The following is a 57,671-nucleotide window of genomic DNA, read 5'->3' on the forward strand; positions in this document are numbered from 1 at the left end:
TCTTAGCGGAAATGTAATCCGGCACCATCCGCTTGGCGGTACATTTTGCGGCCAGTTCCGTCAGATACCAGTATTTGGAATCCGCCGTCACATTATCTTCATCCAGCACGTAGATCAATTTCGGAAAGGCCGGTGTGATCCACACGCCCTTTTCATTCTTCACTCCCTGCATCCGCTGGATCAGCACTTCCTCAATGATCATGGCCAGATCATCCCGGATCCTGCCATCCTCTACCTCGTCCAGGTACATGAATACCGTTACGAACGGCGCTTGTCCGTTACAGGTCATCAGGGTGATCAGCTGATACTGGATCGTCTGGATCCCGCTCTTTACTTCATCTTTCAAGCGGCGTTCCGTTACCGCGTCAATAATCCTTTCATCCAGGCTTTCGCCGCATTCCTGTCTCTCCGCGATCACATTTTTACGGATCTTCTGCCGGCTGATATCCACAAACGGCGCCAGATGCGCCAGTGTAAAGGATTGTCCGCCATACTGGTTGCTGGCCACCTGCGCTACGATCTGAGTGGTCACATTACACGCGGTAAAGAAGCTGTGCGGTTTTTCAATCAGCGTTTCACTGATGACCGTTCCGTTCTGCAGCATATCTTCCAGATTGATGAGATCACAATTATGCTCTCTCTGGGCAAAATAGTCAGAATCATGAAAATGGATGATTCCTTCTTCGTGAGCCTGCACGATCTCCTCCGGCAGGAGCACTCTTTTTGTCAGGTCCTTGCTCACCTCGCCGGCCATATAATCTCTCTGGGTAGAATTAATGACCGGGTTCTTATTGGAATTCTCCTGGTTCACCTCTTCATTGATATTGTCCAGAAGAGAGAGTATCCCGTTATCCGTTGTATTTGATTTCCTTTTCAGTTCTCTTTTATAACGGTAACGGACATACTTTTGGGCCACCTCGTAACCGCGCATCTCCATGATCCCGGTTTCCACCATATCCTGAATATCTTCCACGTTCACCGCGTGAGTAAAATCTTTTACCTTCCCGGCTATGTTATCTGCGATCGCTATGATCTGGTATTCATTCATCTGATGGATCTTATCCACCTCATTGTTCGCGGCCTTGATCGCGTTGATGATCTTCTCCAAATGAAAGTCTACTTCTTCTCCATTGCGCTTGATTACCTTAGTTTTTACTTGAATGTCCATTCTTACTCCCTTCTATTTTATACCAAATATTGATATTTCTTACATTCTTTTACTATATTTAGTGTCTTGTACTATCATACACTACTTGTTCCGAAAAGGGAAGAGGCAACTCCGTAATTTTTCAATCGGGGCCGGGGGATTTTTAAAAATCCCCCGGCCCCGATCGTTTTTCCGGCATTTCGCTTACATCTCCCAATATTCTTCTTATTTTTTTGTCTATTTTCCCTTTTTATATGTTGACATTTGTAATACTTATATGTAAAATGTAACTCAAACATAAGTTACAAAAGATTTATTACTGTTACATTTGTAACAGTCATGAGAGTAAAAAGGAGGAACATTATGAACACAACAGCAAGAATGAACCATATCTTTCAGCCGGATGGCAAAACCTTTATCCTGGCTATGGACCACGCAGCGAACTTCAACACTCTGCCGGCTCTGCAGAATCCTAAGAAGCTGGTCCGTGAGATCGCTTCTGCCGGCGCAGATGCGTTCCTTAGCACCGTAGGTATGGCAGAACACTTGACCGATTCTTTCCTCGGAAAAGGAATCATCGTAAGGACAGACGGCGGTGTATCCTTCCTGGGAGACCGCAGCAAAGCCATGAAAATTACTGTTACCGCCGAGGATCTGGCAAGAATGGGCGCTGACTCTGTCATCACCATGAGCTTTCCAGGCTCCAAATTCGAGAACGAATACTTAAGCAACCTGACCAAATTATGTATGGACTGTCATAAATGGGGTATCCCGGTACTGGCAGAGGCTCTTCCAAGAGGATTCGAGCCAGCGGAAGATTCCAGAACACCGGAGAATCTTACATTTGCCTGCCGTCAGAGCGTTGAGCTTGGCGCGGATTATGTAAAGACCAACTACACCGGAGACCAGGAATCCTTCAAAAACCTGGTAGAAGCGACTTACAAACCAGTTGTGATCCTTGGCGGAGCTAAGAAGGTTCCGGTAGAACAGCTTCTTCAGGAAATCAAAGACGCAATGGAAGTAGGCGGCGCTGGTGTAGCAATGGGAAGAAATATCTGGGGACATGAGAATCCGGTTGGATACACCGCGGCCATCGCGAAACTGATCCACGAAGACTGCAGCGTAGAAGCCGCCATGAAAGAAATGAATAAAACATTTGCTGTATAACAAATCAGGAGGGAATAGACGTGAGTACATTTAAAGTAGCTGTCCTTGAGGACGTAAAGAAAATCGCATTTCACGATGCAGAAAAAAGAGAACCAGGTGACAAACAAGTCCTGGTAAAGGTAGATTCCTGCGCCATTTGTACCCTGGAGCAGCGGGTATACACCGGCGTTATGAACCGGTATCCGTTTGCCGGCGGACACGAGGCCGCTGGTGTAGTTGAGTCTGTCGGCGCGAAAGTAAACGGCGTAAAAGCCGGAGACAAAGTAGCCATCCGTCTTTTAAACTCCTGCGGCGAGTGCTACTACTGCCGCAACGGCCATGAGAATCTTTGCGTGAAATCCTTCATCGCGGAGACTCAGGAATGTGCCATGGGACCTGGCGGTTTCTCTGAATACATGATGGTAAACGCAGAAGATGTTTATAAAATGGCAGACGACATCGACCTCTCTCACGCCGCTCTCTCCGAACCGCTTGCCTGCTGTGTGCACAGCATCCGCAACGGACAGGTAGAGCTTGGAGATGATGTTGTTGTCATCGGTGTAGGAATCATGGGCGCGCTGCATATCCAGCTTGCCAAATTAAAAGGCGCAAGAGTCATCGCCTGCGAACTGGACGCAAAACGTCTGGAAGTCGCTAAGAAGATGGGCGCTGATATTCTGATCAATTCCGGTGAAGTTGATCCGGTTGACGAGATAAAGAAACTGACAGACGGAAGAGGCGCGGACGCCGTATTCTGCACAGTACCCGTTGCCGCTCTGGCAAAACAGGCTGTCGACATGACAGGAAAGATCGGACGGACCGTTTTCTATACTTCCTTCCATCCAGACCTGCCGATCGAGGTAAGCCCGAACAAGATCCACTCTTCCGAGCAGATCATCACAGGTACTGTCAATCCTCAGAAGAAGGACTTCCTGATCGCGACCAGACTGCTGTCCTCCAAATTAGTGGACATGTCTGCGCTGATCTCCGATAAGCTGCCTCTGGCAGATATCGAGAAAGCTCTGGAAGAAGCTGTCCTTCCAGACACTTACAGAATCATCGTACAGCCATAACGGTCACGAACCGTCAAAGTCTCTCTCAAGCCAGTTGATAAAAGGGCTGTTCGAGAGGTATAATAGACCTATCAAGATCACGGAGGATGGGTTTATGAAAAACATAAATTTGTCAGAAGAAAAATTAGGGGAATACCAAAGAGTCGCCTACTATTACTATAAGGCAGGACTTACACAGGAGGATATCGCGAAACGTATGAACATGTCTCGTCAACGGGTGAATCGGATCGTCAGCGCCTGTGTGGATCTTGGTATTGTAAAGATTACTATTCAGGATCTGGACAAATCAAACCTCGAACTGGAGACGGAGCTTGAGCAGAAATATAATTTAACTGGAGTCAGAATCGTAAATAATATCGTTGAAGACAATCTCGTTCGAGAGTTGGGGATCGCGGCAGGCGCCTATCTGCAGAGCATCCTCAAAAAAGGAGATATCATCGGAGTAACGAGGGGGCGGACAACAGCGGCCATGGCTGACTACTGGACTCCTTCCTCCTCCCTTCCGCAAGATCTGACGGTAACACAACTGATCGGAAACGCAAAAGAATCCGACTCCCATACCGGAGTCAACAGCATCGTATACCGTCTCGCGGAGAAACTGGGGGCCAGAGAATCCCTGATGCTCGCTCCTGTCATTGTACGGAGCGAGGCGCTGAAGCAATCAATCCTCAGTGATCCGTTTTATCAGGAATCCTATTCCATCTTCAAGCGCTGCACCATCGCCGTTGTGGGAATCGGGACCGCCCAGAGCCAGTGGAAGCATATGATCTCCCTCTATGACCGGACGGATATGGAACAGTCCAAATGGACAAAAGATGTAGCAGGTGAAGTCTGCACGCACTTTTTCGATAAAAACGGGAACGAAGTGATCCCTCCTTTCGGAGATCAGATCATCGCCATCCCTCTTGAAGATTATCAAAATATTCCAACCCGGATCGGAGTCGCCGGCGGTCTTGAAAAAACCGAGGCCATCCGCGCGGCTTTAAACGGGAACTATGTCAACGTATTGATCACTGACTTCCAGACCGCAAATGAACTTATAGTATAGGGCAGACCCAGAACCTCTGCCCTCTCAAAAAGGAAAGGAGAATTATCATATTAATGTTTTCCCTTTTGCATTGGTGTGGTAGAGTGAAAGTGTATGTCAAACAACAACAGTAATCAGGGTGGATCACTGGGATTAGGCACTTGTGTCGCCATGATCGCCGGTGGTATGATCGGTAGTTCTATCTTTTCATTGTCCGGACTGACAATGACATCTGCGGGTCCTTCCGCAATCCTTACATGGGCGATCGCCGCGGTCATCATGCTCTGCTATGGGCTGATCTGTGCGGAATTGTCCACACGTTTCCCAAAATCAGGCGGTGTATTCGTATTCCCCTCCAAAGCGCTTGGCAAGACCGAGAAAGAAGGCGCTCTCTGGGGCTGGATCTCTACCTGGGGATATATCAATGCCAACATCGTAGCTATCGCGTTCGCCGCGATCTATGTTGGTACATATCTGAGCGTTGGTTTCCCAATTTTCGCAAATATGCAGATTCCGCTGGCGCTGATCGCGGTTGCGTTCATCACCATTTTGAACTGCGTGAATTTTGCGCTGGCCGGAAAAGTAAATAACCTGCTGGTATTGGCTCTTGTCATCACTATGGTGGCATACATTGCCATTTCCTTTGGATCCGGTGAGTGGGACACGAGTCTCCTGACTCCATTCTTTACCCAGGGATCCGCAGGGTCTACCGGCTTCTTGGCTATGGTTCCCACCGCTATGACAGGATATGGTTCTATCGTAGCCATGGCCTTCATGGTATCTGAAGTAAAGAATCCAAACCGGAACGTGCCAAGATCTGTTCTGATCGCCATGATCCTGGTTCTGTGCCTGTACCTTGGCATGATCCTGGCAACCGTTGGCCTGATCAGCGCGGACTTCTTGATGGAGAATCCTGGAATGCAGTTTATCCCAATGTTCGCGGCCGCATTTACCAAACTGGCAGCCATTCCGTGGGTTTCTAAGCTGATCTCTATCTCCGCTCTTCTGGCTCTGCTGACAACCATGATGACGGTAACCTCTCTTACCTCAAGAGCGATCCAGGCAGCCGCGGAGAAAGGTTCCCTTCCAAAGAAGCTGTCCGAGACCAACAAATCGGGAGTACCCTCTTACGCTACTTTCGTGGTTATGATCCCAGCGGCGATCATCTCCTGCTTCCCGCAGTTTACCTCTACCATCGTCAGCTTCGGCGCGCTGTTTGCCACTGTTACGATCACGATCAATATCATCTCTCTTCTGAAAGCCAGAAGCAAGTTTGATCTTCCGGAAGGCGCGTTCCACGCTCCCGGCGGCAATGTACTGCCAATTTTCGCTCTGCTTTTGATCGTCATCTGCTACATTCCGGATATCATCGGCGGCGGATGGATGATCTGGGCTTACTCCATCGCATGGTACATCATCGGAATCATTTACTATAAGATCCGTATGAAAAACCAAAGCGCAGAATAAAAGGTAAGAGGTGAATACAAATGAATTGGCAGATTGAAAATATGGAAAATACCTGCGTGGCTTACGGCTGCTTTGACAGCATGCATAAAGGCCACATGGCAGTCGCGGAAAAAGTAAAGGAAACAGCACAGGAAAAGGGACTTACTCCCGTCATCATCAGCTGTCCGAAACCAGGCCGTGTATTACAGACCGAGGAAGAAAAGATCTATCTCTTCCAGAAAGCCGGCATCGAGACTGTCCTCACCTTCCCGTATGAAGGCGGAGGCGACTGCACAGAAACCGAATTTGTTCAGAAGATCCTGGCCGATAAATTAGGCGCAAAAGCGCTGGTCATCGGCGAAGGCCATGCGCATCTGGGAGAAATCCAGACAGCCGCGGCGGCTGCCGGGATTGACGTTGTACTGTGCGAGACACAGGAAAAAGACGGGCATCCCATTACAGACGAAATGGTCAAAGAAGTCTTTGACGCATGCAAATTTGATGAATTTATCGAATTATGCGGACATCCTTATATCATGATCGGGGAAGTCGAGCACGGAAAGGCTCTTGGGAGAACGGTAGGCATGCCGACCGCCAATCTTTCCAGCGTAGAAGACAAGATCAAACCGCTGGACGGCGTGTACGCTACTGTTGTACACGTAGACGACGAGCTCTATAAGAGTATGACCAACATCGGAAAACGGCCGTCCGTAGACAGCTTCGACTATGTGACCATCGAAGCGTTCATCCTGGATTTCTCCAGAGACATCTACGGCAAAACGCTGGTGCTGGAAGTACATCAGTTTGTCCGCGGCGTTCAGAAATTCGCCAATCTGGAAGAAGTACAGAAACAAGTACAGAAAGATATCCAGAAAGTACGCGAAGTCTTAGAAAACGCGGTTAACGAGAACAATTAACTATCACTTCCCATACACGTTTAACGGGGCCGGGGGATTTTTAAAAATCCCCCGGCCCTAATGAGAAAGGAGACTCAAAAATGACCAGAAAAGTGATCAAAATGACAAATGCCAGAACTCTGGAGATTTTCGAGGAACCCATTCCAGAATTGGGGCCTCATGATATTCTTCTCAAAATTACGATCGCGGGAATCTGCCGCAGTGAAATGCCCACTTATCTGGGGGAAGGCGCCATGCTGATGAAAGGACCTCTCGGATTTTCCTGCATCACAGATTATGTCCCCTATCCGGCCAGCTTTGGTCATGAACCTACCGGCGTTGTAGAAAAAGTAGGTTCCCAGGTGACCCGCTTCGCTCCGGGAGACCGGGTATCAGGAGCGGGAGGCGGCGCATTCGCCTCTCACATCATCTCCAGTGAGTTCGCCCCACTGATCAAACTGCCTGAAAGCGTGTCCGAATATGACTGTCTGGCAGAGCCTGTCATGTGCTGCTGCAACATCGTCCGGGACATTACTCCGCCGGAAGGGGGATTCATTGCCCTTGTGGGCTGCGGCTATATGGGCCAGGTATGCTTAAGCCTGCTCCATGCTCACGGCGTGGAGAACATCGCCGTCTTCGATCCTCTTCCCGCCCGCCGGGAAAAAGCGCTCTTACTTGGCGCCAAATGGGTCTTCGATCCCAGTAAACCGGATGCTATCGCGGAAGCGCTGAAGGTAACCGGAGGCGCAGGCTTTGACCGGGCTATCGAACTGTCCAAGGGATTAGACGGCTTAAGCGTGGCCGTATCCCTTATGAAGATGCCCACCGAGACAGACCGGGGTATCATTGCCGCCTCCTCTGTCTATGACAAGCACGAAATGTGGCCCACCGCTCTTGGCTTTGAGCTGATGTGCCGGTGTCCCGAACTCCATTTCGTTCATCCCGGCTTTATTCCCGATACCGAGGGGCTCATGCGGGAAGCGGTAGAGGCTTACGAAAAGGGTTATGTGCCAAAAGACGGCTTCATTACCCACCGCTTCCGTCCGGAAGAACTTGGGAAGGCCTATGAGATGATGGAAGAGGATGACGAAAGCTATCTGAAAGGCGTTGTCGTCTTCGATTAAAATCGCCAATTTCACTCACTTTGTTCCTCTTATAAAAGGAGCGGTTCACAACTGAACCGCTCCTTTCGTCTTGGTACTAAATCTGGTCTCTGATCGCCTGCATCTCTGATACGATGTCGTCAACGTCCAGAACCATTTCCATCATTCCAACCTGCTCATCATAAACAGCTTCGTCAAACTCTTCCTTGATCTCAGGTTCGCATACATGATATACCGTGAGTCCAAGCTGGACCCCAGTCAATGGACCTGCGAAAGTAGGATCGCCAAGAGTTACGGTCTCTGCCGCAAGACCCGCGGCTTCGCCCTCTGCCGCGCCAAGAACTACAACTAAGTTCTCCGCGCCGTACTCTTCAGCGAATTCTTTTACTCTCTTCTGGTTCTCCAGATCCATTGCGCCTGCGCTCGTTCAGACGAAACATTCCGTGGATGAAAATACAACTTCCGCGCCGGCGGTCTTTACGCACTCTGCGATAGCCGGGCCCGGGATTCCATCACGGTCTCCGATAATTATTGCTTTTTTTCCTTCTAAAATAGCCATAATTATGCTTTTCTCCTTTCTCCTGATTTTATATAGGGGAAATCTATCCCCTTATGATCTAGAAACCACCTTTTCAGATGTGTCTCTCAACCATCCTTTTATAAAGGCGAGAACTCCCGGTAATAGCAATACTGGTAGAAACGCTCGCCCTTCTTCTCATCCATATCAATGGGTGACATCTGAGTGGCAAAAGCGGAGAGCGAGATCCTGGCCCACTCAGGTACTCGTTCAAAATATTCTTCCTCGTCTACGCCGGCCGCTTCAAAGCTATTCGGAATCCCAAGGGCCGCGTTCATTTTTTGGATGTGGACGAACAACTGCTTAAAAAGAGATTCTTCATCTCCAACATACCCCAGTCTGCGGGCAAGCACCGCATATTCCGGCAGCGGTCCTGTGATCCGCATCGCGTGGGACAGCATGATTCCGCAAGTAATCCCATGGGCCAGTCCAAACGCGGGTCCCGGATGGTCATAGGAATGGACAATTCCGGTACAAGAGTTCGTGATCGCGATCCCGGCCATCGTCGCCGCCACATGCAGTTTCTCCCTGGCCTTTTTCCTCGTTTCCTCTTCCATGTTCGGATCAACGGCCGCCGGAAGGTTCTCCAGAATATCCAGCGCCGCCTCTAGCGCGAGAGCTTTCGTAAACACATTCGAATTCTTTGCGATCGATGCCTCCACCGCGTGACAGAGAGCGTCCAGTCCGCCCGCGATCTGAACAGAGCGAGGCAGCCCATCGGTAAGGTCCGCGTCGATAACCGCGTAATGAGGGATCAGCGTATTGGAGAGCATCAATTTTTTTACCCGCGTCTTTGGCTCGACAAAAACAGCGGCGGAAGATGTTTCCGACCCTGTCCCGCTGGTTGTCGGCACCGCCGCCAGCAATGCCTTAGATCCAAGAGGCGGCAGACTATACGGCCGCAGGCTGTCTTCAAACGTAAGCTCCGGATTCTCATAGAAAAGATGAATCCCCTTCGCCACATCCAGAACGCTTCCTCCTCCAACCGCCAGGATCAGATCCGGCTGAAACTGGCATACTTTTTCCAGATTGTCAAAAATATCCCGGATCTCCGGTTCATGGTCGATCGTTGCCAGATACCGGATCTGTGCCTCCTGCCCCTGAAACACTTCCCTGATCCGCGAAAGGACCGATTCATCATATCCAAGGACACCGATCCTCTTCCTTCCCAGCGTCGGCAGAAAAGAGCAGGAGCCCCGGCCGCAGATGATCTTCGGCATGTAGAGCTGCTTAAATCCTTCCATATCACACCTCTTCTTTCGTATACAATTTGGATTCCAAGATACACGCAACTATTTCTACCCTTATATATAGCACCCGCTATAGATGAAGTCAATATCATTAATTATTTTAAATATAGAATATTTTTATCCATTCTATTTTTAGAATCTTATTTTACCCCTCCCCCGGTCCTACTTTTTGTATATTCTGTACACTTTTCTTTCTTTTTAATGACATATATCATCCAAAATATGTAGCAAACGCCAAATTTTAAAATACATTTGTAACATCATTGACAAATTTGTAACCTTGGATTACAGTTTAATCAAAGATAGAAACATTCTATATATAGAATATTTTTAAAGGAGGTATATTTATGAACCCAATGGAACATGTCCGGAAAGAGACTTATCAGCTTTTCATCAACGGCAAACGGGTAACACCGGAAAAACCAGACACTTTCCAGGCGATCAATCCAGTCAACAACGAACCTTTCGCAACCATCTACAAAGCTGGTGAGAAAGAGACAAACATGGCTATCGCGGCGGCCAGGGAGGCTTTCGACCATGGCCCGTGGGGAAAAATGTCCTGTAGAGAGCGTTCCGATCTGCTCTACAAGGCGGCGGAACTCCTCCAGGAGCGGTTAGAAGAGTTTGCGGCGGTAGAGACATTGGAATGCGGCAAACTTTACGGAAGCGCGTACTACTATGACGGAGACAAATCCGTAGATGCGCTCAAATACTTCGCGGGACTGACCCGCTGCATGAAAGGCGAGATCGTACCGATCGACAATGACACCGTTAACCTGGTACAGTGGTATCCTCACGGAGTTGTGGGCGAGATCCTTCCATGGAACGGACCATTCATGATGGGCTGCCAGAAGATCGGCGCCATCCTTGCCGCAGGCAATACCTGTGTTGTAAAACCCTCTTCCTGGGGCTCATTGACCATGCTGATGTTCGCGGAACTGCTTACGGAAGCCGGATTCCCGGATGGAGTTGTCAACGTGGTGACCGGTTCCGGCCGCATCGTTGGAGACGCGCTGGTAAAGAGCGAGGATGTTGACATGGTTGCCATGACCGGCGGAACCGAGACAGGGAAAGCGATCATTGCTTCTTCCAGCGAGACCGTCAAAGACGTGGCTCTGGAACTTGGCGGCAAGAGCCCGAATATCGTTTTCGATGATGTTGACGTCGACGACGTTGTGAAGTGGGCAAAATTCGCGTTTACTCTGAACTCCGGCGAGGTGTGCGTATCCGGTACAAGACTGATCCTTCAGAGAGGCATTTACGAAGAATTCCTGGAAAAGTTAAAGAAAGAATGCGAAAGCGCTGTTCCGGGCGATGGCTTCGATCCTAATGTCACACTGGCTCCATTGATCCACAAAGAGCATTGCGATGAAGTATGGCAGTATATCGAATCCGGAAAGGAACAGGGCGCTCGGCTGATCTGCGGCGGAGAGCATTACACCGATCCGGAACTGGCCAAAGGAAATTTTGTTCCGATCACTGTATTTGCTGACGTAACACCGGATATGAAGATCTTCCAGGAAGAAATCTTTGGGCCAGTACTGTGCGTAACTCCTTTCGATACGGAGGAAGAGGCGATCGAAATCGCCAATGGTACGAAGTTTGGTCTGGCAGGCGGAGTATTTACCAAAGATATGAAGAAAGGACTGCGGGTCGCTCAGGCTGTAAAAGGCGGACAGATCTATGTAAACTCCTACTTCTCCACAGCAATGGTAGAATCTCCGGGAACCGGATGGAAGCAGTCAGGAATCGGCGTTGCCGGGATCAAGAAATACATGATCTCCAAGACCATCTTCCTGAATACCAAGGATGGAAACGTACCATATTAATTGATCCACCGCTCCTCTTAGGACATCAGGGTTTGCTTGATTTTCCTTAAATTGTTATAATGAAATAAAATATCGTCTCCAAAGACGACAGAAAGGAAAAGGATTGCAGCATCCTGGAAAAGAAGGAATGGAAAATCAAAACACAGATAATCTAAATATTGGAATGAGAATCCGAAAGCTGAGGAAGATTCGGGGCATCACTTTAGAAAAGCTGGCCCAGGAGACAGGGATGGGCTACTCCTACCTGTCGGAACTGGAGAACAATAAACACTCCATCTCCATCAACAATCTTCAGAAGCTGGCGGCATACTTTAACGTGAATCTGATCCATTTTCTGGAGCAGGACACCAGGGAAAATGTATTGATCCGCAAGAAGGACCGGAATCATCTGGTAACAGAAGACGGTATCGTCTTCCAGGCAATCTCATCGGAAGAAGCCCAAAATATGCAGATCACATTCATCGAACTTCCCGCGAACACTCCAAAGAAAGGACAGAGACGCATACATAAACACCCGCAGGGGGAGGAATTTATCACGGTCACGGACGGTGAAGCGGTCGTGGTAGTAGAAGAAGAAAAATACGTTCTGAAGGAGGGGGATTCTATAATCTTCCCCTCCAACAAAGAACATGTGATCTATACGGAAGAAAAAGGCGCAAAACTTCTGCTGATAGGCGCGCCTCCATATGCGGACAAGATCACGGAGCAGATTCCTTAAAAAGGGAGCCTGGTCTTGCCCCGCGTCTTCTTAAGATCATTACTGCAAAACCTCCTGGCCCGCGGGTAGACAGGAGGTTTTTATGAGCAACGAATCAAAAGGTTTATCGAAAAAAGCATGTATCATGATGGCCGTTGGCGGCATGGTAGGAAGCTCGATCTTCAGCCTTTCCGGCGTTACCTACAGCATGGCCGGCGCGGCCGCGATCCTGACCTGGTTCCTGGCCGGCGCGATCTTGCTGCTGTACGCGCTGAATATCGCGGAGCTTGCCACTACCTTCCCTAAATCCGGCGGAATCTACGTGTATCCGCACGTGGTGCTGGGAAAAACGGAAAAGGGAAAAGATTTTGCCGGGTGGATGTCCGCTTGGTCCTGGCTGAATGTCAGTGTCTTCGGCACTACTTTCTCCGCCATCTGTGTCAGCACCTACCTTGGAAGCTTCTTCCCGGTAGTCCAGACAAATAAAGCCCTCTCCATCCTGGTGCCGATCGTATGGATCGCGCTGACCTGGTTCTTAAACGCCAGAAGCGCCAACGCCTTTGGAAAAATCCACAATAAGATCACTTACGCGCTGCTGTTTGTCCTGATCGTTTATATCATCCTTGGCCTTGCCAATGGTGACGGCGCAAATATGCAGCCCTTCGTATCCGGCAATATGGGAGGCATGGGAGTGATCGCCGGAATCCCGATTGCCATGCTGGGGTATGGTTCCATCATCGCCGTTGCTTCCTTTGGCGGCGAGATTGAGGATCCAAAGAAGAATATTCCGAAGATCATCGTAACCGCGGTTGTCATGACCATCGTTGTCTACTGCATGATCCTGTTCGCCACCTTCCGGATGGCATCCGTTGATTCTCTTGTAGCGGCCAACGCTCAGTATTTCCCGCTGGCATTCGCTCTTGGAAGCGTTATGACCGGCAAATGGGGATGGGTCGTATCCATCGTTCCTCTGGCGGCTCTGCTGGCGCTGACCACCAATATGAGTATGATGATGCTGGATGCGGGCCGTACCGTTATGGCTACCGCTCAATCAGGATTCCTGCCGAAGAAGCTTGGAGAAGTACATCCAGAGAAGCACACACCTATCGCGGCCCTGTCTGTTGTCGCCGTGATCTGTGTCATCTTGTCACTGGAGCCTGATTTTATCAACATCATTATCAATGCCGGTTCCATCTGTTCCGCTATCACAGTAGCCATCATCTCTGTTACTCTGATGACGCTGCGCAGGAAACAAAAAACAGGAGAGATTACGGAAAAAGGCGAATTTAAAGTTCCGGGAGGCAGTCTGTTCCCAGTCATCACTCTGGTGGTGATCCTGATCACCTTAGTTCTCCTGTACTTTGGAGACGGCGGACAGACCTCTTACTTAGTAGCCATCATATGGTATGTGATCGGACTTGTCATTTTTGCGATCAAAAGCGCAGTATCTAAAAAATAGGAAGGAAAGAAAACTATGTTAAGAGCAGTATATTATATCAACCAGTTCTATGCTGGTATCGGCGGCGAAGAAAAAGCCGATATCGGACTGGAAGTCTATGATGAGAAAAAAGGTCCCGCCGCAGGGATCGAGCCTATGTGGAAAGGTGAGATGGAGGTTGTCAAAGTCCTGATGTGCGGCGATAACTTTATCAACACCGATGACAAATTCCAGGAGATCCTCCCAAGGATCAAAGAAGAAATCCTGGCCGCAAAACCGGATGTCTTCGTAGCGGGCCCAGCCTTCAACGCGGGACGTTACGGCGTCGCCTGCGCGAAAATGTGCGACTATGTCAAGAAAGAACTTGGCATCCCAAGCGTTACCGGAATGTGGTGGGAGAATCCGGCTGTGGGCATGTATGTAAAAGACAACTACATTATCTCCACAACTGAGACCGCCAGCGGAATGAGGAAATCCCTTCCAAAAGTAGCCGCTCTCGCGCTGAAACTGGCTAAGAAAGAAGAAATCGGACCTGCCAGAACGGAAGGTTATCTTCCTACCGGACATCGCTACAATGAATACAGCGATAAGACAGGCGCAAGAAGGGTAACAGATATCCTTCTGGACAAATTATATAACCGCCCGTTCCACACAGAGGTACCGCTTCGTGGATTCGAGCAGGTTCCGCCGGCAGCTAAGATCGACGACATGTCCAAGGTGACCGTCGCTCTTATCACCACTGGAGGTCTGGTTCCTGTGGGCAACCCGGACAAGATCAAACAAGCATTTGCCGTAAGCTATGGAAAGTACGATATGACCGGCCTGGATGCGCTGAAGAAAGGCGTATACGAGTCCATCCACGGCGGCTACGATACTACAGATGCCAGCAACGACCCGCATCGTCTGGTTCCTCTGGACGCCATGCGGGATCTGGAAGCAGAAGGCAAGATCAAATCTGTATTCCCATACTTCTACACCACTTGCGGTGTTGGGACCAACGTAGAGACCAGCAAAGAAATGGGTGCGAATATCGCTAAGGATCTGAAGGAATCCGGCGTTCAGGCCGCGATCCTCACCTCTACCTGAGGCACCTGCACTCGTTGCTGTGCAACGATAGCAAAAGAGCTTGACAGAGCGGGCATCCCGAATACTCATGTGACCGCATTTACGTCAATCGCTCTTAGTGTTGGCGCGAACCGTATCGTCTTCGGCGGCGACTTCACAGCACCCGCTGGTAATCCCGCTCTTCCACTTGACCGTGAGAAAGCATACCGCAGAAAGATCATGGACAAATGTCTGGAGGTACTGACACAGGATGTACCTGGTCCTACTTTATTTACAGTAGATGAAGAGAAGGAAGGGGAATAGATCAATGAAGAAAATGGATAAAAAACTGACCCGCCAGTATTTTGACGTGAAAGACGCCTGCTTTGCGGACCATACCGAATGGAAGAACGGCGTACTGGCGATCTCAAAAGAAGAACTGCAGGCAGAGGTGGCTCCTCTCTTAAAAGCTGTAAAATCTGTTGATTTTGAACTGGTAAAACCCGGCGAGAACACCCGGATCATCCATCTTTTGGATACGTTACAGGCCATGTACAAAGTGGAGGGCGAAGGAGTCCAGTATTCCGGATACTTCAGTGATCCGCTGATGGTGGGTGAGGGAACTACCAATCTGCTCCGCGGATTTACCGTTATGGAGAGCGCGGCCCTTCCGTGGGATGAGTCCAGCGCAAGTTCCGGACTTCTCTATCCCCGTGACGCCATCATGGACATGACCGGCCCGATCGCCGGCATCACTCCATTTGCACAGACCATCAACATGGTCATCCTGTATGAACTGGAAGAAGGCAAGTCCTCTATCGAATATGACAACGAGATCCGCAGCATCGGAATCAAGATCGCTTCCTTCCTTGGCGAAGTTACCAAGGATCAGACTCCGGACGAAAGCGAAGTCTTCTCTATCGATGAAGTAAATCCGGATCTGCCAAATGTTGTGCTGGTATGGAACTCCCAGAATCAGGGACCTTACTCCAATACCTACATCTATGGCCATCCGATCGACAATATGGTTCCGACCCTGTTCCATCCAAACGAACTGATGGATGGCTGTGTAGTAAGCGGAAACTACGTATGGCCGGCATTTAAGGTACCAACCTATCTTTATGTCAACCATCCGATCATGATGGAGCTATATAAAGAGCACGGAAAAACCATCAACTTCCGGGGCGTCATCTTTGGACGGAGCCACAATCCATCCAACTGGCACAAGACCCGCTGCGCGCAGATTGCTGTGAAGATCGCGCAGTATCTGGAATGCGACGGTCTGATCATGGCCTGGGAAGGCGGCGGAAACGCGGCTGTCGATGGTATGCTGACCATCCAGCAGGCAGAGAAACACGGCATCAAAGCTTCTACCATCACCTTCGAATTTGGCGGTGTTGACGGAACAGAAGGTATCCTTCTGGTAGACGATGTGCCGGAAGCAGATGCCATCATCAGCGGAGGATCCATCGAGAAACCTTATACCATTCCCGACGTAGACAGAGTCGTAGGCGGCGATGTTATGCGTCTGAACAAAGAAGCGGGCGGTGTATTCCCGCCGGCGGATAAATCCTGGACTTTCGAACAGACGACCCATTTCTATCTGGGAGGAAACCAGTCCGGAGCAAGTACGCTTTTCGCGGAACAGTATTAAAATACTTATTCCTTTCTTTCAAAAAGCAGGCCGCGCCGTGCGATATTTTTCGCGCGGCGCGGCTTGTTTTTCTTTTGGCAGCTTAAAAATCAGACAATTTCAGCCATTCTATCTCTTCATTTACAGGATACTTTGTTTCCATTTCCCTAAAATCCTGCTCTGTGGCGGCTGATTTATACTTCCATTCATCGTTTTCTAAGGCCGCGAAATAAAATTGTGACATATCCGTGTATACAGCTTCGCTGCAAGAGGCTGAGTACGAATGGGGCTCTACTCTGTAATACGCGATAACACGTACTACATTTCCCGACCTTTCGTAGCCGCGGATCATATTATCCTCGCAGAGCTGATATTCTGTATATTCACCCATACGAAGATCAAGCAGCGGAACCACTTGTCCTTCTCCCTCTATCAGTCCAAAGGCTCCATATAATTGATTCCCATCACTGATAAAAAGTTCCGGCACTCCGTCATCCGCCAGATCCGCCACTGTATAGTATAAAGCTGTCCCTGAATTTGCATATCCTCCTGGAAAATGATCCGGATCTGAAAAAACAGGGTTTATGAATTCTAAATTGGGTGTGGTAAATCCATTCATCTCCTGCTCTTTGTAGTATTGGAGGAAATCTCCATAGTAAGTTTGGGCCAATTCATGGATCGTGTCCGAGGAAGCCGATTCATACTTTTGAATAAGCTGGATCTTTGTCCCGCATTTCAATACACAGCACGTTAATAAGTAATTATGCCAGTCCGTGCTCTTCCAGCCATACCATCCAGGTGTTCTTCCCTTCCCGCATTTTCCGCGCACGCACAGCGAACTCCAAGATTGTAAGTCCTGTAAATACGAGGAACAGGAGCAGCAGGAAAACGAGACAGCCCCGGATACTCTCCCCGCCGCTTATGGTGCTGCGGAACGCTTTCACCGTATAGGTAAACGGTACCCAGTCGTGAAGATACGGCACAAATGATCCGGACAGTTCATAGGGGTATGTGCCCACGGAACCTGCCAGCTGGATCACCATGAAGATCAGCATCAGGAAGCTTCCAGCGCGCCCCAGCAGGCTGGTGAAGAAGTACATCACCGACATGAATGCAAGGGACGCCGCGCATGCTGTCAGGACTGTCTTTCCCATTTCCACAGGTGTAAAACCATCGAATATATGCAGCGCACCGATCATGACTGCCGCCTGGAGCGCTGCTGTCAGATAGAGCACGGACGCCTTACTGATCCACCAGCGGAAACCGGATTTCATTTGTCCGGCATAACTGGTCAGCGGATACATCAGACTGAACGCGATACAGCCGACCCACAAGCCTACGGACATCATATACGGCGCCATGGCATGACCGTTGTCGGCCACCTCCGTAATCTGTGTCTCTTCCGCATCTATCGGCGCCGCAAACATATCCGCCGTCTGATCCGATGTATTCGTCTCCCGGATCTGCTTCGCGCCGCTTCCCAGTTCTTTTGACAGCGTCTCCGCGCCTTCCGAAACCCGCCTGATCCCATCACTTAGTTCGCCGCTGCCGTCAGAGAGTTGTCCCGCGCCGCCGCTGATCTGACCGGCTCCGTTTGTTAGTTTTTCCGCGCCCTCCGTCAACGCTTTGCTGTTCGAGGTGAGCTGTCCGGTTCCGGAGACAAGCGTATCCGTTCCATCTTTCAGCTCCGCGCTTCCCTGTGCCAGCTCTCCCAGGCCGCTGTCCAGATCCGCGGCTCCTTTCCGGAGCGCTGATGTCCCCTGCTTCTGAAGCTGATCTGCCCCTGATGCGGCAGTGGAAATCCCTCCCGCCAGCGCCGGCGCCTGTTCCGCCAATGCGGAAGTGCCGGTCTGAAGCTGGCCGATCCCGTTCTTAAGGGAATCTGCGCCACTCTGTACTGCGGAAATACCGTTTTGAAGATCTGGAATCTCCGCCGCAATCTGTGCGCTCCCGGCCGCCCCTTCATCGACACCGTATGTGTATGCGGAAACGCTTGCGGAAAATGTGTCCGCCTGCTGCTGAACTGCCGCGATCTGTGCCCTCACTTCCTCCGGCACGCCTTCCTCTCCGGCGAGTGTCGACAGCGCCTGACTGATCTCGGCCGCCCCTTCGCGCAGCGACTGGGAATTGGAAGCAGCAGACTGCAGGCCGGAATTAAGCGCATCTGCGCCGTCCTTCAGGCCGGCCGCTCCTTCAGACAGAGATGCAATCCCGTCTGAGAGCTGCCGCGCGCCGTCACTTAATGAAGCCGCGCCGTCATTCAGCGCATCCGCCGCATCGGGAAGGGCCGATGCCGCCGCGTTCAGTTCAGACAGGCCGGCATTGAGCGCAGTCATGTTATCATCCACATCCACCGCGCCATCTGCCAGATCAGAACCGCCTTTCTGCGCGCCATTTACCCCACTGTCCAGTGCATTTACACCTCTTTGCAGCTCTTTGGCCCCTACCGCGGCCGCACTGGCTCCGTCCGTATACTGGCCAATCCCCACTTCCAGTTCCCGGCTTCCGTCCACAAATACTAAGGAACTGTCCGAAAGAGCCTGCAGATTGTCGGTAATCGTCTGATTTCCATCGGCCAGCTGATCCGTTCCGGTTTTCAGTTCACCCGACCCATCCGCCGCTTCCCGCATTCCGTCACCCACTTCCGCAAGTTTGCCGAACAGAACTTCTGTATACGTTTTTGTAACCTCTTCCCGTACTGAGCTCTCCAGTTCCTTCATCGCCGTCTCGCTCATCTTGGACGCGATGTAGTTCGTTCCTGGATTCGTTTCATAAGCCAGCGTCATCTTCTCCGGATGCGCATCTGTCAGCGATGAGGCATGGGCCGAAAATTCCTCCGGTATGGTGATGACCATATAGTATGTGCCATCCTCAAGGCCCCTCTGCGCCTCCGTCTCTGACGGAAACTGAAAGTCCAGAGAATCGTTGTGTTTCAGTTCCTCCATCAACGTTCCGCCGATATCCAGTTTCTGATCTTCATAGGTGACCGGCACGTCATGGTTGATGACCGCTACCGGAAGTTTATCGATATTCCCGTATGGGTCCCACATGGATCCAAGGAAAAGTGTGGTATAGATTGTCGGGATCGCGATGACCGCGACTGTAACGATCAGCAAAATCTTATTTTTAAACAGCCTGCGCCATTCCTGCTTCAGCATTGTCTCCTGTCCCCTTTCTTTTTTGCAACATTAACTCTATTAATAGATATTGTGTTGATTTTTTCAACATCATGAATTATAGTAAAATCATAAAAAAGATACAACCATTAATGCAACAGTACTCTGTCTGTTAATGGATAAGCAAACAATGCGGTGTCTATTATTTTTAAAGGAGGAAATGTTTCATGCCAAAAAATATGGACCGGCGGGTTCGCAAGACAAGAGCCCAGCTCCGTCAGGGATTGGCCGAACTTCTGAAAGAAAAGAGTTTAAAAGAGATCACGGTCAAAGAACTCGTAGAAAAAGTGGACATCAACCGCTCCACTTTTTATCTGCACTATGCGGATATCTATGACATGATGGAAAAGATTGAAAACGAACTGACCAGAGACATCGAAGATCTGATCCATACCCATCCAGTAAGTCCGTTCAACGAAGACAGCTTTCCGTTCATCGAAGATATTTTTTCCATCCTCGCGGAAAACCGGGATATCTGCGCCGCTCTCCTGGGCCCAAACGGTGATATATCTTTTCTGCACCGGATTGAGGATATCCTCTCCGAACACAGCCTGAACGCCCTGAAGGAAACATTTCCGGAGAAGATGGATGATCTGACATACTACTACGCCTTCTGTCTCTCCGGCTGTATCGGTCTGGTCAAGGCCTGGCTGTCAGAAGGATCTTCTGTAAGTCCCCAGCATATGGCCGATCTTACATTTAAGCTCATCATGAATACACTGAGAGGTTTCTATCCGGACTTATCCGTAAGACATTCCTGATATTTATGAAAAAAGATTCCGCCCTCCGCGTTTCACGCAAAAAAAATCACCGACCCCAAGGCTCCTAAGTCCTTAAAATCAGTGATTTGACTGCGCGATCAGGGGTTCGAACCCTGGACACCCTGATTAAGAGACATTCACAGTGAAAAACTCGCGGCAAATTTTTCTATATAGGTTCCTCCAAGCCGTTTGCATTTCCCGACACCCTTCTTCCAAAAAATCCGCGACGAAATCCGCGCCCACTCGCTACAAATAAGTCTTTCTTTTCATGAACAACGGTTTTTTCATCAAACATTTCTAAGGGTCTGGCACTGGTTGGATTCGAAAATCCCCGATTCCCCGATTTCCCGTCCCCTGAATGCAGAAAATTCTAATGAATTTTCTCTTCGCATTCAGTTTTTCAGGACGGGAAAACGGGTTTTCGGGTCTTTCTCATCCACCGTGCCAGCCAAAAAAGAACAAACTACACAAAACCAGTATGGTAATCAGGTGGTAGCCATCTCTTAAAAAGAGCTGTATTGCGCTATTTTCCAATCTTTTCAGATGTTCAAAATCCTTTTTTTGGCGCCATTATATAGCATTATTCACTTGCCGCCTTCTTGAACAGTTTTTCATCCATTAGGTCAGCCACCAGATTTTCGTCATCCTTTGCCACATGACTATACACCGAAAGCGTGATCTTGGGGTCTTGGTGACCTGCTCTCGCCTGTACGATATGTAGTGGCACTCCCTGCGACAGCAACCATGAAATAGCACTATGCCGTGTTCCATGCAGTTTTATATGTCGCAGTCCATGCTTCTTTAATGTCTCCGCCCACTTCCTTGTGAAACTTTTGGGAAGAAATGGCTCTCCATCCTGTTTACAAACAACTCTCTGCTTGCCTGTGAACCGCTTACCTTCTCTAAGACAGATTTGTTTGCAAAACAATTGCTGAGGTTTCAACAACTTAATTGTCTCGTCACTCACGACCATTTTCCTATATGAACCGTCTGTCTTGCAGTCTTTCAGTACTGGATGCTTACTGTCCTCTGATTCTACCCACGAATGTTGAATAGTTACCGTTTTCTTGTCAAAATCAACGTCTTCAAAACACAAGCCAAGCAATTCTCCCCGACGCATGACGCAGTCAAATAGGAGCGCGACCGGTAACTCCATGTCTGTTCCTTTTACTGCCTTTTTCAATTTCTGTATCTCTTCTGTTGTGTAGACGTCAATATGTTTCGTCACTAGGTCTTTTCCTATCTTTACATTCTTGGTCGGATTTGTTTTGATGTACCCCAGTTCACACGCTACATTCAAAGCCGCCTTCAATATCCTGTTGATATGCCGTATTGACTCAGCCTTAAGAGGTTTATTGCTAGCATTAGATTTCTCGCGCCATCCATTATATACCTTTTGGATGACTGCTTTCGTCAGGTTTTGAAGTTTTATTCTCCCAAACATAGGTATGATATATCTGTCTATATTAGTTTTATAGTCACGAAATGTCGCCGGACTGCTCTGAACGCGTACGTAGTCCTCCAGATATTCATTCATGAAGTGCTCCACTGTCATGTCATTAGGGAGTAACAGATCCCCCTGCAGGTATTCTGCTTTTTTTATCGTAAGAAGATTTTCTGCATCTTCCCTGCTGTCCGAGTCGCTCTTATAGCGCACTCTCATACGCTTACCTGAGAGTGGATCTTTTCCTATTTCCAGGATTATATCGTAATATTTTACGTTATCTTTGCTAGGTCTCGGACGCACCGAGCCTGTGATAGTTCTTTTCTTAGACATTATGGTTCCTCCATTAAATACTTATCGAAATCTGCAGCGAACGGTATAATGCCGTTCACCACAGATATTTCTTACTGCTGACCTTTTTCAAATGGGTTGATTCCACTAAGTTTCAACTGTTCCATATGCTCTGTATCTGCGGGAACAAACTTCGTTTCCTGCTTTTCGTAATCTCGCAGTCTTAACCTATATCCTTTGACATATACCGGACTGTCGCTAGTCCCCAACTTAAGTTTACTGACATAACGGTCGCTATCTGACACCAAGAGATTCAATTCCCGCAATCTCGCCAAAACACTTTTTGTATCTGGGAAACGATTTTGATCCAGAATTTTTTCAAATGTTTCTTGCTTGATATACAAAATTTTTGTGGATTCATCCCCATCATACAGCGTTGTAAACTTTCCTTTACCTACGTAACCATTTTTTCTATAAATCTGATCCACAGTACTCGGAAGATTTTCTCCAAATTCTTCCGGATGTTCCGTGAAATAAGCAATTATAACACTATATGCTCGAATACCGATATCATACTCACTCGAGTCGGCGAATACCTGCTCTACAAAAAAACTGCAAATCCTGGAAATGTCAAAATCAAATCCGAATACTTCCCCTGCTATCTCTGCTGTTGCAAGGATAATTCCTATTTTCTTTGACATACGATCCAACAGGACAGAATCCGTATTTTCCTTTTTCTGCTTTTTAAAAACCTCTGTCCACCACCTACATTTTTCAGCAATTTCTTCCTGCGTCCTATCAATTAAATATCACGCCATCTCCGGTACAGCCCAACCATAATTTTCTGACACAATTCTCTTGATTTGATCGCTTGATTCTGCCGATTTTGTCCATACTTCCGACAACTCTAAGACACGTACTCTTAAACCTGCGTTATTATCAGCCTGTGCCAATAAGCTCGTTTCACTGCTTGTGAATACGACCGAATGAAAACTTACGGATTCTGCCATACATAAACTTTTGGTCATTCTGGCACGTTCTTTTCCGTTAGCAATCGAATACAAGAGTTTTGTCGTATCTTTCTTTTTCAAGGTGGAACCTTCGTCGATTCCGATACAGTAGCCTGAAAGCATGCGGTGCATAATACTGAGTTCTGTATCAAGGAACGTCAGCAGCAGGGAATTATCCGTTGTAACAGGCAGTGCTCCTGTACTTACCGCTAAATTGAGCGCAGTCGTTTTTCCAGAACTGCTTAAACCAGTAAGCGTTACAACCATATTTTCTGTCGGGAATACTGAATACACATAATCAAACATAACAGAGGACAATGCAATCACCAGAATGACTTCCATCGGAGAACCTATAACCTCTGTTCTCACCATCTCTTTCCATACATCACAGCTTCCTTTCGGCTCAATCTTGACCTCCCCCACGTATGAACCTTTCATCTCACTTTTGCTTATCAACGTATGAGATTTGAAAATCTGTTCTCCATTAAAAGTATCGAAACCCGTCTTTTTATACTCGTAGGAGACCGGCGCACTTACCTCGAGATTTTCCAAGCAGTTGATCAACACAGGCGCGTCATCTTTGGTCACTTGTGCGCCATACTTCACCAATTCCGGCAATTTGTACACAGTCATCAGCTCTCGGGGCATGTCTACTTCAATTTGCATTCCGCTCAAATCCGTTATCAGCAAGCGTAATGTTTTTTCGGCAGTTTCAATATTGATTAAAACCTCCTTCACTTCTAGCGCCAACCCGATTGGGTTGAAAAATCTCTCAGTAATCTCACCCGCTTTATTCTTCTTAATCGTCCAGAATCCGTAATGCCCTTTATGGATTCCATACCCAGGATGTGGAACGTAGCCCACATCCATTTCTAAGTCTGTCGATACGATTCGCGCTTTCATTAGTCCTCGTTCCTCCCTTCAGGGGCAAACAGGACTACGGGAACGCCATCCAGTTCGTCAACTTCTGGCTCGTACCAAGTGAAACTTACCCTGTCATCAAATAAAAGTTGCTGTACGCGGCTAATTTCGTTCACTGCCTCCGCTGAATAAATTGCGAACTTCTTCCCCGATTTTTTCAAACTAAAATAGTTGCTTTCTCCGGGCAGTTTTTTCGACATTACAAGTTTTTTTCCTTTAAACCCCATCCGAACAATACGCTCGTCACCAAGATCGAGAGTTTCTACAACTTCTGCCGACAGAAGGAGCCGTTTCCCGTTCTTCTTCGAACAGATCATTGTAAGCGCGCCTTTTTTTCCTCCTCCCTTTTTCTTTTCTTTGTCTGCCACATCCAGGGGCACAAAATCGTGTAAGTCCATTGTTATTTAGACCTCCTTATGAATTATTTATCAAGCAAGAATGAGACCTAAAAAACAAAAAGGATACCAGCAACAGACAAATAATGCCTGTTGTCAGTATCCTAAAAAACCATTTCCGTTTTGCACTTGTGGCTTTTCCCTAATAAAAGGGATTTCACTTGCTATCATGCAGACCAACCATGTCTACATCTTATATCAACTATTTGTTGATCTCACGTTACTCTACTTACGCTCTTATGACGCTTTCGATAGGACTTTTCTTCTTTGATATACGATAAATTTTATTACAAAATGTAGCCTATGTCAATCACGATTTTCCTATTTCTTTTCTGTCTTATGAACAGATGTTTTTCCTTTCCCTTGTTTTGAAAACTTCACTTGTCTCAAATCCCATGCCCCACTGAACCGTTGTCCTGCAAAGAGTACATGAGTATATGAAAGGTTCGCGTATCTCCCTGCCTTATCCACGATCTCATACACCTGTTTTCCAAAAGGCTGTAACAATTCAAGCACTTCCTTTTTTGCCGCCTCCACTTTCTTATTCCCTATGAATGTACATCCCCAGCTTATCACGATCGCGTCATATGACGACTGTAACAGTTCTTTTAAATATTCCATGTTTCTATTGTTGTCTGTAACTTCAGAGGGTTTCAGCTTAGTGCATATCCTCGAGAAAAGATTCCAGACTGTTATATCCGAGTACCCCATCATCCCGAAATTATTCAGAAGATAATTTGTAGTGCTATCAAAGACCTGTATATTATCACTAGCCGGATTCATACAGATCACAAGTACTCTTTTACCTTTCACACCATTGTAGGTCAAATGAAGTTCATATCTGTTCTTCAATTCTTCGTCAAAAACTCCTGTCTTCTCTAAAAGTCCTGTCTGTTTTACTGTATTTTCCATGGTAATCCTCCTATTCAAAGTATGATGTATACAGTGTTCAAGAAATCATAGAACACCTCTGTTTTGTTAAATTGTGCCTCTTCCAGTCCATGAGCCATCCTAACTCTATGCACTTCTGAGAACTCTTTCTTTATACACGTCTCCATTCGTTTCAGCCATTGAATACGTTGGTCTGAGATCATCTCGCAGTAGACCAGATATTCCAAGCGAAACTTTATACTGTTCACACACATCCATTCTCCAACCCTTTTAAGTACAGCGACATCTGCCGTTGTTGTACTTATCTGCAAATAAGTTTCATCTTCCCTCTCCCTGCGGATATATCCCTCTTCATCTCGGTAATAATTCAGTCTTGTATGTTCCGTGTTTCCTTGTTGCTGTGCCTTAACAAGATACTGTCTGTATATGTCCTGCCAAGTTTCCGGCTCTCTGAATATGTAGGCAGTAATCTCAGTAATCCACTCCCATTTACTTCCAGTATAGTAATCTGGCGGCATATTGATATCCGACAAGTTCAAGAGACTTTCCTGTTCATCCCACCATTCCTCCCGTTCTAATCTTTCTGCAAATGTCACTCTCCCACCTCCTCTATCGTCACTATCTCCACTGCATAGTCTGAGGAACATAGAAAAAGCCGGAACGTAACTGTTATATCGTCACGTTCCGGCAAGATTATTTTATCCATGTACTCATATTCATCTGGGTGGAGTTTATGATGGGTCAATACTTTTTCAACTTCATTTTGTACTTCGCTCCGACCACCCCATATCACCACTACAAAACCTCCAAGATCAGCCTGTAAATCTCTGTCAGCCCCATATGCTTCATTAAGACATTCAACATCAGCCCTAAGCCGTTTGAACACTTTTTCATCACTCAAAACCTCCGGCATTGAGCAGTCATTTTGAAGTTGATTTAATTTTTCTTCATTCGATACAATACTATACATTCTTCCGTTTCACCTGCCCCCTGTGCTGAATAACTAATTTTATGATAGAAACAGTCATTGTTACTCCGGCAATTATCATTTTTACATCTACATCCTTTTTCATACTCCCCACCTCTCCCACATAAGCATGTTTATATATACTACATTAAACAATATCATCCCTGCACCTATACCTATAATATAAGAACCCATTTTGCCTCCTTCTAAAAATGACCGGGCGCACGACAAAACTGCCGTGCGCCCGGATGATTAATCTTTTATACTTTTAGCTTTTCCTTTGAACTCTGGTGGACATTCATGCTTGACTATCTTCTTCGCGTTTTTCTGAACCGATTTTCTCCTTAATGCTTTCTTTTCACCAGCATCCATATCACTATACCTGCAATACATACCAGTCCGATTATCCATCCCCATACATTCAGTATCCCGAGCAGGATACCCAGCACTACCGCTACAAGAATAGCCGAAACGATCAGATAAAGAACCCAGTCCCAAGCTGAGAATATCAAACGCTTTATAGGGCTTCCCATGCGAATTATATTTTTTTCTGCTTTGTTATACCACTTTATAGCTATTATAATACTAAGGGCAAGCCATATAATGCCTATCAATGTATACATTTATCTACCTATTGCTTTCTCTACTTTGTAAGCGCTTCAATCTTTGCATTTTTCTCTTCGTTTGTGATAATTCCCATCTCACACTGCTGTTCGATTCTTCTGATTTCCTCAAAATTGTCTACTTTCTTTCTGGCAACGCTAATCTTGTAATTATATTCATCCTGAGAGATGACATCCATTGCCAACGCCCTGTCGAGTTTCGTCTTTTCTTCCTGGAACTCTTCTTCAGCTTTTGCCTTATCTCTGAGAACAGCATTCTGTTTCATACGTTTTTCAAGTTCAATCAACTGTGCTTCCAGTTCTTGTTTTCTTGTAAGTTTGGGATCCATCATGGTAAGCAGGTCTGTGACATCCAGTCCTCCCATATCCCCTGTCTCACTGACATAATCCACATATTTCTTTCCAATCTGCGCATATGCGGCATTAAGTTCCTGCTCAATTACATTAATCTGCATTTTTATCGCACTTAATTCTGCGTTATCCTGCGCCGCTACACCAACAGAAGAACCTGCCTTTACTGCTGATGTAGATATGTTGTCTCCTATATTCTGTGCCGTTTTTAAAGCCTTATCAAAAAATCCCATCTCTTTCACTTTCCTTTCGTAATTTAAAATTTAGCTCCACATACCTTACATTTCCATCTTTTTCCAAGATCATCTGCACCAAGTATTCCAAATGCACCTATCTTTGCATATTTTCCTACGGTTGAAATCTTCTGTACGCTGTGACTGCCGCAGACTGGGCAGGTCAGATGAAACTGCTCCTGTTCCATCTTCTGGTTCATTTCCTGAATTCGCTGTTGCTTCTCTTCCTCAATCTCACGTTTTACTTCTTCCTTCTTTCCGCCAATCTCAGGATCATATGTATCAGATGACTGAATTGCAGAAATGAAGTTTTGACGCGCATCCTGAGACTTGAAGAAATTACCATTTGGCATCAGGTACTCTGCCGGAACAGGCTGCATAGGCGTTCCACATACTTCACAGCTTACGCCTTCATTACCTTTTAAAGTTACTTTTTTGATGTTTCCACATTTGGCACAATAATAGAACATCCTCTCTCACCTCTTTTCTTCTTCATCATTCTGTATTTTTCTTTTTACATGAGCATATATCTAACCATGTGATAACTATACCATACAACTATCAACCTTACAAGCAGATGAATGATTAATTATAATTAACTCACGGAGGTAGGTACTATGCCTAAAAAAGAAAATCCTTTGCGTCAGCTCCCAGTAAATATGGATGACTGCGGCAAAATTCGTATTCGCTTAAAAGATATTCTTGAACAACGCAATATTTCTTTAAATCAACTTTCTTTCCGTGCTGAAATGCAAAGAACTCAGCTCCGGAATTATCGGGATAATAAAATTCAACGGCTGGATATCGACATATTAAGACGCCTTTGCTATGTATTGGAATGTGATCTTACAGATTTGATTGAATATATACCACCAGAAGAGCAAGAAGACTAAATTAGGGGGAAGAGCTTACCACTCTTCCCCCTGGTATTTATACTGCATCATCTCCATACAATTTTCTGATTTTTTCGTACGGTTCCTCTTTCATACGCTTTTCTTCTTCTGCTGTCATCTTAGAAAAAGTTATACTTGAAATCTCATTCTCTATCTCTTCGCCATATCTCTTGGCGTATTTGGGATATCTTTCATGTAATTTAAAAAAACTGGTATCCGCACCCATCTCTATCAAATGCTCGGACAGACTTTTAAACATTCCGTAATCTACTGGTCTCATTTCTAATAACGCGTCAAACTCTTCATCTGTTGCATATATACAAATTTTTACAAAATCATTAAAAAGTCTTTTTTGTTTCTCACCCATATCCTGAGCATATTTCTCTACCATATAATCACCCTCTGTCTATTCACAGTCTACACCGTTGTGGATATATCCACAATATTTATTTTTACACTTTCTGGGTACGATACTATCAGAGACTTGAAAGGCGGTGATTGTAGTGATCGATTATTCTCCATTGTGGGAAACTATGCGCGCAAAGAATATCAGCCAATATAAATTACTACAATCCGGCATTGATAATAAGACTTTAGACGCTTTAAAGAAAAATAAGAATATAACTCTTCTTACTGTTGAAAAACTATGCAGGATTTTAGACTGTACGCCAAATGAAATCGTCAACTTCACAGAAGACTCTTAAGGAAGCCGGATTATCTCCACTTCCTTTTTTATTTTCCGTAAATCCTCTCCACAGTCATGGAGTAAATCGCATATATCCAACTCTTTTCCCCTTTGATTTTTAACGTATCCATGTACCACTCCTTTCCTTTTGTCAGCCATGTATTCGTTTCTTCCACAGGAACATCTGTCACATCTTCGCCATCCTTAAGGAGTCGTGGATAACAATTCAGAACATCCTCAATCCCTGTCATGTCGTTCTCCACAGGATCAAGCAGAACTGCCACAAAGCCATGCTCTCCTAAGTCCTTTACCATGAGGATCGCCTCAACTCTGTTCAGTATTTCCTGCGGCAGTCTGTACTTCTTACGGAACAGACTGTTTACACTCCTAAGAAGCACCAACTGACTTTTTGTATATATTTTGATGTACATTCTTCTTCACCTCCTTCTGCTACATCAAAAATATAATATACGTTTTAAAAATCTACAAAAAAATAACAGCAGGTATCTTTCCAGACACATCTGCTGTCAATTCTAAAACTAACTTTCATTATCAACTTGGACTATTTATTTTGCTCGCGACGAACTCGCGACGGATTTCGCGCCACATTTTTGTTTCCCTCCCGATTTTTCTTTTCGCCTTGCTCTGCCTTGTTCTTTTTCTGTCGCAAGCATGGAAACCGCGCAAATCCGCCATTTGTGGCAGAAAAAAAACCGCCGTCCCCGCGGCTCGCAATGTCCGCAAAAACAGCGATTTCAACTGCGCGATCAGGGGTTCGAACCCTGGACACCCTGATTAAGAGTCAGGTGCTCTGCCAGCTGAGCTAATCGCGCACTTCTTTACTTTTCCGCACCAGGAACTCCCTGACGCAAAAAATATTATATAATATTTTCCCATATAATGCAAGGAATTTTTTTCATTTCCTCCATATTTTTTATATCGCTGAAGTGAAAAGTTTATTTCCACTTTGAATAGGCAAAAGTAGATTTTAGTCTTTCACTCATTTCCACTTCCCCATATGCAGCATTTAGTCTTACACTTTTCATGCTAGGCAGTCGCCGGAAAGGTTGGTGTCTATTATGAAAACTCAAAACTCTTTTTCTCATTTAACTTTAGAGGAACGTCGTATCATTCTCGCCGGCATTACGAACGGCTCCACGAAAACGGCCATCGCCCAGACCATCGGCAAGGATAAGTCTACGGTTGGCAAAGAGATCAAACTTCACAGGACTCTTACCCATAAGTGTAAGATGCCCCTGGAGTGCACTCATTATAAAAAATGTGTCTATGGCCGTCAGTGTACTCCTGACTGTCCGGAGTACAGTCCTTTCCGCTGCTCAAGGCGCGACCGCTCCCCTGGTGCCTGCAACGGCTGTTCCAACTGGCCACGCTGCCGTTTTGATAAATACCAGTACTCTCCGGAAGATGCCCATATGGATTACCGTACTACTCTGATCGACTCCCGGGAAGGTGTCAATCTTACAGTGCAGGAGGCCAAACAGATGGCTGCTGTTATCGCTCCGCTCCTGAAGCAGGGCCAGTCTCCCTATCAGATCGTTACAAACCATCCGGAACTCGGTATTTCTGAAAAAACGCTTTACAACTATATCGAAAACGGTGTTTTCCACGAGATCGCGGGGATCACTGTCATGGATCTGCGGAGACAGGTATCACGCAAACTGCCGAAGAAAAAGGCAAAAACTTATAAGAAACGCACCGATAGAAAGTATCTTGAAGGCAGAACCTACAAAGATTATCGATCCTATCTCTCCGATCATCCCGAGGTCTTTGTTGTCCAAATGGATACGGTCTATAACGATGAGACAAACGGCCCTTTCCTTCAGACATTTAAATTTGTAAGAGCCGGTATTCTTCTCGCTTTATACCGCAGCGAGAAAAACTCCGCTTCCATGAAAGAAGGCATTGACATACTGGAATCCATCCTTGGCACAGAATCGTTCCGCAGATATGTCCATGTTTTACTAACTGATCGTGGGACGGAGTTTTCTGCTGCTGAAGCTATGGAGACCTCATCTGATGGCACAAGACGGACAAGGGTATTTTACTGCGATCCTATGCAGTCAGGGCAAAAAGGCACGTTGGAAAACAAGCATATAGAACTCCGTTACATCCTTCCAAAAGGAACGGATCTGAAAGAACTCGGGCTGACCTGCCAGTCCAGTCTGAATCTGGTTCTCAGCCACGTAAACTCCTCCCCTTGCGAGTTGCTTGGCAGTAAAAGTCCGTTGGAACTGACGGAATTTATGTATCAGGATCTGTACGAAAAACTGCTGGCTTTTGGCATCCATCCCATTGATAAAGATCAGATTATTTTAAAACCATACTTGCTCAAGCAGAGAAACAAGTAAGTAATTAAAACTGCCTATTAAAAAACAACAGGCGGCTGTCCAAGAAAGAAAATACCGTCCACAGCAAGTGGAATTTAGTCCTACACCTTTAAAAACACCGACTAAAGTCCGCTTTTTTGTCATGTCCAAAGATCCTGTCTTTTTCAAGCAGCCTGTTGTTTACTTCATTTAGTGTAACACTTATTTCTACTTAATAAAACAGAAAAAGCAGCAATCACTCATTTTTGTAAGAGTAATTGCCACTTTTATTTTGACGTTTTTCAAAGTGGAAATAAACTTTTCACTTCAGCTATTTTTTATATCCCTGAAATGAAAAGTTTTTAAGAAAGGGGACCTTTGATTTCCTTTTGGCCCCCTCTCTATCACTTTTACAATTTCTCAAAGATTCCATCTGCCATAGCTTCCAGAATCACACAGCAAGAAGTCGCCCCCGCATCTAAGACTCCTCTGGAACGCTCTCCAAGGCGGCTGGAGCGCCCGAACTTAGCTACCATATCCTTGGTGGAATCACGCCCTTCCCGGGCCGCCTCCTTCATCTTCTCCAGAGCTTCCTGGAAACTGATTCCGTCCGCTTTCTTCAATGCATCCACAGAAGGGGACAAAGTATCTACCAAAGTCTTGTCTCCCACCTTTGCTTCCACAATCTCACAAAGTCCAGCAAGCCCGGCTTCCAGCATTTCCGCCAGCTCTGTCGTTCCAATTTCCTCATACGCTTCTCCTGCATCAGCCATTTCCATGAATATTGTCCCATAGATCGGCCCCATGGAGCCGCCAATCTCATTAAACAGGACCGTCCCTAATTCATTTAATCCATCGCAGAAACTGATCTCTTCCTCTGCTATCCGATCGCCGAACATGGTAAATCCTTTGTTCATATTCATACCATGGTCGCCGTCTCCGATCAAACCGTCCACCTCGCCAAGATAAGTTTTATTATCCTGAATGGCCTTTACCATTTTCAAAAGGATGGATTTCCCTTCCGCATTTTTAAACTTTTCCATCTTGCTTTCCTCCTACTTCTGTTTCAGCCCCATTGTGCGGCAGTCCATATCAATCAGTTCTTTTAATTCATCGTCCAGCTTCATGACCGTCAAGGTCGCTCCCATCATTTCCAGGGACGTGAAATAATTTCCAACATAGGATCGATAGATTTTGATCTTTTTCTCACCAAGGATTTTTTCAATCTCATTGTAAAGGACATAAAGCTCCATCACAGGTGTCGCTCCAAGACCGGATACCAGGACTGCCACTTCATCCCCTTCTTCAAAGGGATAATCCGGAAGCACGATGTCCGTCATTCTCTTTGCCATCTTCTCCGCCGTTTCCAGCTCACAGACTTCAATCCCCGGTTCCCCGTGATGTCCGATACCGACTTCCATTGTCCCGTCCTTAATCTCAAAATTGGGATGTCCTACTGCCGGCAATGTACATGGCGTCAATCCGATTCCCACGCTCCTTGTATTGTCGATCGCTTTCTGCGCGGCTTCGATCACTTCATCCAGACTGCCGCCTTTGGCAGCCTTTGCGCCTCCACATTTCCACATCAGGATCTCTCCGGCCACACCTCTTCTTTTTTCTCGCTGATCCTTAGGAGCAGAAGCCACGTCATCATTAGCCACCACTGTTTTTACCGTCAGGCCTTCTTTTTTTGCCATGCGGACTGCCATCTTAACATTCATGTTGTCACCGGAATAGTTTCCATACAAACAAGCTACTCCCACTCCTCCATCTGCCGCCCGAAACGCCTCCAGAAAGGCCGCCGCTGTGGGCGATGAACAGATTTCCCCGACTGCGGCCGTATCACACATATTCTCTCCGACATACCCAATAAACGCAGGTTTATGGCCGCTGCCGCCGCCAGTCACAACTCCTACCTTTCCGGATACCGGAGCCTCCTTGGCTGCGATCACTCTTGGATGAGCCGTAGTCTTTACCATATCTCCATGGGTTTTCACAAACCCCTCCAGCATTTCGTCAACAATATGATCTGGATCATTTAAAATTCTCTGCATAATATTCTCCTTTTTCTACCTATTTAATAGTATATCCACCATCGATCAGAAGATTGTGTCCAGTGATCATGGCCGCGGCCTTACTGCATAGGAAGGCGATCACCGCTGAGATTTCTTCCGGCTCAGCAAACCGCTCGCTAGGCATCTCTTTCTTAAACGCATCTCCTACCGGTCCGTCCCATGCCTTGTGTCCCAGGGCCGTAAGCACCACCGTTGGGGCCACAGCATTCACACGAATCCCATATTTCCCCCACTCCATAGCCATTACCTTTGTCATCGCAATAATTCCGCCTTTAGCCGCACAGTACGCCACATGTTTATCGAGGGCAATGACCCCTGCTTGAGAGGCAATATTTACAATACTTCCTTTGATCTTGTTGTCGATCATGTATTTTCCTACAGCCTGAGCCATGAAGAAGCTTGCCGACAGATTGATATCAATGGTGCGGTTCCAGTCCTTCTCATCAATGATTTCCGCGCTCTCCAGTGCTACGATGCCCGCACAGTTTACAAGGATATCCACCTGGCCAAATGCCTTTGCTCCTTCTTCGATGACCAAATCACGATAGTCCTTATCACACACATTTCCCGCAACACCGACAGCCTTCTCCCCGCCCATCTCTTTGGCAATCTTATCCACATCAGGGTTTAGATCCGCAAGCACCACATTGGCTCCTTGCTTCAGGAAATATTCCGCTGTCATATTTCCAATCCCGGCGGCGCCTCCGGTAATAATCGCAGTCTTTCCCGCCAGATCAAAATCCAACGACATAAGTTCTTCTTTTGAAAAGTTTGGCAACATATGCTATCCCTCCATCTTCTTTTTATACACGGAAAGCATCTCCGTGATCAAGGGAAGGGCAGGGCTCTTCGCCGCTGCCCTTCCGGCATAGTTTATTTTATTGTTTGTATCAGCTAATCTTAATATTTGTTCTCAAACTCAGATACATTGTCTTTTGTAATCATCTGGAACGGTATCCAGATCTCTTTCTCAACTTCTCCGCCATCGAGAACTGTTACTGCCGCATCAATAGCACCTGAAATCTGACCCTCTGCATCCTGGAAGTCAGAAGCGATCATCCGTCCCTCTTTGACCGCCGCTACTGCATCCGTAATTCCATCGATACCGATACACGGAATATCATAACCGCCATCTTCGATTGCCTGACGTGCTCCAAGAGCCATTTCATCGTTTTCAGAAACGACTGCGTCAATCTCGTCACCGTAAGTGGTCAGCCAGGTTTCCATCAATGTCATTGCCTCGGAACGTGACCAGTTGGCTGTATCGTAAGCAAGAATCTCAATTCCAGGATTCTCTTTCAGCACGTTATTGATGCCTTCCCAGCGCTGCAGCTGCGCAGACTGTCCCATCGGTCCTTCCAATACCACAATATTAAAAGTATCTGTTTCCATATAATCGATCATCTGCTGCATGATCTCTTCACCTGCTCCAACGTCCTGAGAACCTACATAAGCAGTCAGTTTATCTGTATTTACCATAGTATTTACGCCAAATACAGGGATTCCTGCCTCGTCTGCCGCTTCTACACAGGCCACACAGGCATCTGCATCTTGCGGATTCAGGATAATCGCGTCAACACCATCCGCAATCATAGTCTCTACCTGCTCAAGCTGAGCCGCCGCATCGTTGTTTCCATCATAAGAAACATAATTGATCCCTTTTTCCTTGCAGTATTTCTTCGCATAGTTGTCCATTCTCATACAGAACTCTGTCTGCAGCGTATAGTAGGTCGCTCCGATGGTATAGCCATCCGTTTTCTCCCCGCTGTCTCCGCCGCCTTCCTCAGATTCACCACCGCCGCACGCAGCCAATGACAGAGTCATTAAGCCGACCAGTCCTGCCGCAAGCAATTTTCTCCACTTTTTCATTATTTTTTCCTCCTTTTTTTATTTTTAAGCCGTAAAGCTTAAGGATCATCAATCAGAACTCAATCCATCCAGCATAACCGCTAAAATTACTACAAAGCCTTTTACAAGCATCTGGTAATAAGCGCCTACGCCCAGCATATCCAATCCGCTCGACAGACAAGTCATCAGCATGATACCCACAACAGTTCCCCATAGACGTCCTTTTCCTCCCGCGAGAGAAGTTCCTCCAATAACTACCATGGCAATGGCGTCTGTCTCGTACCCGTCTCCCGTATTGGTCACACCGGATGTAACCCGGGCCGAGGTAATAACGCCTGCAAGTGCTGACAGCACACCGGACAGGATATACACCGTCGCGATGATTCGTTTTACATTGATACCAGAAACTCTTGCCGCATTGGTATTGCCACCCACAGCGAACACATATCTGCCATATCGCGTCTTATAAAGAAGCAAAAAGCATATGAGCAGGATAACCGCAAAGATAATGACTGGTATAGGAAGCACATTTCCGATCATGCCGCCTCCGATAAATTTAAAGGACTCTGATAGATTAGGAATTGGTTTAGAATCCGTCAATAGGAACGTCAGCGATTTTGCAATACTCATAGAACCCAGTGTTCCGACAAAGGCCGGAACCTTCAAATAAGCCACGCATACGCCATTAAACACGCCAATCACAAGTCCAACTCCCACTCCTACTGCAATAGCAATAATTGCCGGCTGGTTCATTGCTACCTGCGCAAAATACGCAGAATACATTCCTGCGCAGCCCATGACCGCTCCAACGGAAAGGTCAATGCCGCCTGTCAAACAGACAAAAGTCATTCCTACTGCCAAAAGCCCATTGATGGACACCAGGCGGAACATATTTCTTACATTAATAAAACTCAAAAATCTTGGTTTGATCAGAGAGATGATGATCACTAAGACAATCAGCGCGATCAAGGAACCATATTTCGCAATAAAGTTCTTCCGCTGCTGCGCTCTCATAGCCGCGCTTTTTTCTCCTACTGCTTCTCTACTCATTTCCTTTTCCCCTCCTTACATATAACGCATTGCCATTTTCATAATCTGATCCTGACTGAACTCCTCTTTCGACAACTCTCCGCTGAGCCGATGGTTGCTGATGACTAGTATCCGGTCTGACATTCCCATTGCTTCCGGCATCTCGGAGGAGATCATGATAACTGCCTTCCCATTCGCCACAAACTCATTCATCAGTTTATAGATTTCCGCTTTCGCTCCCACATCGATTCCTCGCGTAGGTTCATCGAAAATAATCACATCGGGATCCTTCATCATCCATTTTGCAAGAACTACCTTCTGCTGATTCCCGCCAGACAGATTCTTAGCCGCAAGCCTGGAGCTTGCCATTTTCACCTTCAGCTCCTCCAGGATCTCGTTGGTCCTCTTCTTTTCTACGGCAGACCGGATAAAGACTTTACCGCTGAATTCCTTCATGGAAGGAAGTGTTGTATTATGGGCGATGCTCATAGGCAGGACCAGCCCCTCTCCCTTTCTATCTTCCGTCACATAAGCGATTCCTTTTTTAATGGCATCAGCAGGTTTCTTAAATACCACTTTTTCTCCCTTCAGAACAATCTCGCCTTTTTCCAGCTTTGTCAATCCAAAGAGAGCCTGCATAAGCTCAGTCCTGCCTGCTCCTACCAGACCGACCAGACCAAGGATTTCTCCTCTGTGCAGAGTCAGATTAATATCTTCGAATTCTCCCGTCCTTGTCAGCCCCTTAAGTTCCAAGATCGGCTCTTTGATTTCCGCTTCCCTCTTTGGATATTGTTCCGTAAGCTCTCTTCCTACCATCGCCTTTACTACCATATCGTTGGTAGCCTCTTTCGTATCCCAGGTAGCAATGCTTTCTCCATCCCGCAATATCGTGATCTTATCTGTAATGGTATATACCTCGTCCATTTTGTGAGAAATGTACACGATTCCCGTTCCTCTCTTCTGCAGATCCCGGATGATCTTGTAGAGATTCTCCACCTCCCGATCCGTAATAGAAGAAGTCGGCTCATCCATGATCAAGATCCTGGCGTCCTGTGACACCGCCTTTGCAATCTCTACCAGCTGTTGATCCGCCACTCTTAGGGTCCCCATCTTCGCCCTCGGGTTAAGATTGATATGGAGCATTTTCAACAATTCTTCTGTCTGCTTATACATCTGCCGATAATCGATCAGTCCATGTTTTACCGGTTCTCTTCCCAGATAAATATTTTCCGCCACAGACATTTCCACAACCGATGACAATTCCTGATGGATCATGGCAATTCCCATCTTTTTGGCCGCCGCCGGGGAATCGATCTCCACTTCTTCACCCTCGATTTTCACGGTTCCTCCGTCTCGTTTATGTATTCCTACCAATATATTCATCAACGTAGATTTTCCAGCGCCATTTTCGCCCATCAGAGCATGTACAGATCCTTTCTCCAGGGAAAAATTTACTGCATGGAGCACCTGGTTTCCATAAAAGCTCTTTTGAATCCCTTCCATCTCCAACAATAAACTCATGCTCTTCACCTCCCGTATCCTTTTTGTACCCAAATTGTACTATGATGGTGCAGGGACAAAAAGGGGGGTATCTTACTCTCCATAGGGGGTATTTTACGTTTTTATCTGTTTTAACTAAAAATAACCGATTCTTTGTGAAAAATTAGTCATTTTCCACAAAGAATCGGTTATTTCTCTTCCTTCCCAAACGCAATCCTCTCGAATTCCTCCCGGTCAAAGATCAGCCTGCTGCCATTCTTGCCAAATAAAAGAATCCGATCCGCCACAGAAACACCATCCATCAAATCCATCGTGATCATGACCACCGCAATCCCCTTGGAAAGATACCGTTTCAGAAATTTTTCGATAAAACGCTGGATTTTTACATCTACATTCCTGTAAGGGAAGAAGCAGAATACAATCTCAGGCTTCTGCAGGAGAATCCTTTGATAGACCAGATCGTACTTTTCTTCCAAAGACAGTTCCTTAACCTTTCCGGTAATCTCTCTCCCTGCCACCTCCCGGGCAATGCTCCTGCGTTTCTTCCGGCTCATCCACAAACGCTCCACATTATGCTCCAGACATAGGCACAGATTATCCTCGTAGGACATCTCCGGGTACAACATGGTCTCTGTCGGATTTTCCAGTATCACACCTACCTTCCTTCGCTCCTTATCTATCTCTTTTCCCTTCCACCACAAACTGCCGCTCTCTGGTTTTTCTCCTGATAACACATCGATAAAGTCCTGCCAGTCAAAATTATCATAATCATGGATCAAAAGCCCTTCTCCCCGGTCAACATCAAAGGTCATATCCCGAATACTCCGATAGTTCATTGCCTCACACCGAAACACTTTCTCTCCCCGGTCTTCCACCTCTGTCTTCGTTGTCTCCAGAAGACGGTAGGGAAAGAAGTAATGCTGTTCAAGACTGCTGGCAATCTCCTCCTTTTCCAGCACTTTGATGATTCTTCCATGGGACATGACGGACACCCGGTCGCAAAACTGGTTTAACTCTTCCGGCTTGGTGCTGATATAAATAAAAGAAAGTCCCTGTCCCGCATAATAGCGGATGACTTTCTCCAGCCTCTTCTTGTCTTCCGGCCAGAGAGAAGATCCCGGATCTCTTAATATCACCACATCCGCCTTAGCCACCGCCGCCTTCACAATCCCGATCACATCCTTTTCCAGAATTCTTAATTCCTTTACCTTCCTGCCCGAATCTATCTGGATTCCGACCTTTTCTAACAAAATCTGAAGCTGGCGCCGAATCAGACGATCATTGATCCAGAAGCCTTTATATCCTTTCCGGATCAGGAATACATTGTCTGCTCCCTGAAGACTTTCGATCAAATTTTCTGCTTTTGAAATCGTATATACTCTATTCCTTCTCCTGGTATGCCCCGCATAAGTATTTACAAGCTTTTCCCGAATATAGACCCGCCCGTAGAGGAGGGGACGGTTGTCCTGAAGACAGTCCGTCAGTTCCTGCAGACCATACGAATCCAGAGGCACAAGTCCCATCACCTCTCCCTCGAACATCTGAAAATTAAAATTATTCAGGAGCTTCCTTCCCTGCTCGGTAACTGTCACCCGCTCCATTCTTAAAATTTCCCGTCTCACACTATCTCCTCAGATTCTTCAATTGTCTCTCGCTGGTGATCAAGGGCAGATGAATCTCTGTATCTGTGCCGACCCCCGGCGTACTGTAGACTGTCATTCCATATTCTTCCCCAAAAATCAGATGAATCCGATTATTTACATTGAGAATTGCGATCCCTCCCTTGTCCTTTGACAGCTGGATGCTGTCAAATACCGGCTGGTTCAATTGATGATTCAACCGTTCCAGCACTTCGGGCGCCATCCCCACGCCGTTATCGCTGATCCGGATCAAAAGTCTCTTTTCTGTACATCTTAACAGGATCCGGATCGTGCCGCTTCCGATCTTTCGTTCAATGCCATGAAGGATACTATTTTCCACGACTGGTTGAATAGTAAGTTTCGGCAAAAGGCATCGGAGCAGAAATTCATCCTCTTTGTCATACTCGATTTCCAGATTGACTCGATCTTCAAATCGATGTTTCTGAATCAAAAAATAGATTTTGGTATTCTCCAGCTCTTCCTCCAGCGTCACCATATTTTCTACTTTACTGATGGTATATCGAAAAAAAGTAGCCAGGGCCTCTGTCATCTCTGCCACCGTCTGATTCTCTCCCATCATCGCTTCACTGCGGATGCTGTCAAGCGTATTATAGAGGAAATGAGGATTAATCTGGTTTTGAAGGGCAAGATACTGAGCCTGCCGTTTATTCGCATTCAAGAGCTGGTCAGATTCCGTCAGGCGCACCAGTACCCGCGCCAGTTCCTCTGTTCCCGGCGATAGGATACATGCTTCCTCTTTTAGTCCCGCATTGGTATAGCCGGCAAAAAAGAGCTGCAGATACCGGTCTACCTTTCGATATGGCCTCAGCACCGCAAAATAGAAAAATAAAAAGCCAAAAAGCCAGACCGCCGTGCAAAAAACTGCTTCTGTCCCATTCTTTCCCGTCCGTGCCGCCCAAACGCATAGTATCAGACAGATAACTGCTAAAAACAAAAACAATCCCACACACAACATATAAATCCGGGAACTCAGATAACGCCATTTTTCTTTCATCATTCTGCTCCTTATCCATATAACTTACGATATTCTCCCGGTTTTATCCCGGTATATTTCTTAAATATAGCGTTAAAATGTTTAAGGTCGGAATATCCTACCTGGCCGCAGATATCTTTGATATTTACCGTTGTCCCCTTTAGCAGTTCTTTCGCCTTTTCCATTCTGAGCTGGACCAGATACTCCGAAAAGCCAATGCCCATTTCCTTTTTCAGCAGTCCGCTGAAATAGCTGGCGCTGAAGCCTGCAATCGCCGACACTTCCTCCAGCGTGATCCCCTCTGTATAATGATTCTGAATGTACTGCTTTGCGATACGGATCGGACGCCTTCCATCCTCCTTCTGGATTTGCAGATTTTTCCGGACGATTTTTCTCAGATATTCCTCCAATACGCCGAACAATTCCTTTAGATCCTGACTCAGCTCACTTCTCTCTGTAAATGTCCCAATCTCCTCATTATCGCTTCCGCTCTTTGTCAATGCGTACATTCCAATCAAATGTACGATGTTAATGTAATCTCGTCCGCGAATATCTCGTTCCTTCCCCAGTGTTTCTTTCAGCTTCCCCATATTTTCCTGAATCAGCTGCTCATCACATAAATCAATACTCCTTGCAAATTCGCTATTAAACCGATCGATGACCGCTGAGAAATCCCTCTCTGGCCGCCCCTGGGAAGCCGGCGCTTCCAGCAGCTTTTCACACCCTTCCACAACCGCCTCTTTCAGCCCTTCCTGCGCGCTCTCCAAAGAATCCCACAATTCGGAGGGACACTCCACTTTCTTTCCAAGAGCTGCGGAAAATGTCATCTTCCACATCTCGAACCGTTTTGCCGCCAGTTTATTCACGATTCCACGAATTCCCTTGCGAAAATCTTTTTCCCTGGCCTCCTCGTAATTACATAGAACAAAACACTTATTCCCGCTCACACAGATTTCGTGATCCACACAGATTTCCTTCAGCTCCCTGCGGATCGTCCGCTCAAATCCCTCTATAGTCCTATCCATTGCTTTTTTATCATACTTTTTCATACTATAATGAAGCTGCAGGACAAAAAACTGAAACCAGCCCGGCCGGAAACAATAACAATACTGCTTATTAATACTTTCAATCTCCCTGCCTTCCCCAAAAGATACAGACATCGGAAGAGAAAAAATCAGGCTGCGCCTTTTTTTCAAATTTTCATCTTCTGTATACTCATACAGCTTCTTTCCCGCTTCAACACGTTTCTGCTCTTTTTCCACACTCTCTTTGGCCTGCCTTACCGCTTCTTCTAACTCGTTCTTCTTGATAGGCTTTAACAGATACGCGCTTACTCCATGTGTGATCGCCGCTTTCGCATAGCTGAAATCCGCATATCCGCTGATAATGATCACCTCCAGGGAAAGTCCCATCTCCCTTGCCTGCCGGATCACTTCAATGCCATCACATCCTGGCATTCGGATATCGATGATCAAAATATCCGGTTTCTTCTCCCGGATGACTTCAGCTGCCTCCAGCCCGCTATGCACATAGCCGATGAGTTCCATTCCCAGACTTTCCCAATCACAAAGCATATCTATCAGTCGGCATATTTTCTTCTCATCATCTGCTATCAGTACCTTTATCATCGTTCCTCTCCCACCTCAATTTCAAATCTATTCTGATTGTATCAAATATGCTCAAAAATTGTCTATATGATTTTTGTTTTGCTATACTCCTGATATTCTCACATATTTTTTATATCCTCTCATATATTGAAAGTAAAGGGAGGATATTGTTCATGAAAAAGTTTTTAAAAAATCAAATAAACAAGCCTGATCTGCCGTCTATCTTATTCGTCATCATTCTAGGTTCTCTGAATCATTTTCTTTATAAATGGTCCGGCGGATCTGCGCTGGCCGCCCTTTTCTGCCCAGTCAGCGAATCTCCTTGGGAACATTTAAAACTTTTATTTTTCCCATTTCTTTTCCTTTCTATATGGTCCTTCTTCCGATATCCCCGCAATGGATGCCGTTTCTTCTTTTGCCGTTTTTGGGGCGTCATCTGCGGTCTCTGTCTTATCCTGGTCCTTTTTTATACCTATACGGGAATCTTGGGGCGACATTTTCTGATGCTCGATCTTTTGATTTTTTGTCTGAGCGTATTCCTGTCCTTTGCCGTATCCCGTTATCTCTGCCGCTCCCTTGTCTTTGTTCCGTCTGTCAATGTAATCTTTACCCTGTGGCTTTCTGTGACCTTATGTTTCTTTCTCTTTACCTGTTTCCCTCCCAATATTCCCCTGTTCTTCCCGCCGGCCTGATCTTTTCCCGGCTTTTCTCTTTGCCTTCCAAATCCATCTGCACTTCTGCCCCTGTTTGTAGTATAATTTTCTTATGACATAAAGCTGCATTGGCTAAGACCCAATGCCTGGAAAGGAGCAACAATATGACAAAAGAACCTGTTTCCTGCAAGATCGAGCACCATGCCGTCCTCTTTGCGTTTCTGGCGAAAAACGCGGTAGAATTATGCGGAAAGAAAGGGGAAGAATCGATTCTCAGAGGAATGACTCTCTATGGAAACGAACGCGGTCGGCGCATGGCCGCAAATGCTCTTGCCCGCGGAGATGAATTGAACATCATGACCAATCAGGCTTATGGCGAATGGAAACCAGACTATGACGGGCAGATGGAATTCGGACAAATCCGCACAGAGCCTACCCTCCAGACCTATATTTCCAAATGCGCCTGGTGTGACGCCTGGGCAAAACACGGACTGACGGAGTACGGGAAACTATACTGCGTTAATGTAGACAACGCCGTTTATCAGGGCTACCAGGATAAATACGTCTGTACCCCGACCACCACGGCTATGAGCTGGGGCGGAGAACGGTGTGAATTCGATTGGGGCTGCCCATTAAGCCCAAAAGAAAATCAGGCATTGGCCAAGAAGAAGCAGGAACTGGGCGCTTCCTGTATGAAAGACTTCAATTTCCATACCGCCCACCTCAGGTACACTATAAGCAATACACTGATCGAAGATCTGGGCGCGGACGGGGAAAAAGCGGTAGCCATGGCTCTTGAGGACTATGTCCAAACATTCGGAAGCGAATATCTGGATGTGCTGGACGGTCTCTATCCCACCGAGGACTGATGACACAAAGGGCCGCCATCATTGAGAAAGGAGATTGATCGTGGAACAGCAGACTTCTGAAAATAGGATTGCCTCCTGGCTGGATTCTCACCGGGAGGAACTGACCGAAACCGCGGACTACATTTTCCAGCATCCAGAGCTTGCTTACCAGGAAGTCCGGTCTTCCGAGTATCTGGCCGCATTTCTGGAAAGACATGGCTTCACGGTGGAGCGGGGTACCGCCGGAATCGAGACCGCCTTTACCGCTCAGTGGAGCAATGAACCATCGAATCGCCAGGGAAAAGCGCCCAGAGATATGTTAGGAAAGCCCATCATCGGATTTCTGGCAGAGTACGATGCCCTGGCGGAACTCGGACACGCCTGCGGCCACAACCTGCTGGGAACCGGAGCGGCGGCCGCGGCCTGCGCCTTAAAAGCGGATATGGAGCAAAACGGTGTTGCCGGTACGCTGAGAGTCTATGGGTGTCCTGCGGAAGAGATCATGTCCGGCAAGATCATCATGAATCAGAAAGGCGTCTTTAATGACCTGGATCTAGCTGTCACCTGGCATCCCTTTGACCGCAACCGGGTCAGCAATGATATCTGGCAGGCCCAGGATATTAAGAACTATACCTTCCACGGCGTCAGCGCCCACGCTTCCAAATCCCCGGAAGACGGCCGCAGCGCCTTGGATGCGGCGGAGCTTATGAACATCGGCGTCAACTATCTGCGGGAGCATGTTCCAGGAGACGTGCGCATGCACTATGCCTACATCGACAATGGACAGCCTGCCAACGTAGTTCCTGATCTTGCTAAGACCAACTATTTCATCCGCTCCAGCCTGCGCTCCCGGACCGATGATGCCTCCCGGAGGGTAGATGACTGCGCCAGAGGCGCTGCCCTCATGACAGGCACAACGGTAGATATCGAGCTTGTGGCAAGCTGTAAAGAAATGAAGATCTACCGGCCTCTGACGGAATTATATTATAAGGTCATGACACAGATCCCTACTCCTGAATATACCCAGGAAGAGTTGGACTTTGCGGCAGAAATCAGCCGACAGGCCGGACTTGATAACGGCGGCGAATATTTCCGGGGATTAGAGCCCTTAGAGGACGAGCCCGTCCCCATCTCCATTGGCACCGATGCCGCTGAAGTCAGCCATACCGTCCCCCTTATTACCTTAAGCGCGGCCACCATGTGCAGAGGGACCCCGCTGCATCACTGGGCTGCCGCCCGGCAGGCCGGGATGAGCATCGGCCATAAAGGAATGTTGTATGCTGCCAGGTGTATGGCAGAAGGAACCCGGGCCTGGATTCATCAATCGGGGCCGGGGGATTTTTAAAAATCCCCCGGCCCGAATTGAAAATGCCCTGTCCCTTTTTCAAATAATTTGTCCCAAATACCAAAGGAGGAATTTTTATGATTACCAAAAAAATCGGAATGATCGGATGTGGAAATATGGGAGGCGCCATTCTCTCCGGCGCGCTGGACAGCGGTGTCCTTCCAAAGGAGAACGCGTTTGTATATGACGTTAGTCCTGCCGCTATGGATAAGGCTGAAAGCTGGGGTGTCAACCTTGCCAAAGACTGTGAAGACGTCTGTAAAAACAGTGACATTATCATTCTCGGCGTAAAACCCCAATATGCATCCGAAACTTTAGCGCAGTGCGGCGATGCCCTCGACGGCAAAGCTGTCATGTCTATTGTGGCCGGCATTACCGTAGCGCGCCTGCGCTCTATGATCAGCGGTACTCCCCGTATTCTGCGCACCATGCCAAACACTCCGGCCATGGTGTCTGAGGGAGCGTTCGCCTTCTGCTCCGACAACGATTTCACAGAGGATGAATTAGCGGCGGTCCGCTCTATCTGTGAAGCGATCGGAATTGTGGAATTGATTCCCGAGCATTTGATCGATGCCGCCTGCGCCCTGAATGGCGGCGGCCCGGCCTATATCGCCATGTTCATTGAGGCAATGGCTGACGGCGGCGTAAAACAAGGCCTCCCCCGTGCCACCGCTTATCGGCTGGCCGCTCAGACATGTCTGGGGACCGCCAAAATGATCCTGGAAAAAGACATTCATCCCGGCCAGCTGAAAGACATGGTAACCTCTCCTGGCGGGACCACCATCGAAGGCTGCGAAGCCTTGGAAAAGGGCGGAATGAGGGGCGCTGTTATAGAATGTATCAATGCCGCGACAGAGAAATCCAAGAAGCTTTAGTCAAATGGGGCCGGGGGATTTTTAAAAATCCCCCGGCCCCATTTGCTCTTTTAAACCCTCGGAAATACAATCGTCACTTTGAACAGATCTCCGTCCAGATATAATTCAAATTTTCCTCCCTGCATCTCTGTCAGGGTTTTTGCGATGGACAGCCCCAGTCCGCTGCCTTCTGTACTTCTCGAGATATCTCCCCGGATAAACCGTTCGGTCAGCTCATCTGCCGAGATATTGAGCTGCTGCTGAGAAATATTTTTCAAACTGAAAGTCACCTGATTATCTATAACCTTCATATCCGCGTAAATGCGTGTGCCTTCCATTGCGTATTTCGCGGCGTTGTTATAGATGTTTTCCAGAATTCTCCAGGTTCTCCTCCCATCAGCCCGGATATATGCTTCTTCCTCCGAAATATTCATCACTTCTGTCAGGTTCCTGGCTTTGAATTTTTCTTCAAATTCGCCGCTGGTCTGCTGGATCATTTCCACAAAATTAATATTCATATATTCCAATGAAATATTGCCGGAACTTACTTTTGAGGCTTCCACTACATCTTCTGTCAAGGTCTTTAATCTCTGCGCTTTGCTTTCCAGGATCTCCAGATACCGCTGGATCTTAGGATCCTCAAAATTCTCTTTCTTCAAAAGATCTACATAGTTGATAATGGAAGTCAACGGCGTCTTAATATCGTGGGATACATTTGTGATCAGATCGGTTTTCAGCCGTTCACTCTTCATCCGTTCTTCCATAGCGGCATCCAGCCCCTCGCCAATGGAGTTGATCTGCTCGCCGATAATCTTCTGTTCTCTGCGCAGCTCTTCTGTCGGAATCTTATAATCCACTTCGCCGCCGGAGATTTTCATGATTCCGGTTTTAATCTTTTCTCTTCCAACAGCTTCATGTACAAGATAAACCAGGGCCGCTCCTTCTGCCGCCAGCATAAGTATTCCCCAGAAACCGCTGGGCCAGCACAGGATCGCGATCCAATGGATCAGCACAAACCCGCCAAACATGATGAGCCTCCGCCACAGACAGTGCAGATTGGAAAAGATCCGATAAATAAAGGAACAAATCCAGCGAAGGATGCTGTTTTTCCACAAATTTCTTGCTTTGATCCTCCGGACAAGGCTTAAATAACCTATCAGAAACGCGCTGCAGGAAATGGCCGCTGTCACGGCTCCCATGATCATAACTGGCAGCATATCCTCGGTTAAATTAGTTGTTTGCCCATAACTATTAGAATATATATCTCCGACCCAAAAATAACCACTGTTGATAAAAAGAAATGGGACACACCACAGTAAGACGACCACAGCTCCCGCGATCTCTGTTTTCCACCGATCAAACCAGCATAAATGGAGTTCTTCGTCTTTGTTATTCCTTCCGGCCGCAAAAGTCAGCCAAATACCTCCCACAATGGCCAGGATTCCCGCCGCCAATCCTATAAGAGCGATCTCACGCGCGCTGGAACCATACTGTTCGTACAGACGATTCTCAGAATAGAAGCTGTCCTGGATTGGATAGGATGTATCCACCGCTGCGGCAAAGACAAAATCTTCTTCATTAGTTCCGGAATATTTTACCATATCCCGCCAGATGGAGGCATCCGCTTCCGCCACATTGGTATCAAAGTCCGCCAGCTTAGGCCTGATGATAATATATTTTCCTGTATCTTTTAACGTCTCCAAATTGGTTTCCAGACTTCCCAGATCCTGATACTCTTCCCGATTGGTATATACTTCCTGACTCGCCGGATCTACGTAAATATACGCATAGTTGGTATCTCCTTCCTGTAAGTCTGACATCCAGGCATTGTATTCCGAATACTGCCCTCCGATCATCTCAACACAGGCCCGCAGTTCCTCATAAGCCTCTTCCAGCCGTCCATTCCAGTGGGCATCCTGATTCACGATATCCAGGATGCTGCCGCCCCCAATCGGCGCAAACCTTTCCTCCACACGAAAACCATCGTAGTTCCAATAATCAATGTACTCCTGCTCCCCCTGCGCATTCAAGATTTCTTTCGACAATTCTTCCCCATTGTCGTCATAGGATTCCATCCCCTGATAGCCATATCCATCCTGGAGTGTCTGCAGAAGCCCTGCCTGAGCATCTGCTTCTACCGCGGCCGCGAATTGCAAATCGCCGTTCTGAATCGCTGACTCAAAATCCGAATATGTATAATATTGATACAATTTCCCGTTTCCATCGGCGGCCGGTCTTTCACAGACAACGATATTCTCCATATTCATATAGTCGGAAGAATTTGCATCGTAAGCGGTCATTCTATTGCTCCACTCTATCAAGTCCCCAAGGCGGTATGCCAGACCGCTTACATTTTTCCCCGGAGCTTCGCCGTTCTTATACCATTCTTCAATATCAATGATCTTCTCTTCATCCAGACTGCCATTGGTTTCAAAAAAGTTAGATGCGCTGATGCCATTCAACACCTGCTCGCTCTTACTTTCCAACTGTGAGGCAAATCCCCTGGAATCCTCATATTTTCTGGCCGGATTTCCCTCAAAAATCTCTTCCCTCAGCGCCGGATAAGAAACCAGCCACAAAAAGCTGAGCACCAGGATGACCACCAGAACATGTTCCAAAATAATTAAAACCATTTTTGTCAGATTGGTTTTATACCAGTGCTGTTTCATAACTACTCCCTTCTAAAACTTCTCCACCTTATATCCCACGCCCCACACCACTTTCAGATATCGAGGCTCCTTGGGATTGATCTCAATTTTCTCCCTTATATGGCGGATATGTACTGCTACCGTATTATCTACGCCAATCGCATCCTCGTTCCAGATGCTTTCATAAATCTGGTCAATAGAAAATACCTTCCCCTGATTCTTGACCAAAAGCAGCAGGATATTATACTCGATCGGCGTCAGTTTCACCAGCTCTCCGTCTACTCTGACTTCTTTCAGGTCATCATTGATGGAAAGCCCTCCCGCTGAATAGACCGTTTCTCCTGTTCCCTGCACCGTACTTCCAAGCTGGGTATATCTGCGGAGCTGGGATTTGACTCTGGCTACCAGCTCCAGCGGATTAAAAGGCTTCGTCACATAATCATCCGCCCCAACATTTAATCCCAGAATCTTGTCCGCATCCTCCGATTTCGCAGACAGAATGATGATCGGAATATTATTCTCCTCCCGGATCTTTAGCGTAGCCCGGATCCCGTCAAGCCTCGGCATCATAACATCTATGATCAAAAGGTCCACCGGCTCCTTTTTCAGCACACTTAAGGCTTCCTGTCCGTCATACGCCTTGAATACCTGGTATCCTTCCTGCGTCAAGTAAATATCGATCGCTTCCACGATCTCTTTGTCATCATCGCACACTAAAATTTTTGCCATTTCTCTCACCTCCCTTATACTATACAAGAATAGCAGGGAATTTTTAAGATAGAATCGTGGAAATTCTTAAGATATTCTGAAAAGGGACAGGGCATTTTCAAATGAGGCCGGGGGATTTTTAAAAATCCCCCGGCCCCATTTGATGTCGATATCTGTCGAATTAAGTCTTATATTGTTGATATTCTAAGAATTAACGCGGATTCCGTTTATAATACTATTGTCTCAAATTTCTCAATGTAAATCTAACTATGGGAGGGGTTCATTATGCATGACCGGGAAATTGAACTGCTTATTCGTTCTCTTGGTATCAATGCGACTTATCGGGGCTACCGATATTTATGTTATGGAATTAAATTATGTCTAAAAGATGAAGACTATCTATTGTGTATCAGCAAACTGCTTTATCCTGAGATTGCCAGAGTCTTCCACGCTTCCAGCTGCAGCGTAGAGCGGGATATCCGTACAGTAATCCGTGTCTGCTGGGAACGGGGCAATACCCGCCTTCTCCATGATATTGCTCTGCACCCTCTATTGGGAAGACCTACCGCCGGTGAATTCATGGATATTCTAGTTTCTCATATTCGCCACACCTGCTCCATGCCCGTGTTTTAGGTTTTCTTCCTGACTTCTTAAGTGGTTCTTAAGATTTTTTCTTTTTCTTTTATAGTTTTAACATATTTTGGACATATTTATCTCCTATACTATAAGACAGATAGTTGATGAACAATCACTATCTCCCCCCTCATAAAGTAAAACGCCAGGGTGACCTGGCGGAACACTTTACTCTCATTCCTTTAGATAACTATAACAACGACGAAAACCCGTTAGCCGGAAGGTTAACGGGTTTCCGCTGTCTATACCTCTTTTTCCCCATCATTAGAGTCCTTCACTTTCATTCCCTCTGCCAGAATCATCCATTCTGCTCCACGGCGTGATCTTCATCAAAATAAATCTCGTAAGCCGCATCTTCCCCATATTCCTGCCGCAGTCTTTGTTCCACAGCTTCAAAGCTGTCCATCAGATGCTCCTGTTCTTCCTTAGACAGCGCTTCCACCCTGTAATCATACGCAAACACATCTATATAGAAATCATACAGATCACATTCCAGATAATCCTTAGCAGTAACCGTATTTGCCGTAAACCAGGATTCCTCCCAAAGGGCATCATAAAATTCCGGCTTGGGATTCCCATTCCAGTAGGAAATAGAAATATCCAGGCAATCCGCTTCCTCCTCCGGCAAAATGTCCAGGATCACTTCCTGTCTCACTTCTTCTCCCGCTATCTCAAATGAAATCTCCATCAATTCCTGTACCAGCGCCTGCTTCGCGGAATACCGTTTGGGACTGAGAATCCAATATTTGTCCTGATTGATCTTCATCGTATGATTGCTGACCTGCCATATTTCCTGATTTCCATCCCGGTTTGTGAATTCTATATTCCAGTTTTGGAATTTCCCCGGGACCTCCCCGGACATTGCAGGGTTACTCCGTACGCTTACATATTCTGTATAGATAATGCTTTCTTCTTCCTCAGCTGAAATCGTTTCCCAATTTTCAGCCCCAAAGAAGCGGTCAAACTCTGCATGAAATCGCATTGGCCAGCTTCGCAGAATATACCAGCCGGCAAATATCCCCACGGCCAGCAAAATTATGCTTCCTATGATCAGGACTTTCTTGATCCTCCCCATCTATACACCGATCTCCTTTCACCGTCCCACAAGCTTAACTATTTTCATTATGAGGGAAGCAGATTACGAAATCAAGTTTCCTGAAAGAATTCCTTAATGTGCTCTTAAGAAACTTCCTGCTTCTTTTAGAATTCTCTCATACTTTTGTCATATTTTCCCTTTATACTATATATCAGATAGTTGAAGAACACATCAACTATCCCCCCCTCTCATGAAGTTAGACATCAGGATACTCCTGATGCCACACTTTACTCTCATTCCTTTAGATAACGACAACGAAACCCGCCAGCCCAATGGTTGGCGGGTTTTCGCTGTCCATGCCTTCTTTTCACCCCCCGCAGAGTCTTTGGTTCTTACTGTCAGAGTCTGCCAACTAACAATATATCCGCGTCCAGTAAAATAATAATTCTTGCGATTCCGCCTCTCCTCATAGCCCATCCCAGCATCCGCCCGATCATTTTTGCAGCTGAAACACAGCTTGTATATCCCCCATAATACCGATAGAAAAACCAGAATTTGTAAGCCGGCCCCGATATGAAAGAGAAAGAATGTGGTCGGACATTTTTCTGCCCTTTCTGTTATCTTCTATGTCGTTTGTCTTACTCCTCCGTGAAAAAATTAATTTTTTAAATGTTCCAACGATTCACAAATCACCTGCATACCTTGTTTTTGATTTTTGATTTTAGCCGTGACTGTATTATTAACCAGAGATAACTTTATTTTTGTTTCCCCACTTTTCGCCTTAATAATCCGCTGCGATGGCATTAATCCTTTTTTTACTTTCACTTCGTCCAACTTATCAAAGGGGAGACAAATTTTTCCATAAATATGGGAAATATCCATGGTTTCTAAGACTGCAATAACTAATGTTTTCTCTGTTACGCCAACATAACAATATACATTGCTCAAAGCTCCCAATGCCAGCATTTTCGCGGTTCCAGACATTAGAGTTCCCCAGGCTTTGCCTTTGTATGCCTCTCCTTGCGGACAAATCCCGTCTAACATTTCATTCATATCCTTATCATTCATAAATAAAGCCATGATCTTTACCTCTCTAAATCTGTAATTTTTTATAAATTATAATCTTTCATTCAGAGTATATCATTACAATTGGGTAAAGCTTTCGTAAAATATTGCAGTAAATATTCTTGCTTCCGGTCATATTCAGAAAACAGGCATTTCCGGCCCTGACAATCGGCCTCAACTGCCAGACAGGCGCTCCACCGAGCGTTGCTGAAAGAATTCCTTAATGCGCTCTTAAGAAACTTCCTGCTTCTTTTAGAATTCTCTCATACTTTTGTCACATTTTCCCTTTATACTAGGTATCAGATAGTTGAAGAACACATCAACTATCATCCCCCTCTCATAAAGTTAGACATCAGGATACTCCTGATGACACACTTTACTCTCATTCCTTTAGATAACGACAACGAAACCCGCCAGCCCTTGTGGTTAGCGGGTTTTCGCTGTTAAGATGTCAATTGGGGCCGGGGGATTTTTAAAAATCCCCCGGCCCCAATTAACATTATAAATTCTCTCTCAGCCAAAGATATAAGTCTTCATATACCTTATCCCGGTCTGTCTCATTCAGGATCTCATGTCGGTCATCCCGATAAAGCTTCAGATCTGTCTTTTCCAAGCCGGAGGCTTTATATTTTGCGTATATTTTCCGTACTCCTTTACCAAACGCTCCTACCGGATCGTCCTCACCAGCCACAAAGAATACCGGTAATTCCTTAGGTATCCGCTTAACGCTTCCCGCCTTGACCAGTGATTTCATTCCCTCCAGCATCTGATAATAGCCTGCCAATGTGAACCGGAAATTGCACAAGGGATCTTTTGTATATTTCTCCCACATTTCCCGATCAGATGTGGTCCAATCTCCCACGCCTCCGCCGGACTTAAAATGGCTCCGGTAAATCCCAAGGCACAGGCCGTCTACCAGCCGGCTCCGATGCCTCCAGCCTTTGAATGCTGCCAGGATCTTACACAGTAACTGGCCCGCCAGAATCACTGGAAGAGGCTGATAGCCTGTTCCCATGATGATCGCGCCCGCAAGCCCCTGGCCATACAGCGTCAGATATTGACGCACTAAGAATGACCCCATACTATGCCCCATTATAAAATAAGGGAGGCCGGGATATTTCTTCATCGTCCTCTGGCGGAGCATATGGATATCTCCGATCAGATACCGATTCCCCTTCACTTCATCGAAATGTCCATAATCTTCCTGGCTCTGAACAGATTTTCCATGTCCCAGATGATCGTGTCCTACCACGTAAAAGCCCTTTCCGGCCAAGTATGCGGCAAATTCATCATATCGGTCGATATACTCTACCATTCCGTGACACATCTGAAGGATTCCTATGATCTCGCCGTCCGGAATCCATTCAATCCCATGGATCTTCGTCACGCCATCCCGTGACAGATAGCTGAACTCTTTCTTCATCATGGTTCACCAACTCCTCTGGCAGTGCATTTTTAACGTTCTTCCATTGGAATATAGTCCCTATGCGGCGCAAGCGGTTTGTACGCCGGCCGTATGATCTTGTCTACGTTCTTCAGCTCTTCCAGCCGATGGGCGCTCCACCCTACGATACGGGCCGCGGCAAAGATCGGCGTATAAAGAGCCGGCGGAAGATCCAGCATACTGTATACCAGGCCGCTGTAGAAGTCCACATTTGCATTCACACCTTTATAGATCTTGCGCTTCTCCCCGATCACTTCCGGCGCCATATGTTCTACCATTTCATAAAGAGCATACTCTTTCTCGCAGCCTTTTTCCTTGGCCAATTTCTTTACAAACTTCTTGAAAATATCTGCTCTTGGATCGGAAACGGAATAAATCGCGTGCCCCATTCCATAGATCAGTCCTTTTTTGTCAAATGCCTTTTTGTCCAGCAGATCATTCAGATACGCCTTTACTTCGTCCCGGTCTTCCCAGTCAGAAACTTGGTGCATCATATCCTCAAACATCTGCGTTACCTTAATATTCGCCCCTCCATGCTTCGGACCTTTCAAAGAAGCCATGGCCGCGGCGATCGTAGAATATGTATCTGTCCCTGAAGAAGTTACCACATGAGTTGTAAATGTAGAGTTGTTTCCGCCGCCGTGATCCATATGCAGAACCAGAGCCATATCTAAAATCCTGGCTTCTAATTTGGTATATTTCCGGTCTTCCCGCAGCATCATCAGAATATTCTCCGCTGTTGACAGTTCCGGCGACGGCGCGTAGATAAAGAGGTCCTCTCCTACCCGGTAATTATATGCGTGGTAACCATAAACCATTAGCATTGGAAACTGACTGATCAAGTTCAGACACTGACGGAGTACATTTGGAATCGTTGTGTCATCCGCCTTCGCGTCATAAGAATAAAGATTTAAGATAGACCGGGAAATACTGTTCATCATATCTCTGCTGGGCGCTTTCATAATGATATCTCTTACAAAATTCGGAGGCAGCGTCCGACGCTCGACCAATGTCTCATGGAACGTCTCCAGTTCTTTCGCGTTTGGCAGTTCACCAAACAGCAAAAGATAAGAAATTTCTTCAAATCCAAAATGTTTTTCTTTCAAAAATCCCTGGACCAGATCTTTGATGTTATAGCCCCGATAGTAAAGATTTCCCTCGCAGGGTACTTCTTTTCCATCCACGACCTTCGTAGCGCATACATCAGAAATGTTAGTGAGTCCTGCCAAGACGCCTTTTCCATTCAGATCACGAAGTCCCCGTTTTACTTCGTATTTTGTATACAGATCCTTTTCAATCGCATTCTTTTCCTCACAAATCTCCGCAAAATGCTGGATCTCCGGCGTGATCTCAAACAATGCCTTTTCTACGCTTTTTCCCATAATCATCATCCTTTCTGTCTGGTTTGTATGTCATTGCTCAGCCTGGCAAATTCTTCCAATGTCAGAGTCTCTCCTCGTACACCTGCGCCTTTTCCAAGCTGTGCAATTGCATCTGCGATCATTTCATCTGAAGATTCAAATTTCCCAGAATTTCTAAGAGCGTTGTAAAGGGTCTTTCTTCTCTGGTTAAACGCCGCTCTTATAATATCGAACATCAATTTCTCATCTGCCACGTCCACGGGCGGTTTCTCATGACGGGTCAGGCGGATCACCGCAGACCCCACCTTTGGCCTCGGCATAAAACAGTTCGGGGGAACATTCGCTACGATATACGGCTTTGCATAGAACTGAACAGCCAGAGACAGCGCCCCATAATTCTTATTCCCCGGGCCTGTCTGCATCCGCTGGGCCACCTCTTTTTGCACCATGACCGTAATACTTTCCACCGGAACATGGCTTTCAAACAATCCCATAATGATCGGAGTGGTAATATAATAAGGAAGATTCGCGACTACCTTGATCGGCCGGCCGCCGTTTTCCCGTTCTGCCAGTTCTCGGATATCCACTTTCAAAACATCCTCGTTGATGATCCTCACATTCTCATATCCACTTAATGTTTCAGAAAGAATTGGAATCAAATTTCTGTCGATCTCTACAGCGATCACCTTTCCCGCTGATTCCGCCAGATACTGGGTCATCGTGCCGATTCCCGGCCCAATCTCCAGAACCATATCCTCTTTTGTGATTTCTGCCGCCTGGATGATCTTGTCCAGCACATGGGTATCAATCAAGAAATTCTGCCCGAACTTTTTCTGAAATGTGAAATGATATTTCTGTAGAATATCGATCGTATTCTGCGGATTCCCCAGTTTTTCCCTGCTCATAGATGCTCCCTAGACTACCATATTGTAAAGTACATTATACAATAATATAAATCTTTAAGAAATAGCAAAAAAATGAAAAATTATTAAGATTATATGAACCAGGACGTAGTAAACTTTAAAAAGGCTACGTCCCAAATTGACTTTTACCCTGTACCCAAATGGAACTTTAACACGACTTTTGCATGCTCTCCAGAGGCTTTTTCCTGAAATGCTTCTGACGCTTTCCAATAAGGAAATTCTGCTGTGATCAATTCTTCCAGTCTCAGCCTGGGAGCCAGTTTTACTGCCGCCGGATAAAGGGTGGTGGATGGCAGCACCGCGTGAATAGAGACATCTTTGTAATAGAGGTTGAATAGATTGACCGGCAGCTCAAAGTTCATCCCATACAAACCAAAGAAGACTACTCTGCCGCCTCTGGCGGCAAGGTGGAAGGCAAGTTTCGCCGAGGCAGGATTGCCGGAAGCTTCGATCACCACATCATATCCTTCACTTTCGCAGTATCCGTTCATTTCTTCCATATATCTGGGGGAGGCAGGATCAAAAGTCCAGGTTGCTCCAAAGTCCCGCGCCATTTTCCTCTTTTTCTGATTAGGATCGGCTATCACAACCTCGCTGACTGGATACAGGCGCAGCAACTTCAGCATCAGCAGTCCCATCGCTCCGCCTCCAAGGATCAGTACCCGCTCGCCGCCTCTGATATCCGCTTTTTTCACACTGCACATTCCCATTGTCAGCGGTTCTATCAGGCATCCGGCTCTAAGCCCCAGGCCGCCAAGCGGGCACAACACCTGTTCCGGGCATACCATCCGTTCCTGCATCCCGCCGTCATAGATCTGCATATTCAGACAATAATCCGGCTTTCCCGCTCTGCACATGGCGCACTGCCCACAAGCCGTATCCAGCCTGACAGCCACCTTGTCTCCAGGCTCCAGTCCGGTTACCTGAGCGCCAGTCTCCAGTACGGTGCCGGATACTTCATGTCCCACTCGGAAATCTGATCCGGGCGATGCCTGCCCCCGATAGACCATCAGATCATACCCGCAGATCGAGGCATAATCTACCTGTATCTTTACATCCGTTTCTCGACGAAGTATAGGTTCCGGTATCTCCTTAAGCCAGACGCTTCCATTATCCAGCAATACCTTTTTCATCCTGCATCCTCCTCCTTCGCCTTCATTCTTGCCTGATATTCCCGCGGGGATACCCCCATAATGTTCTTAAAAAGCCTGCTGAAATATTTACTGTCCTCAAATCCTGCTTTTTCCGCCACCTGACTGATCTTCCCTGGCTTTTGCAATAATCTGGCCGCATATTCCATCCGCAGGTGATTGCTGTAGTTGATGTAGGTAGTTCCCAATTCCTTCTGGAATAAATGACTCAGATAAGAGGGACTTACATGGATCCTCCGGGCCGCCTCCGCAAGTCCGATATTTTGTTCCATATTTTGACGCAGAAGAGCGATGGCCTGATTCACATGGGAATTTGAGGTCTCCATCTTTTCTCCCGGCAACTTCTGGAATAAGGAGGCAAGATATTCCGTCATGCTCTGAAAAGCTGTTTCAAATCCTGGATATTCCCGGTTATTCATATTAAAAAAACCTTCCTCCGGATACAGCCGGTATTTTCGGGCCTGAGAAAAATAAAAATAACTAAGCTGTCCCCAGACATATTCATAGGAATTGAAAGACAATGTCTCCCAGGTCATATGAGAGATTCTTCCCAGGGCCCCGGCCAGCATAGGATAATCCCGCTGTTCAAAGGAAGTATCCAGCCGCTCCATTTGGTGGTACAGCTCATCCAGATCCAAACTCACAGAAGTTTCCGCAAGCCAGCTGCTGGTCACGATCCGATCGCTTCCACTGAAAAAATGATACTTCAAAGTTCCATCCACTTCCCGATACAGCGCCGACAGATTACCCAGATCATTTTCTATCCCGCTGGCAGAAAACCGTAAATGCGGAACCATAAAGGTCCGCTCCCATTCCCGGATTTCTTTTTGAAATAGTTCCAGCTTTTCTTTCTGATTCTCCCGGTTTACATTAAAAAGAAAGCATAACTTCTTTTCACTGGCGATCAGGACCAGCCCGGCCAGCCGCTCCATGATCTCTTCCAGCCCTTGATACATTTTCCCCAGAGAAACAGGGTTTTGGTTGTAAAACGTCCATTTAGGCTCCGTCTGATTTTCTCCGATCAGAAGCAGGAAG

54 protein-coding genes and 1 tRNA gene (2 of these 55 cut by a window edge) are annotated in these 57,671 nt (G+C 46.7%); 20 read left to right on the forward strand and 35 right to left on the reverse strand.

Annotation, left to right across the window (positions count from 1 at the left end; translation table 11 throughout):
• A protein-coding gene (gene nrdD / locus FND36_15825; GenBank protein QDW75386.1) for an anaerobic ribonucleoside-triphosphate reductase crosses the window boundary here: on the reverse strand, positions 1–1,168 show its 5' portion. It extends 1,022 nt beyond the left edge of the window; 1,168 of the gene's 2,190 nt are visible here — the first part of the coding sequence; the start codon lies at positions 1,166–1,168; the stop codon falls past the left edge of the window.
• Positions 1,169–1,510: 342 nt separating this feature from the next.
• Between nrdD and FND36_15830 the strand changes: the two genes are divergently transcribed.
• From FND36_15830 to FND36_15855, 6 genes are all read left to right on the forward strand, one after another.
• Positions 1,511–2,314, forward strand: coding sequence for an aldolase (locus FND36_15830; protein ID QDW75387.1), 804 nt, complete (start codon positions 1,511–1,513; stop codon positions 2,312–2,314).
• Positions 2,315–2,334: 20 nt separating this feature from the next.
• Positions 2,335–3,366, forward strand: a complete 1,032-nt coding sequence (locus FND36_15835) for a zinc-binding dehydrogenase (protein QDW75388.1) — start codon at positions 2,335–2,337, stop codon at positions 3,364–3,366.
• A 94-nt stretch (positions 3,367–3,460) separates the two neighbouring features.
• Positions 3,461–4,414: a sugar-binding transcriptional regulator gene (locus FND36_15840; GenBank protein QDW75389.1), complete on the forward strand. Its 954-nt coding sequence runs from the start codon at positions 3,461–3,463 to the stop codon at positions 4,412–4,414.
• Between the two features lie 93 nt (positions 4,415–4,507).
• Positions 4,508–5,860, forward strand: a complete 1,353-nt coding sequence (locus FND36_15845) for an APC family permease (GenBank protein ID QDW75390.1) — start codon at positions 4,508–4,510, stop codon at positions 5,858–5,860.
• A gap of 20 nt (positions 5,861–5,880) precedes the next feature.
• On the forward strand, positions 5,881–6,756 hold the full coding sequence (locus FND36_15850) for a riboflavin biosynthesis protein RibF (protein ID QDW75391.1): 876 nt from the start codon (positions 5,881–5,883) through the stop codon (positions 6,754–6,756).
• Positions 6,757–6,836: 80 nt separating this feature from the next.
• Positions 6,837–7,859 carry a zinc-binding dehydrogenase gene (locus FND36_15855; protein ID QDW75392.1) on the forward strand — a complete coding sequence of 341 codons (1,023 nt, stop codon included), beginning with the start codon at positions 6,837–6,839 and terminating at the stop codon, positions 7,857–7,859.
• A 76-nt stretch (positions 7,860–7,935) separates the two neighbouring features.
• Here the strand turns inward: FND36_15855 and FND36_15860 are convergent, their stop codons facing one another.
• On the reverse strand, positions 7,936–8,397 hold the full coding sequence (locus FND36_15860) for a glycine/sarcosine/betaine reductase complex selenoprotein A (GenBank protein ID QDW75393.1): 462 nt from the start codon (positions 8,395–8,397) through the stop codon (positions 7,936–7,938).
• Positions 8,398–8,495: 98 nt separating this feature from the next.
• Positions 8,496–9,659 (reverse strand): iron-containing alcohol dehydrogenase, encoded by a 1,164-nt coding sequence (locus tag FND36_15865; protein ID QDW75394.1) that lies wholly within the window; start codon positions 9,657–9,659, stop codon positions 8,496–8,498.
• Between the two features lie 353 nt (positions 9,660–10,012).
• On the opposite strand from FND36_15865, the gene FND36_15870 reads away from it, so the two are divergent.
• From FND36_15870 to FND36_15890, 5 genes are all read left to right on the forward strand, one after another.
• Entirely contained in the window at positions 10,013–11,494 is a 1,482-nt protein-coding gene (locus FND36_15870; protein QDW75395.1) for an aldehyde dehydrogenase, read from the forward strand.
• Positions 11,495–11,621: 127 nt separating this feature from the next.
• Positions 11,622–12,212 (forward strand): helix-turn-helix domain-containing protein, encoded by a 591-nt coding sequence (locus FND36_15875; GenBank protein QDW75396.1) that lies wholly within the window; start codon positions 11,622–11,624, stop codon positions 12,210–12,212.
• Between the two features lie 82 nt (positions 12,213–12,294).
• Complete coding sequence (locus FND36_15880) at positions 12,295–13,650, forward strand: amino acid permease (GenBank protein ID QDW75397.1); 1,356 nt, start codon at positions 12,295–12,297, stop codon at positions 13,648–13,650.
• 15 nt (positions 13,651–13,665) lie between these two features.
• The gene (locus FND36_15885) at positions 13,666–14,997 is read left to right on the forward strand and encodes a glycine/betaine/sarcosine/D-proline family reductase selenoprotein B (protein ID QDW75398.1); all 1,332 of its coding nucleotides are present in this window, start codon (positions 13,666–13,668) and stop codon (positions 14,995–14,997) included.
• Positions 14,975–16,327 carry a glycine reductase gene (locus tag FND36_15890; GenBank protein ID QDW75399.1) on the forward strand — a complete coding sequence of 451 codons (1,353 nt, stop codon included), beginning with the start codon at positions 14,975–14,977 and terminating at the stop codon, positions 16,325–16,327. Before FND36_15885 ends, FND36_15890 begins: the two co-directional genes overlap by 23 nt.
• Before the next feature lie 82 nt (positions 16,328–16,409).
• Here FND36_15890 and FND36_15895 read toward each other — a convergent pair whose 3' ends face one another.
• Positions 16,410–17,045 (reverse strand): hypothetical protein, encoded by a 636-nt coding sequence (locus tag FND36_15895; GenBank protein QDW75400.1) that lies wholly within the window; start codon positions 17,043–17,045, stop codon positions 16,410–16,412.
• A gap of 22 nt (positions 17,046–17,067) precedes the next feature.
• Positions 17,068–19,464: a YhgE/Pip domain-containing protein gene (locus FND36_15900; GenBank protein ID QDW75401.1), complete on the reverse strand. Its 2,397-nt coding sequence runs from the start codon at positions 19,462–19,464 to the stop codon at positions 17,068–17,070.
• Positions 19,465–19,649: 185 nt separating this feature from the next.
• On the opposite strand from FND36_15900, the gene FND36_15905 reads away from it, so the two are divergent.
• Positions 19,650–20,243, forward strand: coding sequence for a TetR/AcrR family transcriptional regulator (locus FND36_15905; protein ID QDW75402.1), 594 nt, complete (start codon positions 19,650–19,652; stop codon positions 20,241–20,243).
• 580 nt (positions 20,244–20,823) lie between these two features.
• Here the strand turns inward: FND36_15905 and FND36_15910 are convergent.
• The 9 genes from FND36_15910 to FND36_15950 form a co-directional block, all read right to left on the reverse strand.
• The gene (locus FND36_15910; GenBank protein QDW75403.1) at positions 20,824–22,020 is read right to left on the reverse strand and encodes a site-specific integrase; all 1,197 of its coding nucleotides are present in this window, start codon (positions 22,018–22,020) and stop codon (positions 20,824–20,826) included.
• A gap of 71 nt (positions 22,021–22,091) precedes the next feature.
• A complete protein-coding gene (locus FND36_15915; protein ID QDW75404.1) occupies positions 22,092–22,679 on the reverse strand; it encodes a hypothetical protein in 588 nt (195 codons plus the stop codon).
• A 108-nt stretch (positions 22,680–22,787) separates the two neighbouring features.
• Positions 22,788–23,891, reverse strand: a complete 1,104-nt coding sequence (locus tag FND36_15920) for a DUF927 domain-containing protein (GenBank protein QDW75405.1) — start codon at positions 23,889–23,891, stop codon at positions 22,788–22,790.
• Positions 23,891–24,307 carry a hypothetical protein gene (locus tag FND36_15925; GenBank protein QDW75406.1) on the reverse strand — a complete coding sequence of 139 codons (417 nt, stop codon included), beginning with the start codon at positions 24,305–24,307 and terminating at the stop codon, positions 23,891–23,893. The genes FND36_15920 and FND36_15925 overlap by 1 nt, the downstream gene beginning before the upstream one ends.
• A 318-nt stretch (positions 24,308–24,625) precedes the next feature.
• Positions 24,626–25,216, reverse strand: coding sequence for a DUF1643 domain-containing protein (locus FND36_15930; protein ID QDW75407.1), 591 nt, complete (start codon positions 25,214–25,216; stop codon positions 24,626–24,628).
• A 14-nt stretch (positions 25,217–25,230) separates the two neighbouring features.
• Positions 25,231–25,791 carry a hypothetical protein gene (locus FND36_15935; protein ID QDW75408.1) on the reverse strand — a complete coding sequence of 187 codons (561 nt, stop codon included), beginning with the start codon at positions 25,789–25,791 and terminating at the stop codon, positions 25,231–25,233.
• Positions 25,788–26,165, reverse strand: a complete 378-nt coding sequence (locus FND36_15940; GenBank protein QDW75409.1) for a hypothetical protein — start codon at positions 26,163–26,165, stop codon at positions 25,788–25,790. The genes FND36_15935 and FND36_15940 overlap by 4 nt, the downstream gene beginning before the upstream one ends.
• Positions 26,166–26,805: 640 nt before the next feature.
• Positions 26,806–27,369 (reverse strand): hypothetical protein, encoded by a 564-nt coding sequence (locus tag FND36_15945; GenBank protein ID QDW75410.1) that lies wholly within the window; start codon positions 27,367–27,369, stop codon positions 26,806–26,808.
• 23 nt (positions 27,370–27,392) lie between these two features.
• A complete protein-coding gene (locus FND36_15950) occupies positions 27,393–27,839 on the reverse strand; it encodes a hypothetical protein (protein ID QDW75411.1) in 447 nt (148 codons plus the stop codon).
• Positions 27,840–27,986: 147 nt separating this feature from the next.
• On the opposite strand from FND36_15950, the gene FND36_15955 reads away from it, so the two are divergent.
• Complete coding sequence (locus FND36_15955) at positions 27,987–28,262, forward strand: helix-turn-helix transcriptional regulator (GenBank protein ID QDW75412.1); 276 nt, start codon at positions 27,987–27,989, stop codon at positions 28,260–28,262.
• 37 nt (positions 28,263–28,299) lie between these two features.
• Here the strand turns inward: FND36_15955 and FND36_15960 are convergent, their stop codons facing one another.
• Positions 28,300–28,653, reverse strand: coding sequence for a hypothetical protein (locus FND36_15960; GenBank protein QDW75413.1), 354 nt, complete (start codon positions 28,651–28,653; stop codon positions 28,300–28,302).
• A 112-nt stretch (positions 28,654–28,765) separates the two neighbouring features.
• On the opposite strand from FND36_15960, the gene FND36_15965 reads away from it, so the two are divergent.
• Positions 28,766–28,966, forward strand: a complete 201-nt coding sequence (locus tag FND36_15965; GenBank protein ID QDW75414.1) for a helix-turn-helix transcriptional regulator — start codon at positions 28,766–28,768, stop codon at positions 28,964–28,966.
• Between the two features lie 28 nt (positions 28,967–28,994).
• Here the strand turns inward: FND36_15965 and FND36_15970 are convergent, their stop codons facing one another.
• Entirely contained in the window at positions 28,995–29,378 is a 384-nt protein-coding gene (locus tag FND36_15970; GenBank protein QDW75415.1) for a hypothetical protein, read from the reverse strand.
• 329 nt (positions 29,379–29,707) lie between these two features.
• Positions 29,708–29,780 (reverse strand) — tRNA-Lys (locus tag FND36_15975).
• 246 nt (positions 29,781–30,026) lie between these two features.
• On the opposite strand from FND36_15975, the gene FND36_15980 reads away from it, so the two are divergent.
• A complete protein-coding gene (locus FND36_15980) occupies positions 30,027–31,316 on the forward strand; it encodes an IS30 family transposase (protein QDW75416.1) in 1,290 nt (429 codons plus the stop codon).
• A 368-nt stretch (positions 31,317–31,684) separates the two neighbouring features.
• On the opposite strand, the gene dhaL is transcribed toward FND36_15980, so the two are convergent.
• From dhaL to FND36_16025, 9 genes are all read right to left on the reverse strand, one after another.
• Complete coding sequence (gene dhaL / locus FND36_15985; protein ID QDW75417.1) at positions 31,685–32,317, reverse strand: dihydroxyacetone kinase subunit L; 633 nt, start codon at positions 32,315–32,317, stop codon at positions 31,685–31,687.
• Between the two features lie 12 nt (positions 32,318–32,329).
• Positions 32,330–33,328, reverse strand: coding sequence for a dihydroxyacetone kinase subunit DhaK (locus tag FND36_15990; protein QDW75418.1), 999 nt, complete (start codon positions 33,326–33,328; stop codon positions 32,330–32,332).
• Positions 33,329–33,347: 19 nt separating this feature from the next.
• Complete coding sequence (locus FND36_15995) at positions 33,348–34,130, reverse strand: D-threitol dehydrogenase (protein ID QDW75419.1); 783 nt, start codon at positions 34,128–34,130, stop codon at positions 33,348–33,350.
• A 119-nt stretch (positions 34,131–34,249) separates the two neighbouring features.
• Positions 34,250–35,218, reverse strand: coding sequence for a sugar ABC transporter substrate-binding protein (locus tag FND36_16000; protein ID QDW75420.1), 969 nt, complete (start codon positions 35,216–35,218; stop codon positions 34,250–34,252).
• A 48-nt stretch (positions 35,219–35,266) separates the two neighbouring features.
• Positions 35,267–36,247 carry an ABC transporter permease gene (locus FND36_16005; protein ID QDW75421.1) on the reverse strand — a complete coding sequence of 327 codons (981 nt, stop codon included), beginning with the start codon at positions 36,245–36,247 and terminating at the stop codon, positions 35,267–35,269.
• A 15-nt stretch (positions 36,248–36,262) separates the two neighbouring features.
• Positions 36,263–37,747 carry a sugar ABC transporter ATP-binding protein gene (locus FND36_16010; protein ID QDW75422.1) on the reverse strand — a complete coding sequence of 495 codons (1,485 nt, stop codon included), beginning with the start codon at positions 37,745–37,747 and terminating at the stop codon, positions 36,263–36,265.
• Between the two features lie 167 nt (positions 37,748–37,914).
• Positions 37,915–39,348 carry a sugar ABC transporter ATP-binding protein gene (locus FND36_16015; GenBank protein QDW75423.1) on the reverse strand — a complete coding sequence of 478 codons (1,434 nt, stop codon included), beginning with the start codon at positions 39,346–39,348 and terminating at the stop codon, positions 37,915–37,917.
• A gap of 1 nt (position 39,349) precedes the next feature.
• Positions 39,350–40,384 carry a sensor histidine kinase gene (locus FND36_16020; protein ID QDW75424.1) on the reverse strand — a complete coding sequence of 345 codons (1,035 nt, stop codon included), beginning with the start codon at positions 40,382–40,384 and terminating at the stop codon, positions 39,350–39,352.
• 8 nt (positions 40,385–40,392) lie between these two features.
• On the reverse strand, positions 40,393–41,988 hold the full coding sequence (locus FND36_16025; GenBank protein QDW75425.1) for a response regulator: 1,596 nt from the start codon (positions 41,986–41,988) through the stop codon (positions 40,393–40,395).
• A 152-nt stretch (positions 41,989–42,140) separates the two neighbouring features.
• Between FND36_16025 and FND36_16030 the strand changes: the two genes are divergently transcribed.
• From FND36_16030 to proC, 4 genes are all read left to right on the forward strand, one after another.
• The gene (locus tag FND36_16030; GenBank protein ID QDW75426.1) at positions 42,141–42,659 is read left to right on the forward strand and encodes a hypothetical protein; all 519 of its coding nucleotides are present in this window, start codon (positions 42,141–42,143) and stop codon (positions 42,657–42,659) included.
• A 125-nt stretch (positions 42,660–42,784) separates the two neighbouring features.
• A complete protein-coding gene (locus FND36_16035) occupies positions 42,785–43,489 on the forward strand; it encodes a hypothetical protein (protein QDW75427.1) in 705 nt (234 codons plus the stop codon).
• A 40-nt stretch (positions 43,490–43,529) separates the two neighbouring features.
• Positions 43,530–44,813, forward strand: coding sequence for an amidohydrolase (locus FND36_16040; protein ID QDW75428.1), 1,284 nt, complete (start codon positions 43,530–43,532; stop codon positions 44,811–44,813).
• A gap of 77 nt (positions 44,814–44,890) precedes the next feature.
• Positions 44,891–45,688, forward strand: coding sequence for a pyrroline-5-carboxylate reductase (gene proC / locus FND36_16045; protein ID QDW75429.1), 798 nt, complete (start codon positions 44,891–44,893; stop codon positions 45,686–45,688).
• A gap of 50 nt (positions 45,689–45,738) precedes the next feature.
• On the opposite strand, the gene FND36_16050 is transcribed toward proC, so the two are convergent.
• On the reverse strand, positions 45,739–48,336 hold the full coding sequence (locus FND36_16050; GenBank protein QDW75430.1) for a HAMP domain-containing histidine kinase: 2,598 nt from the start codon (positions 48,334–48,336) through the stop codon (positions 45,739–45,741).
• A 12-nt stretch (positions 48,337–48,348) separates the two neighbouring features.
• Positions 48,349–49,044 carry a response regulator transcription factor gene (locus FND36_16055; GenBank protein ID QDW75431.1) on the reverse strand — a complete coding sequence of 232 codons (696 nt, stop codon included), beginning with the start codon at positions 49,042–49,044 and terminating at the stop codon, positions 48,349–48,351.
• Positions 49,045–49,308: 264 nt separating this feature from the next.
• Between FND36_16055 and FND36_16060 the strand changes: the two genes are divergently transcribed.
• The gene (locus FND36_16060) at positions 49,309–49,656 is read left to right on the forward strand and encodes a hypothetical protein (protein QDW75432.1); all 348 of its coding nucleotides are present in this window, start codon (positions 49,309–49,311) and stop codon (positions 49,654–49,656) included.
• A gap of 298 nt (positions 49,657–49,954) precedes the next feature.
• Here FND36_16060 and FND36_16065 read toward each other — a convergent pair whose 3' ends face one another.
• The 7 genes from FND36_16065 to FND36_16095 all read right to left on the reverse strand — a co-directional run.
• Positions 49,955–50,731 carry a hypothetical protein gene (locus FND36_16065; protein ID QDW75433.1) on the reverse strand — a complete coding sequence of 259 codons (777 nt, stop codon included), beginning with the start codon at positions 50,729–50,731 and terminating at the stop codon, positions 49,955–49,957.
• Between the two features lie 618 nt (positions 50,732–51,349).
• On the reverse strand, positions 51,350–51,772 hold the full coding sequence (locus FND36_16070) for a hypothetical protein (GenBank protein ID QDW75434.1): 423 nt from the start codon (positions 51,770–51,772) through the stop codon (positions 51,350–51,352).
• Between the two features lie 484 nt (positions 51,773–52,256).
• Positions 52,257–53,180 carry a lysophospholipase gene (locus FND36_16075; GenBank protein QDW75660.1) on the reverse strand — a complete coding sequence of 308 codons (924 nt, stop codon included), beginning with the start codon at positions 53,178–53,180 and terminating at the stop codon, positions 52,257–52,259.
• 32 nt (positions 53,181–53,212) lie between these two features.
• The gene (locus tag FND36_16080) at positions 53,213–54,583 is read right to left on the reverse strand and encodes a citrate/2-methylcitrate synthase (protein ID QDW75435.1); all 1,371 of its coding nucleotides are present in this window, start codon (positions 54,581–54,583) and stop codon (positions 53,213–53,215) included.
• Between the two features lie 5 nt (positions 54,584–54,588).
• Positions 54,589–55,467, reverse strand: a complete 879-nt coding sequence (gene rsmA / locus FND36_16085) for a 16S rRNA (adenine(1518)-N(6)/adenine(1519)-N(6))-dimethyltransferase RsmA (GenBank protein ID QDW75436.1) — start codon at positions 55,465–55,467, stop codon at positions 54,589–54,591.
• A 143-nt stretch (positions 55,468–55,610) separates the two neighbouring features.
• Positions 55,611–56,618, reverse strand: a complete 1,008-nt coding sequence (locus FND36_16090) for a zinc-binding dehydrogenase (protein ID QDW75437.1) — start codon at positions 56,616–56,618, stop codon at positions 55,611–55,613.
• A protein-coding gene (locus FND36_16095; protein QDW75438.1) for a helix-turn-helix transcriptional regulator crosses the window boundary here: on the reverse strand, positions 56,615–57,671 show its 3' portion. The gene runs 536 nt beyond the window's last position; the window shows 1,057 of its 1,593 coding nt (coding positions 537–1,593); the start codon falls outside the window, past its right edge; it ends in the stop codon at positions 56,615–56,617. Before FND36_16095 ends, FND36_16090 begins: the two co-directional genes overlap by 4 nt.

This window comes from Lachnospiraceae bacterium KGMB03038 (assembly GCA_007361935.1).
GTDB lineage: Bacteria > Bacillota > Clostridia > Lachnospirales > Lachnospiraceae > Massilistercora.

Excerpts from the sequence above, each read along its gene's own strand:
- FND36_15830 (QDW75387.1), top strand. The coding sequence starts at position 1,511 with ATGAACACAACAGCAAGAATGAACCATATCTTTCAGCCGGATGGCAAA.
- FND36_15840 (QDW75389.1), top strand. The coding sequence starts at position 3,461 with ATGAAAAACATAAATTTGTCAGAAGAAAAATTAGGGGAATACCAAAGA.
- FND36_15845 (QDW75390.1), top strand. The coding sequence starts at position 4,508 with ATGTCAAACAACAACAGTAATCAGGGTGGATCACTGGGATTAGGCACT.
- FND36_15850 (QDW75391.1), top strand. The coding sequence starts at position 5,881 with ATGAATTGGCAGATTGAAAATATGGAAAATACCTGCGTGGCTTACGGC.
- FND36_15855 (QDW75392.1), top strand. The coding sequence starts at position 6,837 with ATGACCAGAAAAGTGATCAAAATGACAAATGCCAGAACTCTGGAGATT.
- FND36_15865 (QDW75394.1), bottom strand. The coding sequence starts at position 9,659 with ATGGAAGGATTTAAGCAGCTCTACATGCCGAAGATCATCTGCGGCCGG.
- FND36_15870 (QDW75395.1), top strand. The coding sequence starts at position 10,013 with ATGAACCCAATGGAACATGTCCGGAAAGAGACTTATCAGCTTTTCATC.
- FND36_15875 (QDW75396.1), top strand. The coding sequence starts at position 11,622 with ATGGAAAATCAAAACACAGATAATCTAAATATTGGAATGAGAATCCGA.
- FND36_15880 (QDW75397.1), top strand. The coding sequence starts at position 12,295 with ATGAGCAACGAATCAAAAGGTTTATCGAAAAAAGCATGTATCATGATG.
- FND36_15890 (QDW75399.1), top strand. The coding sequence starts at position 14,975 with ATGAAGAGAAGGAAGGGGAATAGATCAATGAAGAAAATGGATAAAAAA.
- FND36_15900 (QDW75401.1), bottom strand. The coding sequence starts at position 19,464 with ATGCTGAAGCAGGAATGGCGCAGGCTGTTTAAAAATAAGATTTTGCTG.
- FND36_15905 (QDW75402.1), top strand. The coding sequence starts at position 19,650 with ATGCCAAAAAATATGGACCGGCGGGTTCGCAAGACAAGAGCCCAGCTC.
- FND36_15910 (QDW75403.1), bottom strand. The coding sequence starts at position 22,020 with ATGTCTAAGAAAAGAACTATCACAGGCTCGGTGCGTCCGAGACCTAGC.
- FND36_15915 (QDW75404.1), bottom strand. The coding sequence starts at position 22,679 with ATGTCAAAGAAAATAGGAATTATCCTTGCAACAGCAGAGATAGCAGGG.
- FND36_15920 (QDW75405.1), bottom strand. The coding sequence starts at position 23,891 with ATGAAAGCGCGAATCGTATCGACAGACTTAGAAATGGATGTGGGCTAC.
- FND36_15925 (QDW75406.1), bottom strand. The coding sequence starts at position 24,307 with ATGGACTTACACGATTTTGTGCCCCTGGATGTGGCAGACAAAGAAAAG.
- FND36_15930 (QDW75407.1), bottom strand. The coding sequence starts at position 25,216 with ATGGAAAATACAGTAAAACAGACAGGACTTTTAGAGAAGACAGGAGTT.
- FND36_15940 (QDW75409.1), bottom strand. The coding sequence starts at position 26,165 with ATGTATAGTATTGTATCGAATGAAGAAAAATTAAATCAACTTCAAAAT.
- FND36_15945 (QDW75410.1), bottom strand. The coding sequence starts at position 27,369 with ATGGGATTTTTTGATAAGGCTTTAAAAACGGCACAGAATATAGGAGAC.
- FND36_15950 (QDW75411.1), bottom strand. The coding sequence starts at position 27,839 with ATGTTCTATTATTGTGCCAAATGTGGAAACATCAAAAAAGTAACTTTA.
- FND36_15955 (QDW75412.1), top strand. The coding sequence starts at position 27,987 with ATGCCTAAAAAAGAAAATCCTTTGCGTCAGCTCCCAGTAAATATGGAT.
- FND36_15960 (QDW75413.1), bottom strand. The coding sequence starts at position 28,653 with ATGGTAGAGAAATATGCTCAGGATATGGGTGAGAAACAAAAAAGACTT.
- FND36_15970 (QDW75415.1), bottom strand. The coding sequence starts at position 29,378 with ATGTACATCAAAATATATACAAAAAGTCAGTTGGTGCTTCTTAGGAGT.
- FND36_15980 (QDW75416.1), top strand. The coding sequence starts at position 30,027 with ATGAAAACTCAAAACTCTTTTTCTCATTTAACTTTAGAGGAACGTCGT.
- dhaL (QDW75417.1), bottom strand. The coding sequence starts at position 32,317 with ATGGAAAAGTTTAAAAATGCGGAAGGGAAATCCATCCTTTTGAAAATG.
- FND36_15990 (QDW75418.1), bottom strand. The coding sequence starts at position 33,328 with ATGCAGAGAATTTTAAATGATCCAGATCATATTGTTGACGAAATGCTG.
- FND36_15995 (QDW75419.1), bottom strand. The coding sequence starts at position 34,130 with ATGTTGCCAAACTTTTCAAAAGAAGAACTTATGTCGTTGGATTTTGAT.
- FND36_16000 (QDW75420.1), bottom strand. The coding sequence starts at position 35,218 with ATGAAAAAGTGGAGAAAATTGCTTGCGGCAGGACTGGTCGGCTTAATG.
- FND36_16005 (QDW75421.1), bottom strand. The coding sequence starts at position 36,247 with ATGAGTAGAGAAGCAGTAGGAGAAAAAAGCGCGGCTATGAGAGCGCAG.
- FND36_16010 (QDW75422.1), bottom strand. The coding sequence starts at position 37,747 with ATGAGTTTATTGTTGGAGATGGAAGGGATTCAAAAGAGCTTTTATGGA.
- FND36_16020 (QDW75424.1), bottom strand. The coding sequence starts at position 40,384 with ATGATGAAAGAAAAATGGCGTTATCTGAGTTCCCGGATTTATATGTTG.
- FND36_16025 (QDW75425.1), bottom strand. The coding sequence starts at position 41,988 with ATGATAAAGGTACTGATAGCAGATGATGAGAAGAAAATATGCCGACTG.
- FND36_16030 (QDW75426.1), top strand. The coding sequence starts at position 42,141 with ATGAAAAAGTTTTTAAAAAATCAAATAAACAAGCCTGATCTGCCGTCT.
- FND36_16035 (QDW75427.1), top strand. The coding sequence starts at position 42,785 with ATGACAAAAGAACCTGTTTCCTGCAAGATCGAGCACCATGCCGTCCTC.
- proC (QDW75429.1), top strand. The coding sequence starts at position 44,891 with ATGATTACCAAAAAAATCGGAATGATCGGATGTGGAAATATGGGAGGC.
- FND36_16050 (QDW75430.1), bottom strand. The coding sequence starts at position 48,336 with ATGAAACAGCACTGGTATAAAACCAATCTGACAAAAATGGTTTTAATT.
- FND36_16055 (QDW75431.1), bottom strand. The coding sequence starts at position 49,044 with ATGGCAAAAATTTTAGTGTGCGATGATGACAAAGAGATCGTGGAAGCG.
- FND36_16060 (QDW75432.1), top strand. The coding sequence starts at position 49,309 with ATGCATGACCGGGAAATTGAACTGCTTATTCGTTCTCTTGGTATCAAT.
- FND36_16065 (QDW75433.1), bottom strand. The coding sequence starts at position 50,731 with ATGGGGAGGATCAAGAAAGTCCTGATCATAGGAAGCATAATTTTGCTG.
- FND36_16070 (QDW75434.1), bottom strand. The coding sequence starts at position 51,772 with ATGGCTTTATTTATGAATGATAAGGATATGAATGAAATGTTAGACGGG.
- FND36_16075 (QDW75660.1), bottom strand. The coding sequence starts at position 53,180 with ATGAAGAAAGAGTTCAGCTATCTGTCACGGGATGGCGTGACGAAGATC.
- FND36_16080 (QDW75435.1), bottom strand. The coding sequence starts at position 54,583 with ATGGGAAAAAGCGTAGAAAAGGCATTGTTTGAGATCACGCCGGAGATC.
- rsmA (QDW75436.1), bottom strand. The coding sequence starts at position 55,467 with ATGAGCAGGGAAAAACTGGGGAATCCGCAGAATACGATCGATATTCTA.
- FND36_16090 (QDW75437.1), bottom strand. The coding sequence starts at position 56,618 with ATGAAAAAGGTATTGCTGGATAATGGAAGCGTCTGGCTTAAGGAGATA.